The organism is Segatella copri, from assembly GCF_003465495.1.
GTDB classification, from domain to species: domain Bacteria; phylum Bacteroidota; class Bacteroidia; order Bacteroidales; family Bacteroidaceae; genus Prevotella; species Prevotella copri_G.
In genome coordinates this window covers 1-47728 of record NZ_QSAV01000030.1, presented here as the reverse complement: position 1 = coordinate 47728, position 47728 = coordinate 1, and the positions used below count along the sequence as shown (strand labels likewise).

Annotated in this window: 27 protein-coding genes and 1 tRNA gene; 9 read left to right on the top strand and 19 right to left on the bottom strand. The window is 45.4% G+C overall.

The window, feature by feature from the left end; genetic code table 11:
* Positions 1-340: 340 nt before the first annotated feature.
* The gene (locus tag DWV53_RS10000; protein ID WP_118153327.1) at positions 341-1999 is read right to left on the bottom strand and encodes a DUF6377 domain-containing protein; all 1659 of its coding nucleotides are present in this window, start codon (positions 1997-1999) and stop codon (positions 341-343) included.
* Between the two features lie 299 nt (positions 2000-2298).
* On the opposite strand from DWV53_RS10000, the gene bglX reads away from it, so the two are divergent.
* Positions 2299-4668 carry a beta-glucosidase BglX gene (bglX, locus tag DWV53_RS09995; protein ID WP_118153324.1) on the top strand — a complete coding sequence of 790 codons (2370 nt, stop codon included), beginning with the start codon at positions 2299-2301 and terminating at the stop codon, positions 4666-4668.
* A gap of 125 nt (positions 4669-4793) precedes the next feature.
* On the opposite strand, the gene DWV53_RS09990 is transcribed toward bglX, so the two are convergent.
* The 5 genes from DWV53_RS09990 to DWV53_RS09970 all read right to left on the bottom strand — a co-directional run bounded on the left by DWV53_RS09990 (position 4794) and on the right by DWV53_RS09970 (position 13171).
* Positions 4794-5672, bottom strand: coding sequence for a DUF4923 family protein (locus DWV53_RS09990; RefSeq protein ID WP_118153321.1), 879 nt, complete (start codon positions 5670-5672; stop codon positions 4794-4796).
* A 729-nt stretch (positions 5673-6401) separates the two neighbouring features.
* Positions 6402-9224 (bottom strand): M16 family metallopeptidase, encoded by a 2823-nt coding sequence (locus tag DWV53_RS09985; RefSeq protein ID WP_118153318.1) that lies wholly within the window; start codon positions 9222-9224, stop codon positions 6402-6404.
* A 242-nt stretch (positions 9225-9466) separates the two neighbouring features.
* Entirely contained in the window at positions 9467-10849 is a 1383-nt protein-coding gene (locus tag DWV53_RS09980) for an MATE family efflux transporter (RefSeq protein WP_118153315.1), read from the bottom strand.
* 93 nt (positions 10850-10942) lie between these two features.
* Positions 10943-11590 (bottom strand): FKBP-type peptidyl-prolyl cis-trans isomerase, encoded by a 648-nt coding sequence (locus DWV53_RS09975; RefSeq protein ID WP_118153312.1) that lies wholly within the window; start codon positions 11588-11590, stop codon positions 10943-10945.
* Positions 11591-11608: 18 nt separating this feature from the next.
* Positions 11609-13171, bottom strand: a complete 1563-nt coding sequence (locus tag DWV53_RS09970; protein WP_006848488.1) for a glycine--tRNA ligase — start codon at positions 13169-13171, stop codon at positions 11609-11611.
* A 105-nt stretch (positions 13172-13276) separates the two neighbouring features.
* Here DWV53_RS09970 and DWV53_RS09965 point away from each other — a divergent pair, with 105 nt between their 5' ends.
* A complete protein-coding gene (locus DWV53_RS09965) occupies positions 13277-16138 on the top strand; it encodes a DNA gyrase/topoisomerase IV subunit A (RefSeq protein WP_259318960.1) in 2862 nt (953 codons plus the stop codon).
* Between the two features lie 249 nt (positions 16139-16387).
* On the opposite strand, the gene DWV53_RS09960 is transcribed toward DWV53_RS09965, so the two are convergent.
* Positions 16388-17665, bottom strand: a complete 1278-nt coding sequence (locus tag DWV53_RS09960; protein ID WP_118153309.1) for a histidine-type phosphatase — start codon at positions 17663-17665, stop codon at positions 16388-16390.
* 40 nt (positions 17666-17705) lie between these two features.
* The gene (locus DWV53_RS09955) at positions 17706-18821 is read right to left on the bottom strand and encodes an SGNH/GDSL hydrolase family protein (RefSeq protein ID WP_118153306.1); all 1116 of its coding nucleotides are present in this window, start codon (positions 18819-18821) and stop codon (positions 17706-17708) included.
* A 184-nt stretch (positions 18822-19005) separates the two neighbouring features.
* Here DWV53_RS09955 and DWV53_RS09950 point away from each other — a divergent pair.
* Positions 19006-19087 (top strand) — tRNA-Leu (locus DWV53_RS09950).
* A gap of 112 nt (positions 19088-19199) precedes the next feature.
* Here the strand turns inward: DWV53_RS09950 and DWV53_RS09945 are convergent.
* A complete protein-coding gene (locus tag DWV53_RS09945) occupies positions 19200-19484 on the bottom strand; it encodes a hypothetical protein (protein ID WP_006848511.1) in 285 nt (94 codons plus the stop codon).
* 14 nt (positions 19485-19498) lie between these two features.
* Positions 19499-21631, bottom strand: a complete 2133-nt coding sequence (locus tag DWV53_RS09940; RefSeq protein ID WP_117693382.1) for a Tex family protein — start codon at positions 21629-21631, stop codon at positions 19499-19501.
* Positions 21632-21997: 366 nt separating this feature from the next.
* Between DWV53_RS09940 and DWV53_RS09935 the strand changes: the two genes are divergently transcribed.
* Positions 21998-22531, top strand: a complete 534-nt coding sequence (locus DWV53_RS09935; RefSeq protein WP_259318959.1) for a porin family protein — start codon at positions 21998-22000, stop codon at positions 22529-22531.
* Between the two features lie 1104 nt (positions 22532-23635).
* On the opposite strand, the gene DWV53_RS09930 is transcribed toward DWV53_RS09935, so the two are convergent.
* The 8 genes from DWV53_RS09930 to DWV53_RS09895 form a co-directional block, all read right to left on the bottom strand.
* Positions 23636-24946: a DUF4302 domain-containing protein gene (locus DWV53_RS09930; protein WP_118153301.1), complete on the bottom strand. Its 1311-nt coding sequence runs from the start codon at positions 24944-24946 to the stop codon at positions 23636-23638.
* Positions 24947-24953: 7 nt separating this feature from the next.
* Positions 24954-25937: a zinc-binding metallopeptidase gene (locus tag DWV53_RS09925; RefSeq protein WP_118153298.1), complete on the bottom strand. Its 984-nt coding sequence runs from the start codon at positions 25935-25937 to the stop codon at positions 24954-24956.
* A gap of 14 nt (positions 25938-25951) precedes the next feature.
* A complete protein-coding gene (locus DWV53_RS09920) occupies positions 25952-27541 on the bottom strand; it encodes a RagB/SusD family nutrient uptake outer membrane protein (protein WP_118153295.1) in 1590 nt (529 codons plus the stop codon).
* Positions 27542-27557: 16 nt separating this feature from the next.
* A complete protein-coding gene (locus DWV53_RS09915) occupies positions 27558-30878 on the bottom strand; it encodes a SusC/RagA family TonB-linked outer membrane protein (protein WP_118153291.1) in 3321 nt (1106 codons plus the stop codon).
* A 425-nt stretch (positions 30879-31303) separates the two neighbouring features.
* A complete protein-coding gene (locus DWV53_RS09910; protein ID WP_118153288.1) occupies positions 31304-32764 on the bottom strand; it encodes a sensor histidine kinase in 1461 nt (486 codons plus the stop codon).
* A gap of 5 nt (positions 32765-32769) precedes the next feature.
* The gene (locus DWV53_RS09905; RefSeq protein ID WP_022121453.1) at positions 32770-33465 is read right to left on the bottom strand and encodes a response regulator; all 696 of its coding nucleotides are present in this window, start codon (positions 33463-33465) and stop codon (positions 32770-32772) included.
* Between the two features lie 446 nt (positions 33466-33911).
* Positions 33912-35123 carry an NADP-dependent isocitrate dehydrogenase gene (locus tag DWV53_RS09900; RefSeq protein ID WP_117693399.1) on the bottom strand — a complete coding sequence of 404 codons (1212 nt, stop codon included), beginning with the start codon at positions 35121-35123 and terminating at the stop codon, positions 33912-33914.
* 291 nt (positions 35124-35414) lie between these two features.
* Positions 35415-36269, bottom strand: coding sequence for an OmpA/MotB family protein (locus DWV53_RS09895; protein WP_006848523.1), 855 nt, complete (start codon positions 36267-36269; stop codon positions 35415-35417).
* Positions 36270-36711: 442 nt separating this feature from the next.
* Between DWV53_RS09895 and purL the strand changes: the two genes are divergently transcribed.
* The 4 genes from purL (at position 36712) to DWV53_RS09875 (ending at position 44296) form a co-directional block, all read left to right on the top strand.
* Positions 36712-40443, top strand: coding sequence for a phosphoribosylformylglycinamidine synthase (purL, locus tag DWV53_RS09890; RefSeq protein ID WP_118153285.1), 3732 nt, complete (start codon positions 36712-36714; stop codon positions 40441-40443).
* Between the two features lie 27 nt (positions 40444-40470).
* The gene (locus DWV53_RS09885) at positions 40471-41022 is read left to right on the top strand and encodes a chromate transporter (protein WP_118153282.1); all 552 of its coding nucleotides are present in this window, start codon (positions 40471-40473) and stop codon (positions 41020-41022) included.
* Positions 41023-41078: 56 nt separating this feature from the next.
* Positions 41079-41651, top strand: a complete 573-nt coding sequence (locus DWV53_RS09880) for a chromate transporter (protein ID WP_118153330.1) — start codon at positions 41079-41081, stop codon at positions 41649-41651.
* A 203-nt stretch (positions 41652-41854) separates the two neighbouring features.
* On the top strand, positions 41855-44296 hold the full coding sequence (locus tag DWV53_RS09875) for an alpha-L-arabinofuranosidase C-terminal domain-containing protein (protein ID WP_118153279.1): 2442 nt from the start codon (positions 41855-41857) through the stop codon (positions 44294-44296).
* Positions 44297-44439: 143 nt separating this feature from the next.
* Here DWV53_RS09875 and DWV53_RS09870 read toward each other — a convergent pair whose 3' ends face one another.
* Positions 44440-45744, bottom strand: a complete 1305-nt coding sequence (locus DWV53_RS09870) for an NCS2 family permease (protein WP_022121461.1) — start codon at positions 45742-45744, stop codon at positions 44440-44442.
* Positions 45745-46011: 267 nt separating this feature from the next.
* Between DWV53_RS09870 and DWV53_RS09860 the strand changes: the two genes are divergently transcribed.
* Positions 46012-47577 (top strand): ATP-binding protein, encoded by a 1566-nt coding sequence (locus DWV53_RS09860; RefSeq protein WP_118079168.1) that lies wholly within the window; start codon positions 46012-46014, stop codon positions 47575-47577.
* Positions 47578-47728 lie beyond the last annotated feature (151 nt).

Sequence of the window (47728 nt, the reverse complement as noted above, 5' to 3'; positions counted from 1 at the left end):
ATATAAATATATAAGTAACCTCTAAATAGAGAAAAAGGGAGGGGTACCCCTGAAAACTGTCACAACTGTCACAACTGTCACACTGTAACGATTAGGTCTACCTGATGAAAACCAATACGTCCATCAGCAAACCTATCTTCTCTTCCGGTAAAACTTATTGATATCTGCTCGCCTACTCATAGTTTCTCTCCTGCTAAAACTATGAGTAGGCTTTATTGGCTCGGGAAAACGCGAGTGTTAAATCCGTTTAACAGGACTCTGCAGCGCGATTTTTGGCAGTAACAGAAATATGTTGTACCTTTGCAGCACATTTCACCCATCACGCCCAGAAAGGCTTATTTCATGCCAATCTGCTCACGCGCTGCTCGAACTCTTCCCTGTCACAGATGGCACTATTCTTGATTTTGGCGCGATAATTATAGATAGTGTTCACAGAATAGTGAAGGAACTCGGCAATCTTAGAACTGTCCTCGATGCCCAGACGGATAAGGGCAAAGATGCGGAGGGTGGTAGAAAGACGGCTGTCATCTTCGAGCACGATACGCTCTTCAGGCTTCAAGAGAGCATTGAACTTCTCAACAAAGTCAGGGAAGAGCTTCAGGAAGGCGGAATCGAAATACTCATACAGCTCGCCCATGTAGGCCTCGCCAGCCTGCATCTGCTCCAGCAACTTGTTGAGTTCTCTAGCCTTCACCAGTTTCACTACTCGCTTGCGCATGGTCTCTATCTTGTCGACATAGATGGCACAAAGGCGCAGGAATCGACCAATATATACTTCCTTCATCTTGTTACTCTCATTGAGTGACTGGTTCATCTCGTTGAGCGACTGGTTCATCTCGTTAAGACGCTCATTTGCCAACTGCAAGGCATGGTTGGTTTCCTTCAGCTTATGATGGGCCGCAGCAATGCGCTTGCGCTGCTTGTTGACATAGTAGAGCAAGAGCATAACCACAAAGAGAAGCAAGGCTGAACACGCTACCATGAGCCGCAGATGCTGGTTGCTCGAAGAAAGCTCTTTCTGATAGCCCTCCTCAATCTGCGTGAGCACAGGCATGATCTGGCGGCTGCGGATAGGCGTATTGAAAACGGTAGCCGACTTCCAGGCAAACTTGATATACTCATGAGAGCGCTTCTGCTCGCCCGGTTCGGCATTGAGCAGATTGGCGAGTTCCCAGAGCGACCCCTGGTCCATCACAGCCAACTGGACATCGCAGATAGCAGAACGCAAGAGGCAGCTGAGAAACTGCTCTTCATCGCCAAACTGATTGTAGGTCAAGCCGCGATAAAACTGTACAATGGCATACTGATGGGTGCCCGGTTTCGTCATCGACAGCCGCTTATCGCTCAATCGCAAAGCCTCCTTCATATTGCCTGCATCGCGTGCCCTCACCTCCTGCATCTGCAGATAAAGGTCATCATCATGGCTGAATGTGCTGTCTATTGCAGCCTGATAGGCATTACGCTTGCCGGCATAATATTTCTTCAAGGAAGGAACGTTGGAATAATATGCCATCTCGCCATACAGGTGCTGGCAAGCCCAGAGGTAGTTGCGTTTGCCCTCAGCATCAAGATCAGCGATATTGACAGACTTCAGCAGGTCGTACGATTCGGCATAATCGCCCGTGGTAGATTCCTGGAAAGCAAGCAGCGCCTTGGCATTTCCCACCTTCTTTTTATCGCCCATTCTGAAGGCAAGTTCCATACACAGGTTGATGTATTTCAGCGCCATGTCGTTCTTGTAGGAGCGGTATTCCTCAAAGAGCGCAAAGCAGGCATCATACTTACTGCTTAGGCGCCTGGCGGTCTTCAGCTTCTGCTCCCAATCGCGAATTCGGGCTTCACGTACCTTCACATAATCAGCCGAATGGGCAATGGCGTTGTCCAGACTCTGAAAAAGCTGCTCTATATTATCTGTTGTTTTTGCTGCAAGAGAAAGAGGCATCAAGACAAAGAGCAGGAAGAAGAATGCCTTTCCCCATAATTCATTTACGCGATACATCAACTTGATTCCGTTTAAGATTGATTTATTTTCATGAGGTTTCATGTGCAAAAGTAATAAAAAAATCGGAAACGACAAATCAAATATAGAAGAAATGTAGATTTCTTCGCATTTTTCGCCTATGCCGCATCCACTTTTTATATATTCTTCATTTTTCTTATCCATCTCATTATCAGATACATTTCTATCTAAAAAAGAAAAGTTCATCCACATTTTAACATTTCTATCGCGCATCGTATCATCTTTTTTATTATCTTTGCAGAAGATAAACATAAAAATAACAATTAACATAATAAACAATGAGAACAGCACTTTTATCACTCACGTTTCTTTTGGCTGGTTCTATGGCAGCACCTGCTTTCGCCCATACCGCAGCCCCTAAGAAAAAAGTAACTGCCACAACCAAGAAAGGCAAGATTCTACCCATGAAGGAGTATATCGACCAACTGATGGCGAAGATGACACTACAGGAGAAGATTGGTCAGCTGAACCTGATGGTAGCTGGCGACATCACCACCGGCGGCGCACTTGATACTCAGGTAGGCAGCGATATCGCCCAGGGCAACATGGGCGGAGTTTTCAATATCAAAGGGCTCAACAAGATCAAGGCTCTGCAGGAAATCGCCATCAAGAACAGCCGTCTGGGCATTCCGCTGCTCGTAGGTATGGACGTGATTCATGGTTACGAAACGATGTTCCCCATCCCTCTCGCCCTCTCCTGCTCATGGGATACCGAGGCGATGAAGAAGGTAGGCGAAGTATCGGCCAAGGAAGCAAGTGCCGACGGCATCAACTGGACATTCTCTCCTATGGTAGACATTGCACTCGATGCCCGCTGGGGACGAATAAGCGAAGGAAATGGCGAGGATCCTTATCTGAGCGGCGTGATGGGAGCAGCGATGACTCAGGGCTACCAGGGCGTGGATATGCGCACAGAAGAGATTCTGAGAGCCAACCGCATCATGGCCTGCCTGAAGCATTTTGCCCTGTACGGAGGCGTTGAGAGCGGTAAGGAATATAACACGGTAGATATGAGCCGCGTGCGCATGATGAACCAGTATCTGCCACCTTACGAGGCAGTGGTGAAGGCTGGCGTAGGCAGCGTGATGTCTTCATTCAATCTCATCGACTACATACCTGCTACAGCCAACAAATGGATGATGACCAATGTCTTGAGAAAACAGTGGGGATTCAACGGTTTCGTAGTTACCGATTACGCTTCTATCGCCGAGATTCTGCAGCACGGAACGGCAAAAGACATCCAGGAGGCTTCAGAACAGGCGCTGAAGGCGGGTACCGATATGGACATGTGTTCCAATGCCTTCGTAAAGCATCTGACTAAGAGCATAGCAGAAGGAAAGGTGAGCGAGGAGGATGTGAATATCGCCTGTCGCCGCATTCTGGAAGCGAAATATAAACTGGGCCTGTTCAGCGACCCTTACCGCTACTGCAACACCAAGCGCAGCAAGAGCGAGATTTATACCGCTGAGAACCGTCAGGCAGCCCGCGATGTAGCAGCAGAGACCTTCGTGCTTCTGAAGAACGAAGGCAATATCCTGCCACTGAAGAAGGAAGGAAAGATAGCCCTGATAGGTCCGCTTGCCGACACCCGAAACAACATAGCCGGTACATGGAGCGTGGCTCAGGAGCCATCTAAATATACCACCATCAAGGAGGCAATGGAGCATGCACTTGCCGGAAAAGCCACCTTATTATATGCCCAGGGAAGCAATATCTGGCGCAATAAGGAACTGCAGCAAAACGGCGAATTCGGCAAGCCAATCAACTGGGGCAACGAGGCTGAGATGAAGGCCGAAGCGCTGAAGATAGCTAAAGAGGCAGATGTTATTATATGTGCTATGGGCGAAAGTGCCGAGATGAGCGGCGAATGCGGTAGCCGTACCAACCTGGAGATGCCGGACGTACAGCGCGAACTGCTTGCCGAACTCCTGAAGACGGGCAAGCCTGTAGTGCTCCTCAACTTTGCGGGCCGTCCTACGGTTCTTACTTGGGAGAAAGCCCATGTACCAGCCATCATGAATGTATGGTTTGGAGGTTCAGAGATGGGCGATGCACTCTGCGATGTCATCTTTGGCGACAAATCGCCATCGGGTAAGCTCACCACTTCGATGCCTAAGACTACCGGTCAGGAGCCTCTCTACTACAACCATCAGAACACCGGACGCCCTGTAGCAGACGATAATGAGAAGTTTGCCAAGTTTGCCAGCAACTGTCTGGATGTAAGCAATGGTCCGCTCTATCCTTTCGGTTACGGTTTGAGCTACACCTACTTTTCGTACAGCAACTTCCGCCTGAGCAGCCAGGAGGCCGGCATCAGCAATGAGGAGGCTACCGAATGGCAGGATGGCAAGAAGATTACAGCTAGCGTCACCGTTAAGAACAACGGCTCCCGCGATGCCGACGAGATTGTGCAGCTCTACATCCGTGACATGGTAGCCAGCATCTCCCGCCCTGTAAAGGAACTGAAAGGCTTCCAGCGCATCCATCTGGCAGTAGGTGAAAGCAAGGAGGTAAGCTTTGATATCACCCCAGATATGCTCAAGTTCTACAACGCAGATCTGAAGCACGTGATAGAACCAGGCGACTTCCAGATTATGATAGGAACCAACAGCAAGGATGTAAAGACAATGAAACTGAGCGTGAAATAAACAATAAAAATCGCCCTGTAAAGAGCAAAGCATAGCTTGAAAGATGCTTTACTTCTTACAGGGCGATTATCATCTACTGAGCCCACTCCAACAGAAGGCTCAGTTATGGATTCTATCCTTCAGGATTACTTAGTCATCTCGAAACCTACACGCATACCATCGTAATTATTGGCGATAGTACCGATAGCGCTGAGCGTAGAATTACCCTTGAGGGAACCGATGGTCTTGATGAGGTTGAGCAACTTCTTCTGGTCGAAGAGCAGGCTGATGCCATTGGCAGTCTTCGTAGCATAACCCGACATACTCAAGATTAATCCCTTCATCTGAATGGCGTGAGTCTTCTCATCAAAAGTATAATTGCCCTGCCATGACTTGCCATCTATCTTGGCAGCGAAAGTTCCATCAGTTTTGAAGGTGAAATAGGTGTTTGAACTACTGAAGCCAAACTTGCTGTAATACTCACTCAACTTCTCCTCTACCTTGTTGGCAGCAATCTCACCGCCAGCCTGTGCCAGGAGATTCTCAGAGGTAAAGGCGCATCCCGGCTTGCTGTACTTCCAGGTATGGGCACAGAGATCCTGCTTACTGAAGGTACCTGAACCGATTACATTATTCAGAATGCCATTGATAATACTGCTACCTGCAGAACTGCTGCTGTTAGAGTTTCCGCCCAGTACAGCACTCAAGATACCTGCAACGGCTGAGCCTGCATTGCTGGTTGCACTGGTAGAAGCGACGGCATTGCTGGTTGTTGCAGCAGTTGTTGTTGCAGAAGTTGTAGTTGTTGCTGCTGTTGTGTTAGATGTAGCAGAAGTTGTTTTCTTTGTAGAAGTCTTCTTGGTCGTAGTCTTCTTTGAAGTCTTCTTTGTTGTCTTCTTAGTCGTTTTCTTAACCGGCATCATCTCAGACATTGAGGCATTGAGCGCTGCCTCGTTCATAGCGCTTGCGTTGCTGCCAGCTGTGCATGCGAGCACGAGGGCAGCCAAAAGAAATACCTTTTTCATTGCTTTCTATATATTTATTTTATCACTCTTATTTATATATACCCAATACTTTCTATTGTTCTTTCGGGTGCAAAGTTCGCAAAAAAATCGGGAATACGATAAGAAAAATCCCTATTTCACGGTATGAATCTCCCTAAAAACTCAGCATTTCTGCTCTTTCTACGTTATTATAGACGAATACTATGACAATTCGTTTAAAAGACTATGAAAAAATCGTTCAGGAAATACCAATTATCATTCTAGGGGGGGGGAATTGTTCAAACGATTGCACATTTTTTTGACATAAATCAAAAAATAACGAATAAAACACGTATTTTCATGCATTTTGTACCTAGAAATAGGTAGAAAACCCCTATCTTTGCAAGCGGTTAACAAATATCAATAGGTTATGAATGATTTAATTAAGGTAAATTCAGAAAATCAGAATCAGGCTATCGATAGATGCCAACAGATTCTTCAGGATCGCCGCGAGGCTCTTGCCTCTAAGGCAAAGAGAAGAGGTTAATACTCTTCGGAAACATGACGTAAAGGAGGGAAGATGATGCTCTTATACAATATAAAGACGCATCCTTTCTTTTTAAAGAGAGATTTTCGAAACGACTCTTAAATGATGAGTTTCAAAAATTTTGGGAAAAGAAAAAAACGTAAAAATCCCGTTGTCAGCCATCTGGCTTGTACAACGGGATTTTTTCGTTTATTATTCAAGTTTATTATATCAAGTCCGAGATTTTACTTCTCGTTCTTCACTGCCTTCATGATGATCTCGAAGTGATTACCACTCTTCAAGATGACATTCTTCAGGAAGTCTGAAATCTCAGATGCCTTCAGATTCTTCACCATCTCCTTGTAATCGCTATGAGTATCAACACCCATACGCTCGTATGTGCTCAACGCACCAAGCCAATAACCATTGGTTTTTTCGCTAACAGCAGCCTGCTTCAGGAGAATCTCCTTTACCTTCTGGAGGTCTTCTGCATTTGGCTGGGCGATGGTCTCGTCCATACCCTTGAAGAAGTAAGGAATAGCGATATCCGACTTCTCTGGGTTCAACTGAGCCACGGCAGAAATAGAGATAGCAGCCTTGTTATCATAATCGCGAAGCAAACCATAGTTTGCACCTGCATGATAAGCAGCACTGAGTTCCTCACGGATAGTACGCAAATACTTCATCTCCAAAAGGCGGGCTGAAACATCAGCAAGAACCATATACTGCAAGGTGAATGGAGCCTTGGTATACCAGATCTCTGTTGCCTGGTTCTGTGGGTTCTCCATTGCCTTGGTAAAGACATTGCTTACCTTACCATTAGCATAAGGAATCTGCTTGTTCTTCAGCTTGAAGCCATTGTTTGGCAGACTGGCGATATACTGCTCGATGAGTGGGAGGAGAGTCTTCTCATCATAGTTACCTACGAAATAGAAGGTGAAGTCCTTGGCATTGCCGTAGAACTGCTTACCAATCTCCAGGATACGGTCGTAGTTGATATCCTTTATATCGCTTGCCTCTGGCACACGGGCAAGTTTGCTACCCAAATAGAGGGTGCTCTGAACAGAATCCTGATATACGAGGCTTGGGTTGTTGCTCTTGTTGGCAAGAACAGTAGCCATCATGCTCTTCATATTGTCGAAGCTCTTCTGGTCCTTGCTTACTGCGGTCATCTTGAGATAGATGAGCTGCATCAGGGTTTCGATGTCCTTAGGAGTAGAATTACCCTTCAAACCATGATTGAAAGGACTCAAGCTGAACGAAACGCCAACCTGCTTACCTGCCAAAGCCTTATCAAGATCATTGCTTGAGAAATCGCCAAGACCACTAGCATCGAGCACATCTGCTGCAAATGCAGCATTCAGGAAGTCTTCCTTGCCGAAAGTAGAATAGCCCACATTGGCTGAAGCTGCGAAAGCAATCTCATTGTCCTTGAAATCGGTCTTCTTCAATACCACCTTAGCGCCATTAGAAAGAGTCAACTCCTTGAAGCCCAACTTCTTGTTCTCAACAGTCTTCTTAATCTTACCAGCCTTAGGAGCCTGAGCGATGAGAGGTTCCTGCTTAACATTATCCACATAAGCCTCGAGCTTTTCAGCACGTACCTGCTTTACGATGGCAGAGAGTTCCTGCTCGGTAGGATAAACGGCACCAGCCTGCTCGCGCATCATTACCAATGATACAAGGTTAGTATCGCTCTGGCAAACCAACTGCTTGGCATAGCTGTTGATAACCTCAAGAGGCAAGTTTGGAACTACCATCTTCCAGATCTGGCTCTCCTCTTCTACTGACGGAATAGGCTCGTTAGAAATGAAGTTATCCACATACTGGGTGGTAAACTGCTCGTTCTTCATCTTATCCTTGTTGGCAAGAGCCTTGTCAACAAGGCTCATGAATTCATCCTTGGCACGCTGATACTCTGTAGCTGTGAAACCGAACTCGTGCATACGCTGTGCCTCGCGGAGAACAGCAGCATAAGCCTCCTTAATCTTTCCTGGCTTAGCAACACCGGTAAGGGTGAAAGCATCCTTAGTGCTTGAAATCAGGTATGAACCATCACCGGCATTTGCCTGAAGATATGGACAGTCTGGCTCCAATGCCTTCTCAGCATAACGGGCAGCAATCATAGAGGAAATCACGTTATCCATGTATCCCTTCAGGAGATAGCTCATATTGCCCTTCAGAGAATCTGGCACAGCATTGTGCTTCATATAAACCTGGAAGAGATCAACCTGCTGCTCCTTATCCTTGTCGATAACATAGATGGCTGAATCATTATCAGATACTTCTACCTTCTCTATCTTAGCGGCATTCTTAGGTACCTTGATACCAGAGAAGAGTTCCTTAATCTTTGCTTCGATATGATTTACATCTACATCACCTACGATGATAATAGCCTGATTGTCTGGACGATACCATTTGCGGTAGTAAGCACGGAGAGTTTCTGGCTTACAACCATCGATAACGCTCATCAAACCGATAGGGAAACGGTAGCCATACTTTTCGCCCTGATAGAGCTTAGGAAGTGAACGCTCTATCATGCGCTGCTGCCCTACAATGCGCATACGGTACTCATTGTGCACCACATCTCGCTCGCTCTCGATAGCATCTTCAGTAAGACTGATACCATTACTCCAGTCCTTGAGGATAAGCATACAGGAGTCTACGGCTGTAGTACGGGTAGTAGGAACATCTGTGAAGTAATAAACGGTCTTCTCTACTGCTGTATAGGCGTTGAGATTACGGCCATACTGTACACCGATGCTCTGCAGATAGTCCTGCAGAGAGTTGCCCTTGAAATGGTCGGTACCATTGAAGGCAAGGTGCTCCAAGAGGTGAGCCAAACCGCGCTGGTCATCATTCTCATTGATAGAACCCACTTTCTGAGCGATGTAGAAACTGGCCACATTCTCAGGATAACTGTTGTGACGAATGTAGTAAGTCAATCCATTATCAAGACGACCTATCTTCACATTCTTGTCTACCGGAATAGCTGGCATCTGCTGTGCCATCGCTGTACCTGCAGAAAGGAACAGTACAACTGCTGCAAAAATCTTTCTTAGTTTCATCTGATTTTAATTATTTATGTATTTATTGTTTTCTATATCATTCTTTCTTTATACCTTATTATATATATATATCATGCTACTTAACAAGTTCACCTATATATAACGACAAAACCAGCAACATGGTTACTGTCTGCGATGCAAAATTAAGAAAAATAAAAAAGATTTGCAAACATTTTAGAGAATATCTTCGCGATGTATGCAAATCTTAACCTAAAACTAACATTGGAGGCAGAAAACCAATCCTAACCTACATGAAAACTCTTCATCCATGAACCTCTGAAGAGGCGGATAAGGAAGAGGATTCCCCTGAATGTGAGTTCGATAGCCATCGCTATCCATACTCCCTCCAAGCCATAGCTCTTGGAAAGAGCATAAGCCAGAGTGAGGCGCACCAGCCACATGGTACCGAGATTGATCATCGCCGGTTTTCTGGTATCGCCCGCTCCTACACAAACACAATAGGTCACGATGCTAGCTGCAAAGAATGGTTCAGCAAAAGCCTCGATGCGCAAACAGATGGTACCCATCTCACGGATACTTTCTACCGGAGAAAGAACGCCAATCATCTCAGGAGCAAAGACATACATCACCACTCCCATCACAGCCATCACAGCCATTCCAAGTCCTACTGTCATATAGGCAAAATTCTTGCACAAACCTACTCGCCCTGCTCCATGCGTCTGTCCCACCAGAGTAGTAGCCGCATCACCAATACCATAGCCCGGCATATAGCAAAGACTCTCTGCCGTAATAGCAAAAGAATGGGAAGCAATGGCTATATTGCCAAGAGGTGCCACAATCATGGTACTCACTATCTGCGCCCCGCTCATCAATATGTTCTGTATGGCTATCGGAATGCTGATTTTACAGGCATTATGAACATACGACCTGACCCAACGGAAACGGACATGGTCCTGACGGAGATTCAGTATCTTATTCTTGAAACCTGCAAGATAAAGATTAGGCAGAGAGATGCAGACATAAGCCATCGCCGTTCCTAAGGCAGCCCCCACAACACCCAACTTCAGGATATAGATAAACAGGTAATTGAATATCACATCGCAGATGCAGATCAATACTGCCATCACACTAGGCGTATGCATATTGCCCGCCGATTTCAGCATCATCTCGGATATATGATAAAGGAAAACGAATGGCAGTACCAGACCGTATATCAGAAAATAGCGAGAGGAATTGGTGGCAATATCGGCACCTCCACCCAGCCAATAAGGCAGATAAGAATGAATGCCGACACAGAGAAGAGAAACAAAAATGCTGAACGCCACACCGCAAATCAGCGCATGGCGAAACACCTGACGGGCATTTGCAAAATCATTGGCTCCGATAAAATGAGCCACCTGTACTGAAAAGCCGGTAGCCGCTGCACTGAGCAAACTACCAATAAGCCAGGTAGTTGACTCTATCAATCCGATGCTGGCAGAAGCCTCTGCTCCCAGATGACCCACCATAGAAGCATCGATGAAGAACATCATCACCGTAGAAATCTGAGCCAACATAGAAGGTATACTCAACCCTACAATAAGACTGAGTTTCTCGCGCCGATCCATCTCCCTACCCAGGCGAATCGACTCCATCAAATAATCTGTCTTCTTGCTATAAAGCATAAATTAATTTCTCGTATATCGCTCATACAAAAAAATATGTGCATATATCATTTCAAACATATGCACATACTTTTCTCTAAATCTTTATTCTTATTATTTAGTAATCCACTTCTTGCCAGAAGCTCTCTTATAACTCTTGAGCACCATCTCAAAACGGAGCATTGAATAGCCTTGGATTGAAGAATTACCGCTCTCGCCATAAGCCAGCTGGTATGGAATGAACACCTGCCAATGGTCGCCCGGATGCATCTTGAGCAATGCGGTGGTAAAGCCATCGATAAATCCACCGGCCACACTACGGATAGGATTAGCTGTAGCAGCATCAAAAGTACCCGTAAAACTCTGGTCGAAGACGTAACCTTCCTTATAATTATCAGTAGGAATGAAACGGCCACGATAGCTCACCTGTACCGAATCGGTAAGGATAGGAGAAGTTGTACCCTCTCCCTTCTTCAGAACATGAACGATGATATTATCGCAATCCTTATAAGGAAGGGTCACTAAATTACCATTCTGATCTTTGTTCGGAGTCTGGTTTTCGAACGTCCAGTTCTTATAAACGTACCAGCCGTTAGCTTCACCCATCTTTCTGGCATAAGCCAATGTATCGGCAAAAGCCTGCTCGTTACGCTCCTGCCAGTTGGCATATTCCGAGACATTATCATCATCTTCGCTACATGATGACAGTGTGATCACTGCCATCATGAGGAAGAAGAAATATTTCAAACTCTTAAGATTCATCTAGATATATTTGATTAATTAGAAGTTCTTGATTTCCTTGCCAAGCTTCTTCAATACGCTAGTGATGCTTACGCGCTCCTCGATGATGCTGCGAAGATCAGAGATAGCTACGCGCTCCTGCTCCATGGTATCACGATAACGCAGAGTTACCTTATGATCGTTTGGAGTCTCGTGGTCTACGGTGATACAGAATGGAGTACCGATAGCATCCTGACGGCGATAACGCTTACCGATAGAATCCTTAGGATCGCCATAGTGAGTATTGAAGTGGAACTTCAGTTCGTCAACGATTTCGTGAGCCAACTCTGGCAAACCATACTTCTTATCCAATGGGAACACAGCACACTTAACAGGTGCCAAAGCCTCTGGCAAACGCAAAACAACACGTGTCTCGCCATTCTCCAGCTTCTCCTCGCAGTAAGAGTGGCACATTACGCTGAGGAACATACGGTCTACACCGATAGATGTCTCTACATCGTAAGGTACATAGCTCTCGTTCTTCTCTGGATCGAAGTACTTGATAGAACGGCCGCTGTACTTCTCGTGCTGAGAAAGGTCAAAATTGGTACGGCTGTGGATACCCTCTACCTCCTTGAAGCCGAATGGCATCTTAAACTCGATGTCGGTAGCAGCATTGGCATAGTGAGCCAGCTTCTCGTGATCGTGGTAACGGTAGTTCTCATTACCCATACCGAGAGCCTCGTGCCAAGCCAGACGAACCTTCTTCCAATATTCAAACCACTTCATCTCAGTACCAGGCTGGCAGAAGAACTGCATCTCCATCTGCTCGAACTCACGCATACGGAATACGAACTGACGGGCAACAACCTCGTTACGGAAAGCCTTACCAATCTGACAGATACCGAATGGCAACTTCATACGGCCGGTCTTCTGAACACTCAGATAATCTACGAAGATACCCTGAGCAGTCTCAGGACGGAGATATACCTTGCTTGTAGCATCGCTTGCCGCACCCATCTGGGTAGAGAACATCAGGTTGAACTGACGGACATCAGTCCAGTTCTTGGTACCGCTGATAGGGCAAACAATACCCTCATCCTCGATAATCTGCTTCAGCATCTCCAGGTTAGGTCCCTGCATAGCCTCAGTATAGCGGGCATGGAGGTCATCAAACTTCTTCTGGTTCTCCAGAACGCGAGGATTGGTAGCGCGGAACTGAGCCTCATCGAAGCTGTCGCCGAAGCGCTTCTTAGCCTTGGCAATCTCCTTGGCAATCTTCTCCTCATACTTAGCCATGTGATCCTCGATGAGCACATCGGCACGATAACGCTTCTTTGAATCGCGGTTATCAATCAATGGGTCGTTGAAAGCATCTACGTGTCCGGATGCCTTCCATACAGTAGGGTGCATGAAGATAGCTGCATCGAGACCAACAATGTTCTCGTGCAACAACACCATACTCTGCCACCAGTACTGCTTGATATTGTTTTTGAGCTCAACACCATTCTGACCATAGTCATAAACGGCAGCCAAGCCATCATAAATTTCACTACTTGGGAACACGAAGCCATATTCCTTGCAATGGCTTACAATTTTCTTAAAAACATCTTCCTGTGCCATGATTAAATCTTATTTTTTTCAAATTTTCGGCAAAGATACTCTTTTTTCTCGAAAAATTGTTGTATTTTTGCCATAAATTAATAAAATAAGTATTAAAAGCTATATATGAGCGACGAAATTAAAGATAAAAACGGTCTTGAAGAGGAAAAATCACCAAATTTGGAAAATTCTTCTACTGAATCTGAACAGGATGCTGCAGAAGATGCCAACGAGGAGATTTCGACCGAAGAACATTCCGATTATAAGCCGGTGAACCGATTCGATGCTTCTGCTGTACATCACCTCAGCGGAATGTATCAGAACTGGTTCCTCGACTATGCATCGTATGTAATCCTCGAGCGTGCCGTTCCTCATATTGAGGATGGTTTGAAACCGGTACAGCGACGCATCCTCCACTCTATGAAGCGCATGGACGACGGAAGATACAACAAGGTTGCCAATATCGTGGGACATACCATGCAGTTTCACCCTCATGGTGATGCGTCTATCGGAGATGCTTTGGTACAGATGGGACAGAAAGACCTGCTCATCGATACGCAGGGTAACTGGGGAAACATTCTTACGGGCGACCGTGCTGCTGCTCCCCGATATATCGAGGCACGCCTCTCTAAGTTTGCTCTCGATGTGGTTTTCAATCCTAAAACCACCGACTGGCAACTCTCTTATGATGGCAGAAACAAGGAGCCTATCACGCTCCCTGCCAAATTCCCGCTGCTCCTGGCACAAGGTGCCGAGGGTATTGCCGTGGGATTGAGCAGTAAGGTTTTGCCACATAATTTCAATGAGATTTGCGATGCTGCCGTCCACTATCTCAAGGGCGAGCCATTCCAACTCTATCCCGACTTCCCTACAGGCGGTGCCATCGATGTAAGCAAATACAATGATGGACAGCGAGGTGGTGCATTGAAGGTAAGAGCCAAGATAGACAAGCTCGACAACAAGACACTCGTTATCAGCGAGATACCATTCAGCAAGACTACAGGCAGCCTCATCGATTCTATCACCAAAGCGGTAGAAAAGGGTAAAATAAAAGCACGCAAGGTAGATGACGTTACTTCGGCAAATGTTGAGATTCTTGTGCATCTGGCACCAGGAACCTCATCAGATAAAACGATGGATGCACTCTACGCATTCAGCGATTGCGAAATTAATATCTCGCCCAACTGCTGTGTCATCGAAGACAACAAGCCTGTATTCCTCACCATCAGCGATGTGTTGCGCCACAGCGTAGACCGCACTATGGGATTGCTGCGCAAGGAACTGATGATCAGAAAGGGAGAATTGGAGGAGCAGCTCTTCTTCTCTTCTCTCGAACGGATTTTCATCGAGGAACGCATCTACAAGGAGCGAAAGTTTGAGCAGAGTAAGAGTCAGGATGAGGTTGTTGCCTTCATCGATTCAAAACTCGAGCCATTCAAGGACAAACTCTTTACTGCCGAAGTAGACGGTAAGGGTATGGTAGAATATGCCTTCCATCGGGAAATTACCCGCGAGGACATTCTCAAACTTCTGGAAATCAAGATGCAGCGAATCCTTAAATATAATAAGGATAAGGCAGACGAACTGCTGATGAAGATTAAGGCTGAACTTGCTGAGATAGAGAACGACTTGGCTCACATGACTGATGTAACCATCAACTGGTTTGAATATCTCAAGGGCAAGTATGGAAAGAACCATCCTCGCAAAACAGAAATCAGAAACTTCGATACCATTGAGGTTACCAAGGTGGTAGAGGCTAACCAGAAACTCTATATCAACCGTCAGGAAGGATTCGTTGGTACAGGGTTGAAGAAGGATGAATTCGTATGCAACTGCTCCGACCTCGATGACATCATCATCTTCTATAAGGATGGCAAGTTTAAAGTCACCAAGGTAGCCGACAAAATATTCGTTGGCAAGAATATCCTCCATGTTCAGGTATTCAAGAAGAACGATAAGCGCACCATCTACAACTGTGTTTACCGCGACGGCAAACAAGGCGATTACTTCATCAAGCGATTCAACGTAACCGCCATGACCCGCGACAAATTGTATGACATCACCCAGGGTACACCTGGCAGCCGCGTCATCTATTTCACCGCCAATCCGAATGGAGAGGCAGAAATCATCAAGTGTACGATGGAGCCCGACCTGACGAAGAAGCGCCAGAGCATCTTCCTGGAGAAGGATTTCTCTGACATTCTGATCAAGGGACGTGCTGCCAAAGGTAATCTCCTGACCAAGCGCACCATTCGCCGCATCGGTCTGAAGAGTCACGGCCACAGCACGTTAGGAGGCAGAAAGGTTTGGTTCGATCCAGACGTAAACCGCATCAACTACGATGAGAACGGACGATTCCTGGGCGAATTCAATGATGATGATTCTATATTGGTAGTACTCGACAACGGTGAATTCTACATCACCAATTTCGATGCCAACAACCACTACGAGGATAACATCATCCGCTTAGAGAAATGGGATGAGCACAAGATCTGGACGGCTATCCTTTACGATGCCGACAATCAGGGATATCCATACATCAAGCGATTCACGATGGATGCCACCAAGCGCCATCAGAATTTCATGGGTGAGAACCCTAACTGCAAGCTCATCTTGCTTACCGATATGGTTTATCCACGCATCAAGGTTACTTATGGCGGTGTGGATGCCATCCGTCCTGCCGAAGAAATCGATGCCGAACAGTTCATTGCGCAGAAGAGTTTCAAGGCAAAGGGTAAGCGCCTCACGACATGGAAGATTGAAAGTATCGAGGAACTGGAACCAACCCGATTCCCAGAACCTCCTTCTGAGGATAATGATAAGGAACCGGATGGTTCTGACTCAGAGAATGAAGGTGAAAACCTGGATCCGGATGCTGGCAAAAGCGAGCAACAGGTGATTGACGAACTGACTGGTCAGACCAACCTCTTCTCAGAAAAAGATTTCGAAGAAGACCAGAAGGATAAAGACTGGTTATCGAAGCAATAAAAAGCGCTAAGAAAGCGAAAAAGAAAGCGCAAGAAAAGCAGCAAGAAAAGCAGCAAGAAAAGCGCCCATCATAAAAAAAGGAGCTTAAGCCCAAAAAGCTTAAGCCCCTTTTTTATTATCTAGCCATTTGCATTTCGCGCTTTAGCGTTTCAGCATTTCGCGTTCAGCAAAAAAGAAGCCAGTCCCCCTCCTGCCCCCGTTCCAGGCGATTCCATCGCCTGTCCCCCCAGCAGTCAGTAGCCTTCATTTTTACCTTTTATACCCCGCCAGCTTTTTCAGGCAGTATTCCTTAAAGTCATTCCAATGGTAATAAGGTGCCACATCGCTCTTGATAGGCAAAGTAGCCTCATCTTCATTTAAAAGCACCTTCACCAGCACATCATTCGCCTTGTTTCTATAAAAAACAAACTGCAAATTCGTAGCCATCGGGGTAATCTTATAATCCCACCATTGAGAAGCAATCTTCTCCGGATCCTTAATCTCTTCGCCATATCCATTCAAATCCAACAAACAGGTAAGCGGAGTAACCATTGTATCGTGTCCATATCTCAATGTAGCGCCCGGATGCGGCAAGGCGATGCAGCTATCCGCCTTCTGAATGATGTTTCTCAAGAGATTACGCTGGGAGAATGGCTGCACATTGCCCGTATAAGGCGAGTTGCCGTAAGCCATCTGCCACCAGATGTTGGCATTCAGCCAGTTCTGATACAGTTCCTCCTCCGTAAAGAGGTCATAGAGCGAAACCTTGCCCCTCAGTTCCGTGCCTTGGATTGAGCTTGCCATCTCATAAAGTTTTCTGTTCAGGTCACTCTGGCTGATATTCTGCTTCACCCAGGCAGGGTCGTTGAACAGTTCCTGCATCACACGGCTATAGCTAACGTGCTTCTGTGCAAATTCCTGCTGTGCCACCTTGATACCCACGCTATGCTTCAAGCTATCCAGGTATCTGTCGCCCTGGTTCATGTAATACATATCATGCTCACTGGCATCATGGAAGATATGAAGTTTCGGATTCATACGAAGCATCTGCTGCAAACCGTTCTCCATAGAGAGGATGCATCGGATTACCAAAGTACTTCGGGCCTCAATATTCGTATTACCGGCAAAAATCTCAGGGAATCGCTCCATCATTCTTCTGGTAATACCCTGATGCTGGAGAGCTCCGAGCGGAGTCAGTTCGCCATCGCGCCCCTTCGCCTCCTCACGGATCATCTTCACCTTAGCCAGCGTTTCCTCGCCCTTAGCTGTCAGTTTGCCCTCCTGCTTCGCTTTGAGCAGAGAGAAATAAGGCACATCATAAGCCTGCTTGCCTATCATATAGCGGGAACCATGCCGGCCATAATGGCTCAGATAGAATGGCTTATAACCCTTAGGAGCCGCAGTCAACTGCTTCTGAGGACCACGATAAGCTACATAGTTACTACCCGAAAGCGTAATATCCCGCTTGAAATCCTCTTGCGGAGTCTGTGCTGTCAGAGGCATCGCCAATGTAAGAGATGCCAACAATAATAGATTTTTTGTGTTCATTGTTATCATATAATTTTGTTTTGGAAACATGCAATTTCATTTAATTCCAATTCATCAGTTTTCTCAGGAACGGAAGCAATTCTGCTGCCATCTTCCGATGCTGCAACATACTAGGATGCCAGCTGGCGCCATAACCTAAATCTCCTTTCTGGAAACTGAAATCGAAACGGTAAATATTCTTATCAGTTTTATTGGCATCTGCACAGATTCTATCAAGCACTGTTCGCTGCTTGCTACTCTCCTTCTCGCCGAGCATCGGACCTGTCAACATCACAATCTTTGCATGAGGATACTTGCTACGTACCGTTTTAAGAAACATGCGATAATTTTTCTCGTAGAGTTGAATATCATAATTCTTGGTAGAAAGATCGTTCGTACCCAGATTGATACAGACTAACTGAGGCTGATACTTGGCAAAATCCCATTTTTCATCATGCTGGTCAAATAAAGTATATTCATATTGCCAAGACATGTTATCGGCATCACCCGTCTTCGGACCATTATAATTACGATATACACCGATACCACTGCGGGAGATTGAAGTATGCTGAGCCTTCAGACTGTCACTTACGATATTGGCATAAGTAAGCCAATGGTTCTCCGTTTCATCTTCAAAAGGATCAGACCTGTTGATACTTTCTACGCCATAACCGCAGGTGATTGAATTTCCGATAAATTCAATCTTCCGTTCCGGGAGAGCCGGAGCCTCAACGAGCTGACATCCCTTATCAAGAACGAATCCCCTGAATTCCGGTTTGCGGAACAAGCCTTCTATCACATACATCACCTTAGCATGATGCACCCCCTTTGGCAAAGCCGCAGCCAGGGTTACAACCGAATCGCGTTCGGCATTAAAGCCCACTTTGAAAGGTTCGCAACCATCAATCTGCGCCATGAAATATCCAGTCTTCGGGCGACACAGCATTTTCAGAGAAGACCCTTGAAAACTAGCCTCAATCGTAGTTCCCGGATAATTGAAACTGGCTACATCAGGATTCTTAGCAAAGCTCACACGCCCAACATACTGAATCATCGGATGAGAAGCCTTTACGATCTCTCCCCAAATAGGAAGAGTCGTTGATTTCTTCACATTTCCAGCCATCGTCGTGGAAGAAACCATCAATGTAGCCAGCATCATAACCCATACTTTTTTCATATTCCTGTTATTATTGTTTTTATCTGTCCTTACTGTCCTGCCTTCGTTTTTTTGCAAAATAAAAATAGAACAGTATCTGTTTGCAAAATTACCATTATTTCTCGTAAAAAGCAAGTAAAACCATCATTTTTTTCATTTTTATTCTTTTTATTCAAATTATTATTGTATCTTTGCATCCAAGAATGCGCTTGTGGCGAAATTGGTAGACGCGCTAGACTTAGGATCTAGTGGTTTAGGCCGTGTAGGTTCGAGTCCTATCAGGCGCACAAAAAAAATGCTAAGTAGTTAATAATAACTATTTAGCATTTTCTTTTAATATAACTACCTGTCTTTTTACACCTTTTTGTCAGATCCTTCTCCTAAAGCAGAGAGAGATACCTACATCATCCCCTCCAGTTTTTCCTGTGCCTCGCGCATATCTTTTTCAAAATTCACATGGTCTAGAAGAAATTCCGTTCTGCCTTGCGAAAGAAGAAGATAGAGCTGCGGATTCATGCCCTCTACATACTGGGCGATGGCATACTCTATATCATCACGCTGCGTAGGATTGGTGGAAAATTCAAAAACCCTGAGCTTCTGATGAATAAAGCAATATGCCGACTCTATACAATCTCTAGTGATGCCCCCTGCCAAGAGAGCATCACCATTATTATTCTGATTCATTCTGAATATCCTTTCTATTTCACGCCCTTCATCGACAAGGCGATGCGCTTGCGCTTCAAATCTACTTCTGCCACTCTCACCATCACATGTTCATGAAGCTTTACCACCTCAGAAGGATCCTGAATATAACGGTTTGACATCTGGGATACATGAACCAGACCATCGTTGTGGACACCTATATCTACAAAGGCACCAAACTTGGTAATGTTGGTAACAATGCCCGGCACAACCATGCCCACCTGCAAATCCTCTATCTCCTTGATGCTGGCATCAAACTCAAACTTCTCTACCTCACCACGAGGGTCCAAGCCCGGCTTGTCAAGCTCAGCCATGATATCGGTCAAAGTAGGCATACCCACCTCAGCACTCACATATTTCCGGATATCAATCTTCTTCTGCAGCGCCTTGTCTTCTACCAGCTGCTTCACCGTTACGCCCTGATCTTTCGCCATCTGCTCTACCAGCGCATAGCGCTCCGGATGAACGGCACTGTTATCCAAAGGATTCTTAGCACCTGGAATGCGGAGGAAGCCGGCACACTGCTCAAAGGCCGAAGGACCCAGACGTGGCACCTTCTTCAACTGGGCACGGGAAGCGAAGGCTCCATTCTCGCGGCGATATTCCACGATATTCTTGGCAAGCGTAGGTCCCAAACCGCTCACATAGGTCAGCAGATGCTGCGATGCGGTATTCAGGTTGACACCCACCGAGTTCACACAACTCATCACCACTGTATCCAGACTCTTCTTCAGCTGAGTCTGATCCACATCATGCTGATACTGTCCCACACCGATGCTCTTCGGATCAATCTTCACCAATTCTGCAAGCGGATCCATCAGTCTTCGTCCGATGCTCACAGCACCACGCACGGTAACATCCTCATCCGGGAACTCATCTCTTGCAATCTTCGAAGCCGAATAGATAGAAGCGCCATCCTCGCTCACCACATAGATATCTACCGGATGAACGAAATCGATACTATGCAGCCAGTCGCTGGTTTCGCGGCTTGCCGTACCGTTACCTACAGCCATTGCCTCCACCTGATACATCTTAACCATGCGCTGGATGGCAGCCGTAGCCTCGCTCTTCCTGTTGCGGGGAGGATGAGGATAAACGATTTCATGATGAATCAGATTGCCCTGCGCATCGAGACAGCAAGTCTTGCAACCATTGGCAAAACCCGGGTCAACCGCCATTACGCGTTTCTGCCCGAGAGGAGCCGCCAACAGGAGCTGGCGCAGGTTTTCGGCGAACACGACGATAGCCTCCTCATCCGCCTTCTGCTTGCTGAGCGCAGCAAATTCAGTTTCAATGCTAGGCTTCAGCAGTCGCTTAAAGGCATCATCCACCGCTTCACCCACCAGTGTCTGGCACTCACCGAAACCATGTACATAGTGGCGCTTCAGTTTATCCTGACACTGCTCATCATCAGCCGAGATGCTGACACGCAAGAATCCTGCCGCCTCGCCTCTACGCATAGCCAGCAGTCGGTGCGAAGAACATTTCTTCAATGGTTCTGAGAAATCGAAATAGTCGGAGAAGCGCTGCGCCTCTTCCTCATCCTTCTTCTTGGCTACCACCTTAGAAGTGATGATGGCACCGCGTCTGAACTCACCGCGAATCTGATTGCGACTCTGCTCATTCTCGCTTACGGTTTCGGCGATGATGTCCTTGGCTCCCTGAAGAGCAGCCTCCACATCCTTCACCTTATCGCCCACAAACTTCCTGGCAGCCTGTTCAGGATTGCGCTCACGCTGGAAGAGGAGCAGCTGTGCCAGAGGTTCCAAGCCTGCCTCACGTGCTATCTGTGCACGGGTGCGGCGCTTTGGCTTATAAGGAAGATAGATGTCTTCCAGTTCGGTGGCATCCCAGCACTGTTCGATGCGTTTTTTCAGTTCATCCGAGAGTTTTCCCTGTTCCTCGATGGTTTTGAGGATAGTCTCCTTTCTCTTCGCCATCTCAGAGAGTTTCTCGTTAGCCTGTGCGATGGCTTCAATGTTTACCTCGTCCATATTACCGGTTTTCTCCTTGCGGTATCGCGAGATAAACGGAATGGTGCAACCCTCTTCGAGCAGCGCCAGAGTATTTTCTACAGCCTGCTCCTTCAGATTGAGCTGGGCTGCTATCAGCTTTGTAAATTGATTCATTTATGATATTTATAAAATAAGATTCAAACTGTTTGTTCATGCAAAGATAGAGAAAAAAGTTGGTTTGCCCAAATATTCCCTCATATTATTTGGCGGTTTCACTAAAAAATCATAGCTTTGCAGCAGAAATAGCTTTAGATACATTCAGCACGCCCGATTTTCTTGATTTACATCAACAATACGGCTTGTTTTGCAAGAAAAACTGAGAAATAGTTTTGAGTTTTAAGTTATTTCCTATACCTTTGCCGCCGAATTAGAGAGTGCAGGGCATGTCTGGGATGTGCTTTGCTATCATAAATAAAGGGGCTGAAAAGCTACCTGATTAGAGTGATAAAAGAAAGTAATAATTAAAAGAAAAGATTGATTATGAAGAAGATTATGTTGAGCCTTGCTATGGCTCTCGTTTCAGTTTGCGCTAGCGCACAGGTTTACATCGGTGGTACAGCTGGTATTTCCAGCAACAAGTTTGAGGGTGGTGACAGCAAGACAGCTTACACCCTGATGCCTGAAATCGGTTACGAATTCAACAACAAGTGGGAAGCAGGTCTCGAGATTGGTATCAAGAAGGGCGAAGTTTGCAAGCTTTCTCCTGTAGGTGAATCTACAACATTCACTGTAGCTCCTTACGTACGTTACACAGCCGTAGAAACCAAGTTGGTTAACCTCTTCGTAGAAGGTACAATCGGTTACAGCAGTTACAGCAAGGGCGGTGGCGATTCTTACGAGGTAGGCATCAAGCCAGGTTTGGCTGTTAAGCTTTCAGACCACGTAAACTTCATCACAAAGGTAGGTTTCCTCGGTTACAAAGGTTATTCTCCTGACCAAGGTAAAAACTCATCAACATTCGGACTTAACGTAGATGCAAGCAACATTTCATTTGGTGCTATCTACAAGTTCTAATCTTAGGGTGCTCATTTACTCATAAGCAATAATATCAGGGGCGCAAGCGATTCCTTTCATGGAAACAGCTTGCGCCCCATTTTTTATCTGCAAGCGAACACGCTTTTACTCTTCACTCTTCACCTTTCCTTCGGAAACCCCTGTGTTTATCGGCATTCCGAGGGGTGAAGAGTTTGCAGCAACTCTTCACCCACTCTTCACCACTCTTCACCGATTCCAAAGATCAACAGGCGTAAATTGCAGCGCAAGACCGCTAGGTGTCCCTGAGGAGGGTGTGTCATAAGTCTGGATGTTGGTGCATAACAGTTGACCATCGCATGCACATCACCTGTTGTGCATGCGCATATCAGCTGTTATGCAAGCGCACAACAGCTGTTGTGCGACCGAAGATACAGACTGCCTCAACAACATATTCTTACTCTTCCAACAACATATCCTTACTCATCCAACAACATATTCTTACTCTTCCAACAACAAGAAAAGGGTGAATCATAAACTTATGACACATCCTCTGCCGAACCAGCTAAGGTGAAGAGTGGTGAAGAGTGGGTGAAGAGTGTCCAAGAACTCTTCACCCCTCGAAACGCCCATAAACACTGGGGATTCCGAAGGAAAGGTGAAGAGTGAAGAGTATTTCCTTATCCTTTACTTACAACAATAATTCAGGCATTTACGCTGACTGTTCCTATAGAACAGCCAACTGGCGAGTGTATGGCTAGTCAGCTGCTCTTCATTCGCCAGTACACTATTTCCGATTAACAGCCAACTTATTCCTCGGCAGAATATTCTTCCATAACTAGACAATAAACGCTAAGTACTAATAAAAACTCTCTGGCAATTATTAGAAATAAGGGTAAAGGACACTTTTAGCAAAAAGCTTGAAGCTTTGAAAGAAAAAAACATAAATATGCACCTTGGAAGGTGCATATTGCGCATAGATGTGCACCTTCCAAGGTGCATATGCTACAAATTTAAAGAGCGCAATAATCAAATAAGGGGCGTGCTTAAATGAGCACGCCCCCAGACGAGAGATTTTATGTATTCTTTTCACAAAGAATCCTATTAAACATTATGTATATAATTTTATTTCATGATGGATGAACTCTAAAAAAGAGATTCTGGCATACTAGTTGTCAAGACAAACCAGTTATTTGGATTACTCTCATCAGTCAACTTTATAGAAGAAGGCTGTTTCGATGTACCTTCCAGCAACTCGATTTTATAAGTCTTGGCCACGCCGGCTGCATGACTTCCCTCATCACCAGTCAGTGCATAAATCATATACAGCTGACCCCAACTATAGAAATACTGACCATTCGCATTAAACTTGCCAGGACAAGCAAATGAGATATGATCATCGTCAACGATAGTAGGAGTAATGTCTATGAACGAAGCATAGCCTGCCACATTGAAAAAGATTCCCCAATGTCCTGCATAGTCATTAAACGCAGAAGTGGTAAAAGCAGCAAAAAGGCAAGGAGAATAATACTTAGAAACCTTTTCGTTACCAGCATTCCAATACGCCTGAGTATAGCTACCCATATTAGCTACAGAGAAGAACCAGTCTCCACTGATAACCTGCTCACTGATAGGAGGAACTACGCCGAACATCTTTACAGCGGCATCTGTGGATTCAAACTCATAGTTATCGCCCCCTTTATAGTTGAATCCCTTGATAGTAACGCCATTAAGAGTTATTGGCTCATAAAATTCAATGCCCTTGTCTGTAACAATATAAGGTTCCGTTGTAGAGCCTTCCTCGGCATTAGAACTAGTGAAAGTAATGGTACGATAGCTTGATGTAGCTACATACTTGACATCATTCACCTCGCAAGTATATCTAGGGAACTGCATCTCCTGCTCCAAACCATCTATCTGATTAATGGTCTCAGTCCAATCGGCATCCTTCGCCATAGGAGTCATCACTATTTTTGTACCACGCTTCTTGCCAAGCATGACTACAGAATCAGCAGTGGCGGTAAGCACCCGGAACTCCAAGTCACCTTCCATACCCTTACCATTATCACCAATACCATCAGGGTTAGCTGGATCGGAGAAGAAATGAATCACCTTATTGTACTCATCAAAAGACAGAACGATACTAGCACTCTGCTCCAATTTATAATGTGATGTGGCTTTCGTGTCTGCACCCAAAGCATCGCTCATGGCAGTAACATTTCCATCTGTTCCAAATTTCAACAACAGATTATATCCACCATACTTGGTATTAGCCTTAGGATAATATTTCATCAGCCATCCATTCTCTGCAGAAGTAAGAACCGTCTTATACTCTGCTATTGCATCATTCACTCGCTCTGCAGAAGGTTTGTCGAACACTTCATCTATGTCGTTGGAACAAGATGTGAAAGACAAGACCGCAATCAGCGTAAATAATATGTTATATATTTTTTTCATATCCGTCTTACTTTAATGTTTCTAAATCCATTGCCTTTACTTCTGCCGTACGACGCAAGATAACTTCACGAAGCTTGGTAATATCCATGCCCCAAGTGTTGGCAAAATATTCCTTGAGAATGTTAAATTTCTGAATAATAGCTTTATAGCCACTTGCATCCTTCACTATAGGATTGCCGTCTGCATCAAGCACATAATCGCCATTTGCATCTGTTTCGTATACAATACCTGCACTCAGTATTTTTTGCCATGCTGCTTCTGAATGGGTTACATATTGGGCAAAAATCTCAGCAAAGTCCTCATTATACTCACCGCTGGCATAACCGGATACAAATCCCATGGATGGAGCATCTTTATCCTCTACATTCACCCAACCTGAAGTCTGATACTTGCCGGCAGAAACTGTCTGGAACTCAGTAGAATAATTCTTTTTCTGAGTCAGAATATGACAGAACTCATGATTCATTGTATGGAAGAACCAGTAGTTCAGATCGTATGTACCTTTTTTCTTGTCAACGAAAGGATTTTCTGGATCTATGATTGGATTATCAACATCGATAATATTTACATTATACAAAGTTACTTTCAAGCCACCCTCAGCAGTACCCATCACAATAGAAGACTGAGAATCATAAGCTGCTGAGCCAACCAACTGCATCACACGAGGAGAATAGGTCTTCATAAACTGATCGCCCATCACTTCCTTATAAGCATCCAGCCAAATATGCTTGACCATAATAGCCAATGCCTTAGACTTATTAAAATCGGCAGGTGCAAGATTATACCTGTTGTCCGTCTCCTTGTCACTATATCGATAGTTAAAGCGGATATTATAGGTATCCACATAGTTGGTCTTGAGCCACTTGTCAAAGTCATTCTGCTCTTCCTTATTCTGCGTATCGAAAATACTCTTAGAATCAAGACTATCGTCTGAGCAGGCAGCAAACAGAGAGACTGACGCTATCAGTATGAATAATTTTATATATTTCATAGTTTACTCATTTTTTATTTGTTAGACTCTTCTCTTGGATTTGCAGGTAATCCTGCCTCAATTACATCATCTGGCAATTGAATCGCACCTCGCAAGTCACCAGCCTTGAATACAATAGGAGACTCTTCGTCAACATCATGGCTGAACTCAATGCCATAGCGCTTGATGTCAAGGAAACGAAGACCTTGATACAGGGTCTCCAGTCGACGCATCTGTAAGATGAATTGCAAAATATCCTCTTGGGTACCAGCCTCAACCGTGAATCCCTGTGGATGGAATGTCTTACGAATGCTATGCTCCAAATTGGATTTTGGTGTAACAGGTGCATACGGCAAGCTTTCGATAAAAGTCTTGATACTTTCAACTGTCATTGTTGGGCGTTTTGCCGTACCTTTCGCAGTCCCAGTATGCGACACAATCCATGTATTGATATCTTTCACTGCATTATCATACTCCTTCTTCATGGCATAAGCCTCAGCACGACAAAGAAGGGTTTCATCAGTAGTGAACACAGCATCTACAACATGAACAAATCCAGTTTGGTTTATCTTGTCGGTAAACTCAAAATGTTCAAACATCTTTGGGAAGATAAGAATATGGGCATTGCCAAACAACAAGTTTGACTGGTAGAGAGTATTGTCTTGGGATCCCCTTCCCCATGGCATCTTAGCCCAAATCGTTTCATACAGACTTACATTTTGATTGTGACAAAAACGCTCTTCATCACCACAGACTCTTCTACCAATTTTACTACCTGCCGTCATCAACAAGAGGTTTGCATTCTCTGATGAAGAAATATAACGATTCTCCATATCCTCTGAATTAGACAAAGACATAAAAGGCACATAGTTGCGCAACAAAGAGGCTGGATTTGCTCCAAGCACCTTGTCAGCATATTTTATCACTTTGTCATAGTTCATATAGTACAGGTTGAAACGAGCAGCAAAAGCATACGCAGCCTTCTGGTTGAAATGATACTTAGGCTGGGTATAGATATCATCGCTCACATCAGGCAAGGCAGCCTCGATATCTGCATCAATCTGCTCATAAAGTTGCTTCAGTGTACCACGCTTATAATCAGGGTTTACAGTTGTCTCAGGCTTTGTTGGATAAGGAAGTCCCATGCACTTCTCTGCATTATCTGGATTATAAGTCATACAGAAAGTTGTAGCAAGACGATACATGCTATAGGCACGACAGAGCAAAGCCTCAGCTCTCTGCGCCTTTAGCGATGCTGGATTACCCATCTCATCGATGGAAGCCAAAGCCTGGTTGGCTGCTGCAACTGCAGCATAATAACCATTCCACAAACTCTTTGGGCAATCATTGGTTTGAGCAGTAATTGGCTGAAAACGATAAACCTGCTCTATTTCCTGATTGGTACTATACTGCTTTCCATTGTCTGCATAATTATCTGAGCTCCATTCCAATATCAGATTGCTGCTTGCAGTTGGGTAAGCAGACACAAGCAGAGAGGTCACCTTTTCCTCGGTATTTACCTCGGCACGATCATCTGGCAACTTGTCCAGGAAGCTGTCGCATGATGTGACCAATGACAATGCCGCAAAAGCCACCGATGCTATATATAATTTATTCTTTTTCATAATTATCTCTCTTTCTTTAAAGTCCTACTCTTAATGTCAATGTAAACTGACGTGGCATTGGGGTTGCCACACCACCAGTGTTGAAAAACTCAGGATCCTGTCCGTGCAACTTCTTGTCTGAATAAATCAAGAACAAGTTAGTAGCCTGAAGTTTCAAATTAACGCTGTTCAAGCGAAGGGCCTGAATCCACTTGCCTGGGAAATCATAAGCCAAAGAAATCTCCTTCATGCGAATGAAATCACCCTTAGCTACGCGAGCCGTAGAATAGTTATATGCATTATAAAGATAACCAATATAATTGTCATTCTGCTTCATGCGCTGGTCTGCTATGACTGGCACATCCGTATAAGCTTCATCACCGGCTTGAGTCCAACGATTTATAAATTCCTTTGGCATGGCAGTCATGTCTGAGTATGAAGAACTGAAAGCTGGATCAAGACGTACTTTATTTCCTGCAGCGTATGTAATGAACACATTCAGTTTAAAACCCTTATAAGAGAAGGTGTTTCCGAAACTGCCGTTAATGGTTGGGTCTGTTGGACCTTCATACTTCAAGTAATCTGTTGTAGTTGACTGGAAGTAGAGATCGCCACCATAGCTTGTCTCCTCGCCATTCTGATTCACAACGATAGGCAGACCTTTTTTGTTCAATCCCTTGAAATCAATAGAGAACAAAGAGCGAACAGGATAGCCATTCATTGTGAAACCGGTACCTGTAATCATCTGCATGATGTTAGCACGTGAATCCAAGTCGGTTACAGTATTCTTTGAGTGAGAGAAAATGAAGTCGGTACTCCATTTAAAATCCTTGGTCTCAATGTTGCGAGTGGAAATAGTCAACTCCTCACCATGTGAACGCATACTTGCCACATTGGCATATTTATAGATCTCACCACCAACACCCATGGTACGCTTAGGACCAATCAAATCATAATTGTTGCGGCGATACCAATCGAAAGTCACATTAATGCGGTTATTCAAAAAGCCCATATCCAAACCGAGGTTCAACTCATGCTTCTTTTCATAGGTCAAATCATCATTACCCAAGCGATAAATCTCAAGTCCAGTCTCCTTGTCACCGGCAAATGGGCGCCAAGGGTTGTAACTCTGTATCACTACCAACGAGTTAGAAACGGAAGCAGGACCTCGATCAGCTGTCAATGAATATGATGCTTTTAATGTAAGATGGGAAAGAACAGGATTTAACTTAGCAAACCAACTCTCCTCATGAGCATTCCATGCTCCAGACACGTTCCAAGTAGGCAACCAACGAGCTGAGCGACTCTTACCCAACTTATTGGAACCCTCATAACGAATGGTACCATTAATTGTGTAGCGACCCTTATAAGAATAGGTGGCAGTACCAAAGAAAGAAGCCTCACGCTGATATGAATTATCCAAACTATAATATTGACCATTCTCCTCCGCCAACTGCTTGAAGAAGTTATAGTTGAAAGCAGGGAGATAACCCATATCATACTGCATGCCAACGCCATTAAAATAAGAACGGCTACGGTCGAGTGAATTGATTTCCAAACCACCGAATAAGTTCACGATATGGTCTTTGTTGTATACATCATTATAGCTAGCTGTGGCACGGAAGTCCCAGCTATTCATCTTATATTTGGTCTCACGATAAAAACCACCCTTTTCCAATACAGAGAATGGCAAAGAGTTTGCCTTATCTGGATCAGTATACAACCAAGGGTTGGCATCACGCATCGTGGCATCATCCATAGCACGATAAGCCCATGCCTGGTTTGACTGGTCTGTAATGGTGGCAGCATTGGTCGTAGTAGAATACTTGTATGCACCAAGTACTGCAAGTTCCACCTTAGTAATAGGCTTATACTTCAATTCGCCCTGGAACTTCATGTCCACAACATCGAGGCTCAGGTAGTTATTATCCAATTCACGGAAAATATTGAACGGAGCGTAGTTACGCACATAGAGTTCATTAGGATCCATGGTACGAGAAGTGTTCAACGCATAAGAATATGGGTTGATATCAAAATCACGAGACACCTCACCTGTCACATTATTTACAGACTGTGAAGTAGTACCAGGAGCGCGCTGCTTACGATAGGAAGCATTAGCTATGGCATTGAAAGACAATTTCTTCGAAATATTGTAAAGAGCATTTACATTGGCTGTATAACGCTGTACCTTGCTCTGCTTAGACCATCCTGGATCGTTCATCACACTGAAAGATGTATAATACTGAGCCTTATCGGTACCAGTAGACATGCTGACGGAATGATTCTGGGAGATACTATTACTGAAGAGTAAGTCAAACCAGTCAGTATTTTGGTATTCAGCCTTCTGGAGATAGCTATTCATCGCCTCCTCAGTATTAGGCAATCCAAAAGTTCCCGTCTTCGAATCATATGTATTCATCAGGTGATACATCTTGCCAAAGACACCACTGTTAGAAGCACGATAACTCTTTTCAAAAGAGAAATAACCATCGTTGTACATCTCACGATATACACCCATCTGATCCTGAGAATTCATGATATTGAAATTGCGGTAGCTTGGCTTCAAACGCATGGTGAATTCACTAGTATAGTTGATACGATTTGTACCAGCTTTACCTTTCTTGGTTGTAACAACGATGACACCAGCCATGGCACGTGCACCATAAATAGAGGTAGCAGAACCATCCTTCAAAATCTGGAAACTTTCAATATCATCAGCATTCAGACCTGCTATGGCTGAAGAAATAAGGGTCTCAGCGTTACCAGAAGACAAATCATCAGCATCAACCTCAGTTACGTCCTCCATGATAACACCATCTACCACCCAAAGAGGTTTTGAGCTACCATAAATAGAAGTAGCGCCACGCACACGAATCTTTGGAGCTGTACCGAAAGTACCTGAGACGTTCTGCACAGACACACCGGCCGCTTTACCTTCCAAGGCACGACTGATGTCTGCGACACCATCCAGCTTTGTCTTGTCGCCAGAAATTTTTGTAGTAGCACCAGTAAACAAACGCTTATCCATCTTCTGCATACCCGTTACAACCACCTCGCCCAAGCTCTTGCTATCTGCCTTCAGGCGGATAGTCATCTTGGCGGCTGGAGTCAAGGTCTGGCTCTGCATACCGATGTAGCTAACTACAAGTTTTTTACCAGCAGGTACCTCCAAAGAGAAGTGACCTTCAATATCGGTGACGGTACCTGTACGTGCCGCTCCAGCGACTACGACAGATGCACCAATGACAGGTTCACCATCTTCCTGAGAAACTACGGTACCTGTTACTTTCGTTTGAGCCAATACCCCCCCCACAAAAAGGAAGAGATTGACTAACAAGAAAAGCAATCTTTTTTCCATAAAATCTTCTCTAAATAATTAAACAACTCTTATATAACTTTATATATTTATTTTTTCTCTTCTTACATTTTTTAAGCCTCTCTCGTTGCTTTACGGGTGCAAAGGTAAGAAAAAGTATTGGATTAATGCAAACTTTATCGATATTTCTATAGAAAAAAGTTAGTTTTTCTTGATTTTCGTCAACATTTAGAAATATTGTCTACACTTTTAATAGAAAAAAGTCAGAAACAATAGATTTAAGCAAAGTTTACAAAAAGAAAACAAAAATGTTCTAAAACACAAAAAAGGCAAGGTTTCTGTAGAACCTCATTCAGAAGTTTCTCAGAAGTCTTGCCTTTCTTTACCTATATTTATTACTTAAGTACCTTTATCAGCCACTTGATTATTGATATTTTCCGCTTAGATATTTTATTCAAAAAACATTTTTATTTCTTAAGCGTAAATTCAAATTTCAAGCCGCCTTCCTGCTGATTGCTCACACGGATGGTTCCGCCATGCAGGAGAACGGCATTCTTGACGATGGCAAGACCCAAACCGGTGCCACCCATCTTGCGGCTGCGTCCCTTATCTACCCGATAGAAACGCTCGAAAAGACGGGAGAGATGCTCGGCAGGAACTCCCTGACCATTATCACAGAAGATGAAATGCCACTTATTGCCCTGCTCCTTGGCACTCAACGTTATCTTACGTCCTTCGCCAGCATAAGCTATGGCATTGTCGGTAAGATTGCGGAACACACTATAGAGCAGACTGCGGTTACCCTTCACGATAATATGCTGGTCGGGAAGAAGATTCTCGAAAGTCATCTTGTGCGACTCTCTTTCCAGCGCCGTCTCATGGGCTATTTCACTCACCATCTGCGTAATGTCTACCGCCTCGAAATCTATCATATCCGAACCGTCATCCAACCGGTTCAGGGTTGAGATGTCGCGGAGCAGAGAGGTGAGACGCTCGCTCTGGGCATAACAGCGCTGCAGAAACTGCGACTTCATCTCTTCGTTGATATGCGGATTGTCGAGTATCGTTTCCAGATAGCCCTGGATACTTGCTACAGGAGTCTTCAATTCGTGAGCGATATTCTGGGTAAGCTGCCGCTTCAGTACATCCTGTTCACGTCGGGTGGTCTGTATGCGCTTATACATCTTGATGATGCGCTCAGCTATCTCGCCCAACTCATCGTTAGGGAACTTGGCGAGATCTTCCACCTCCAGACTCTCGTTGTGGTCTGCCTTATAAGCAAAGATGCTCAGTTTGGAAACATTCTTAGCCAGACGGTCCGTAAAACGGTAGAGCACGATGGTAAGCAGAATGACGGCTACGATAGCAAACCAGATGAAATGCTGGTCGGCCTGCAGCGATTTTGCCAAATCATTATTGTAAGGTAGTGCCGTACGGATGATGAGCTTGCTTTCCGGAAAATAAGAAGCCACATAGAAATAATCGTGCTTCAGGGTTTTAGACTGTCGCTCCACGCTTGAGCCTACCCTGTTTTTCAAGGCCTCTGCTATTTCCTCCCGCTTGGCATGGTTGGCAAAATGTTCATAGTCGGAACTCATGTTGTCATAAATCACCTTACCGTTAGGGCGCACCAACGTAACACGAAGATCCTTGCTTTCATGTTCTCGGACAAAAGCCTGCAACTTCTCATGAGCCACAGTCACTTTCTTATTGTGAAGGCTATCCTGCAGAATAATTCCTTCACCAGGAGAGAGCGCCAGATCTTCTGCCAACAGTTCATTATAATTTTCCAGCTTGATAGTAAGCGTACCTATTTTATACTGCTTCTCACGTGCCTGCTGGAACACGATAAAACTGACGGCGAACACAAGGAACACCGCCAGTACACAGAAGTACAACTTCCTACCTACACTATTTAACTTAAACATTTTAATTACGCATCAAAATAATAACCGAATCCCAGACGGGTAACGATGCACTTGGCAAACTTACCAATCTTCTTTCTCATACGGGTGATGTTGACATCCACCGTGCGGTCGAGTACCATCACATCCTTAGGCCATACCCGGTCGATAAGTTCCTGACGGGAGAACACCTTGCCGCGCTCTTCGAGGAAAAGACGCAGGAGTTCGAACTCGGTCTTGGTGAAAGGGATAGCCTCACCATCGATGCTCACCGTCTTCTTGTCCAGATTCAGCTGCAGTCCCTGATAGTTGATGATCTTCGATTCATCAGCATCGCCAGCCTGTTCTGCGGTACGGCGCAAGACGGCACGCACTCTGACCATCACCTCTCGGATAGAGAAAGGTTTCGAGATATAATCATCGGCACCGATATTGAATCCTGTCACCGTATCGTTTTCCGTATCACGGGCTGTAAGGAAGATGATTGGAACATTGGCTGTCATCGGATTGTCCTTCAACTGCTTAGCCAGCTGGAAACCGCTCATTCCTCCCATCATGACGTCCAGTAGCAGCAGATCGAACGAAGCAATGTCCATCTCCAAAGCCTCTTCTGCCGAATTGGCTGTTTCTACCTCATATCCTTCTGTTTCGAGATTGAATTTCAGAATCTCACACAAGTCTTGCTCATCATCAACAACAAGTATTCTTTTCATATTCTCTTCCATATTTCATGTTATTTAAAATACCGCTGCAAAATTACGACTTTTCTTTCGTAATAAGCGTTACATTCGGTTACAATTTCGTGACATTTAGTTCTTTAGAGAAAAAAAATATAAAAAAACGGGTATTTTGTTACACATTTTAACTTAGTGTTCCAAATTCGCTACATGTTTCTTTGCTAGTTAGAAACAGAAATACTACTTTTGCACCCGATATAACTATAAGTGAGCATATAATACAACTGAAAGAGTATGAAAGATAAAGTATAAGGTATACGGCAGAGCCACTATAGATACGGGTATGCTTTACCATATCTGCCAGGTGCTGAACATTGATTTGTTTAAGGTTTATTCAGACGCTTTGCGTAAACGCAAGAAAAAGAATCAAGATTTAAACTAAAAATAACTAAAACAATAAGACCTGAGGTTAATCACCCCAGGTCTTATTGTTTTTATGCCAATCGCTTTTCCAGACGCTCGCGGATGGCAGCGATAAAGCCGGCAGAGTTTACAGCCTTAGCCTCAACACCTTCCATCAGGTTTACGAGATCCTTGGTAGCGATACCGTCGTTCAATGTATCGAAACATGCAGCCTCCAGCTGGTCGCCAAAGTTCTGAAGTTCCTTGATGCCATCCAGTTCGCCACGCTTTCTCAACGCACCGCTCCATGCAAAGATGGTAGCCATAGGGTTAGTAGATGTATCTTCACCCTTCAGGTAGCGATAGTAGTGACGGGTCACGGTACCGTGGGCTGCCTCATACTCATACTTGCCGTCAGGAGAAACCAATACAGAAGTCATCATCGCCAGAGAACCGAAAGCTGTACTGAGCATATCGCTCATCACATCACCGTCATAGTTCTTGCAAGCCCAGATGAAACCGCCCTTGCTGCGGATAACACGAGCCACAGCATCATCAATCAATGTATAGAAATACTCGATACCGAGTTCTGCAAACTTCTCTTTATAGTCGCTCTCATATACTTCTTCAAAGATTTTACGGAACTGAGCATCATAAGTCTTAGAGATGGTATCCTTGGTAGCGAACCAGAGATCCTGCTTGGTATCAATGGCAAACTTGAAGCAGCTGTGAGCAAAGCTGCGGATACTCTTATCAGTATTGTGCATGCCCTGGATAACTCCGGCGCCATCGAAAGAATGAATCTCAATTTCCTGTTTCTTGCCACTCTTACCCTCGAACACGAGCTTGGCAGTTCCTGGCTCATCGGCACGGAGTTCCACACTCTTATATACGTCGCCATAAGCATGACGGGCAATGGTGATAGGCTTCTCCCAGTTCTTTACACATGGGTGGATGCTAGGGATGGTGATAGGAGCACGGAACACAGTACCATCCATGATGCTACGGATAGTTCCATTAGGACTCTTCCACATTTTATGGAGTTTATACTCGTCCATACGCTGTGCATTAGGAGTGATAGTAGCACACTTCACAGCCACACCATATTTCTTAGCCGCCTCGGCAGAGTCGATGGTTACCTGGTCGTTGGTCTGGTCGCGATAAGGCAGACCGAGATCATAATACTCAGACTTCAAATCAACGAAAGGAAGAATGAGTTCATCCTTAATCATCTTCCAGAGAATTCTTGTCATCTCATCACCGTCCATCTCTACCAATGGAGTTGTCATCTTAATCTTTTCCATAACACAATATAATGTATAATTAATAATTTACAATGTACAATGATCAGGGCAGCCAAGTGTGCCCTTGATATTTTGCCTGCAAAATTAATAAAAATAATCAAGAAAAGAAAGGAAATTAAGAATAATTCTAGCAAAATGATAACAAAAAGCACTTTTTTACGTACTCAAAACATAAAATCTGTATATTTATACCTAAAAAGGCATCAATGAGCCCGAAAACTCATTGATGCCTCTACTTATTTACCTTTTTACTTTTTTACCCTTTTACCTTTTTACCTTTAAATAGCCTTTTTACTTCTCCTCTGGAGCCTTGTCGATCAAGTCCATGAACTGGTCGAGCTTAGGAGTGATGATAATCTGAGTGCGGCGGTTGCGCTGCTTGCCTACCTCTGTATCGTTAGTTGTTACAGGGTTGTACTCACCACGGCCACCAGCAGTAAGGCGCTTAGGATTTACACCGAAGTGATCCTGCAAGTACTGAACAACAGAAGCTGCACGGAGAGCAGAGAGGTCCCAGTTGTTGCGGATATTCTTCATCTTGGCACTTGTAGTGCTTACTGGTACGTTATCGGTATTACCCTCTACGAGCACATCGTAATCCTTGTAGTCTGTGATGATCTTAGCAATCTTGCTCAATGTTTCCTGAGCACGGCTGTTCACCTCATAGCTACCACTCTGATAGAGCATATTGTCAGCCAGAGAAATGTAAACTACACCCTTCAGAACCTGAACATCAACCTCCTTCATCTCTTCCTTGCTCAAAGAGCGGGTCAGGTTGTTGGTAAGAACCATGTTGAGCGAATCGCTCTTGCTCTTTACCTCAACCAGGTGGCGGATATACTGGTTACTCTCGTTGATCTGATCAACGAGTTTCTCAATGCTCACGTTGTTCTGGCTTGCATTGTTCAAACTCTTGTCAAGCGAGTTCTGCAACTTAGCGTAATCGCTCTTTGCAGTAGCGAGCTGCTCCTGGGCTGCCGCCAGACTAGCCTCAGTAGCTGCCAGCTTTTCCTTGGTAGCCTGATAGTTGCTTGACAATTCCTTATTCTCATTCTGGCAATTCTGAAGATCCTTCTTACTTGCACAGCTTGTAGCCATCAGAGCTACAGCCATCATTGCCATTACCATTAACTTTGTCTGTTTCATATTCTTTCTAATTTAAATTTTCTTGTTATTATTAATTGATTATAGTATATCTTAACGTCGCTTTCTACCTCCTATTATATTAGAGTTCTCCCGGCTTTTATCCGTTATCCGGAAGCTTCTACATTTTAGGGCATTATAGAAACTGATTCACTTCTTTCACTTGCAAAGTTACAGATAAGACTCGAATAAACAATATTTGTCAAATGCATTTAGACATTTTTAACCTCTAAATCTTTATTTATCACCTTTTTAACCAAAAAAGGCAACAGAAAGCACTTTTCTTATAGCTAAACCGCCAAATGTAGCCTTTCAAGGTAAGAATAGCCCAAATCTCAACAAAAAAAACATAAAAAACAGTGTTTTATTTTGTAGTGTCTTGAAATTGTACTATCTTTGCACTCGAAAAGAAATAAATACATTAATAATATAAAAGAAAGCAAGTATGATTCTTTTTTTTAGAACTCCATCTAAGAGTGTGATTGCGACCGAGATTGACCACAAACCATCTCAGGACGAAATCAATGAACTTTGTTGGCTTTATGGTGACGCGACTTTAGAGGACGCCCAGCAGTTGCAGGGCTTCTATGTCGGCCCACGCCGTGAAATGATTACTCCTTGGAGTACGAATGCCGTTGAGATTACTCAGAACATGAGTCTTGACGGCATTTCGCGTATCGAGGAGTACTTCCCTGTAGATAGCGAAGACGCTGAGCACGACCCTATGCTCCAGCGTATGTACAATGGTATCGGACAGGATGTGTTCACCGTGAATCACCAGCCAGAACCTATCAAGTACGTCGATGACCTCGAGAAGTATAACGAGGAAGAGGGTCTTGCCCTCAGCGAGGACGAAATGGCTTATCTCCACAAGCTGGAGAAAGAGAACGGACGCCCTCTCACCGACAGCGAAATCTTCGGTTTCGCACAGATCAACTCAGAGCACTGCCGCCACAAGATTTTCGGCGGCCAGTTTATCATCGACGGTAAGGAGATGGAGTCTTCTCTCTTCAACATGATCAAGAAGACCACCAACGAGAATCCTAACAAGATCCTCTCTGCTTACAAGGACAACGTGGCTTTCTCTCAGGGTCCTGTTATCGAGCAGTTTGCTCCAGCCGATCAGACTACCAGCGATTTCTTCCAGGTGAAGGATATCGAGAGTGTTATCTCTCTGAAGGCTGAGACCCACAACTTCCCTACTACTGTAGAGCCTTTCAATGGTGCTGCTACCGGTACGGGTGGTGAAATCCGCGACCGTATGGGTGGTGGTGTAGGTTCATGGCCTATCGCAGGTACAGCCTGCTACATGACTGCTTATCCTCGCCTGAAGGATGACAACGGCAAGAGCGATGTTGAGCGCGACTGGGAAGACATCATGCCTGTTCGTAAGTGGCTCTATCAGACTCCTGAGCAGATTCTGATCAAGGCTTCTAACGGTGCATCAGACTTCGGTAACAAGTTCGGTCAGCCTCTCATCACCGGTTCTGTGCTTACATTCGAGCACGAGGAGAACGGTGAGAAGTATGCATACGATAAGGTAATCATGCTTGCTGGTGGTGTAGGCTACGGCAAGAAGCGTGACTATAAGAAGGGTGAGCCACAGAAGGGCAATAAGGTTGTCGTAGTAGGTGGTGACAACTATCGCATCGGTCTCGGTGGCGGTTCTGTTTCTTCTGTAGATACAGGCCGTTACAGCAATGGCATCGAGTTGAACGCTGTTCAGCGTGCCAACCCTGAGATGCAGAAGCGTGCCTACAACCTGGTTCGTGCACTCGTTGAGAACGATGAGAACCCAGTAGTCAGCATCCACGACCACGGTTCAGCCGGTCACTTGAACTGTCTCTCTGAGTTGGTAGAAGAGTGCGGTGGCGAAATCGACATGTCTAAGTTGCCTATCGGCGACAAGACTTTGAGCGCCAAGGAAATCATCGCCAACGAGAGCCAGGAGCGCATGGGCTTGCTCATCGACGAGAAGTATATCAGCGAGGTTCAGAAGATTGCCGACCGTGAGCGTGCTCCAATGTACGTGGTTGGTGAGACTACAGGCGATGCTCACTTCAGCTTCAAGCAGGCTGACGGCGTGAAGCCATTCGACCTCGATGTAGCTCAGATGTTCGGTCATACTCCTAAGACTGTAATGGTAGATGAGACCGTAGAGCGTAAATATGAAGATGTAACTTATTCTGCTGATAACCTCGACAAGTACTTGCAGCGTGTTCTCCAGATGGAGGCTGTGGCTTGTAAGGACTGGTTGACCAACAAGGTTGACCGTTCCGTAACAGGTAAGATTGCCCGTCAGCAGGGTCAGGGTCAGATTCAATTGCCACTCTCAGACTGTGGTGTCGTAGCACTCGACTACCGTGGCGAGAAGGGTATCGTAACAGCAATGGGTCATGCACCTCAGGCTGGTCTTGCCGATCCTAAGGCAGGTTCAGTACTCTCTGTAGCAGAGTCATTGACTAATATCGTATGGGCTCCATTGGCAGATGGCATGGACAGCATCAGCCTCTCTGCCAACTGGATGTGGCCTTGCCGCAGTCAGAAGGGTGAGGATGCCCGTCTGTACGAGGGTGTGAAGGCATTGTCAGACTTCTGCTGCGCCATCCACGTAAACGTACCAACAGGTAAGGACTCTCTCTCTTTGACCCAGCAGTATCCTAACGGCGAGAAGATCATCGCTCCGGGTACCGTTATCGTAAGTGCCGGTGGTGAGGTTTCAGATGTCAAGAAGGTGGTTAGCCCAGTTCTCGTTAACGACAAGAACTCTAGCCTCTACCATATCGACTTCAGTTTCGACGAGCAGCGTCTCGGTGGTTCTGCTTTCGCTCAGAGCCTGGGCAAAGTGGGCAGCGATGTTCCTACCGTCAAGAACCCAGAGTACTTCGTTGACTGCTTCAACGCTGTACAGGAACTCATCAACCGTGGTTGGGTAATGGCTGGTCACGATATCAGTGCCGGTGGTTTGATTACAACTCTCCTCGAAATGACATTCGCCAACGTAGAGGGCGGTATGAAGATCAACCTCCACGACATCGCAGATGCCGACATCATCAAGACTCTCTTCGCAGAGAACCCAGGTGTTGTCATCCAGGTAAGCGATGCTCACAAGGACGAGTTGAAAGCATTCTTCGATGAGAATGGTATCGGTTATGCCAAGATTGGTTATCCAGCTCCTGAGCTCCGCAAGATTATCATCAAGAAGGAAGGCTTCGAGCACGAGTTCGATATCGATGCTTTGCGCGACGACTGGTATAAGACATCTTACCTCCTCGACCGCAAGCAGAGCATGAACGGTATGGCCAAGAAGCGTTACACCAACTATAAGAAGCAGCCTATCGAGATGAACTTCGGTTATGGCTTCAAGGGAACCCTCGCTAGCTACAGCCTCGACGCTAACCGTCGCAAGCCATCTGGCATCAAGGCAGCTATCATCCGTGAGAAGGGTACCAATGGTGAGCGTGAGATGGCATACTCTATGTATCTCGCCGGCTTCGATGTAAAGGATGTGATGATGACCGACTTGATTTCTGGTCGTGAGACTCTGGAGGATGTGAACTTCATCGTATTCTGCGGTGGTTTCTCTAACTCCGATGTTCTCGGTTCTGCCAAGGGTTGGGCTGGCGCATTCCTCTACAATCCTAAGGCTAAAGAGGCACTCGATAAGTTCTATGCCCGTGAGGATACCCTTTCACTCGGTATCTGCAACGGTTGCCAGCTGATGGTTGAGTTGAACCTCATCAATCCTGAGCACAAGCATCGTTCACACCTCTGCCACAACACATCCAAGAAGTTCGAGAGTACATTCCTCGGTTTGACTATTCCTCAGAACGACAGTGTGATGTTCGGTAGCCTGAGCGGTGATAAGCTCGGTATCTGGGTAGCTCACGGCGAGGGTCGTTTCTACTTGCCAGAACCAGAGGATCACTACAACATCATTGCGAAGTACAACTACGCTGAGTATCCAGGTAATCCTAACGGCAGTGACTACAATGTAGCAGGTATCTGCTCTGCAGATGGTCGCCACTTGGCTATGATGCCACACTTGGAGCGTGCCATCTTCCCATGGCAGAATGCCTGGTATCCAGCTGATCGCCGCAACGACGAGGTTACTCCTTGGATTGAGGCATTTGTCAATGCACGTCAGTGGATTGAAGAAAGAGCTTTGAAAAAGTAAAAAGGTAAAAAAGTAAGAAGGTAAAAAATGAATAATAGCGTAAGTTATCTTACATTATTCAAAACATTTTTGAAGATTGGCATAGTCACCTTTGGTGGTGGCTATGCCATGATTCCTATTATAGAATCCGAAGTCGTCGACAAGCATCATTGGATGACGAAGGAGGAATTCTTGGATGCCATTGCTACTACCCAGGTTTGTCCGGGCGCCTTGGCCATCAACATGAGTTCCATGCTCGGATATAAGTTGGCAAAGACACCGGGAGCCATCGTCTGCACCCTCGGCGCTTCGTTGCCATCGTTCCTTATTATCTTGGCGATAGCCATGTTTTTCCATCAGTTTGAAGACAACAAGGTTGTTGCTGCCATGTTTGCAGGCATCCGTCCAGCCGTCGTGGCATTGATAGCCGTACCTACATTCTCGCTTGCCAAGAGTGCCGGTATTTCGCTTGTCAACTGCTGGATTCCTATTCTATCCGCCCTTCTGATCTGGCTTTTGGGCGTCAACCCAATCTGGGTGATTATCGCAGCTGCCATAGGTGGCTACATCTATGGACAGTTTATCCAGCCAACGGAATAAAGGTAAAAGGGTAAAAAGGTAAAAAAGTAAAAAAGTAAATAGCTTAAAACATAATGATGATATTTTTTCAGCTTTTCATCGTATTCATTCAGATAGGCATCTTCGGATTCGGAGGTGGCTATTCCATGATATCCCTGATTCAGGGACAGGTTGTTACGCAGTATCATTGGATGACGATGCAAGAGTTTACCGATGTGGTTGCCATCTCTCAGATGACACCGGGACCTATCGGTATCAACACCGCCACCTATTGTGGCTATACAGCTGTCCATAATGCCGGCATGAGTGGCATGATGGCTGTACTCGGAAGTGCCATGGCGACCTTTGCGCTGGTTCTCCCATCCTTGGTTTTGATGATTCTTATCAGCAAGATGCTGTACAAGTATATGAACACCTCAGCCGTCCAGAGCATCTTCATCGGTCTTCGCCCGGCCATCGTCGGTCTGGTAGGAGCCGCAGCCCTGCTCCTGATGAATGGCGAGAACTTCTCTACTCCCGAAAATCCTTGGAGATTCTATATCTCCATCGCCCTCTTCCTTGCTACCTTTATCGGCGTGAAGGTGATGAAGATCAATCCAATCCGCATGATACTCTACTCGGCTTTTGCCGGACTGGTATTACTATATTAAAACCGATTTTATTTACCAATTAATAAACAAAAGGTGGATTTTCTGATGAAAATCCACCTTTTACACTATAATTCGCTTTTTGTCCACCTCTTCTTTGTGTTTTTTGTGTACTTTTGCAACTGTGTATTAATAGCGGCATGAATTCAGGCTTAGCTTGGTTTTATGCCAACCAACAAGTAAACAAACAAACCTAAGAATAAGAAATGAATAAGAAAAGACAGATTTTACTTTCAGCAGTGTTAGCCTCTGCTTTGGCATCCAACGCACAGGTTACCATCAATGTAGATGCCTCTAACCCAGGTATCAAGGTATCTCCTAACCTCTATGGTATCTTCTTCGAGGATATCAACCATGCGGCTGACGGCGGTCTCTATGCCGAACTCATCAGCAACCGTTCTTTCGAAGACGATGACAAGAATATTCCAACCTGGAAGACTGCGGCTCAGGAAGGTGCAAAAATCAATGCACAACTCATCAATAAGGGTTTGCTCAACAATGCACAGGGCAAGGCACTCCAGCTTACCATCGCTGCCAAGCCTGCAGCTACAGCCTCTCTCATCAACGAAGGCTTCTGGGGAATCAACGCCGTGCAGGGCAGAACCTATAAACTCTCTTTCTGGGCGAAAGGTAGCTACAAGGGCGGATTGAAGGCTCGCCTCACCAACGCCAAGGGTGATAAGGTTTACGCAGAAACCGCACTCAATGCCAAGGTTGGCAAGAAGTGGACCAAATATACGGCTGAGTTGACAGCCAACGGAAACGACGCCAAGGCTCAGTTTGAACTCGTAGCCGACGGAAAGGGTACCATCGTTCTCGATGTGGTAAGCCTCTTCCCTCCTACTTTCAAGAATCGCGAGAATGGCTTGCGCCCAGACCTGGCTCAGCTTCTCTATAACATCCATCCTAAGTTCGTCCGTTTCCCTGGCGGTTGCTACGTTGAAGGACAGGAATCTCCAGAGAATGCTTTCCACTGGGAGAAGACTATCGGTCCTATCGAGGAACGTCCAGGCCATAAGAACGTAAACTGGCGCTACCGTACCAGCGACGGTATGGGATTCGACGAGTATCTTCAGCTTGCCGAGGATCTGAACGCCAAGCCTCTCTATGTTGTAAACGTAGGTTTGTGGCACGGCGGTATGACTCCTGTAGACAGCATCCAGCCTTGGATTGATGAGTGCATGAATGCCCTGGAGTATGCCAACGGTCCTGTTACCTCTAAATATGGTGCGCTCCGTGCTAAGAATGGTCATCCGGAACCATACAATATCGAATATCTGGAGATTGGTAATGAGAACAACCAGCCGGATCCTGCGGCTCAGAGCGACCATTACTACGAGCGCTTCAAGAAGTTCAAGGATGCTGTATTGGCAAAATATCCTAAGATGCACCTCATCGGTAACGTGGTGGCTTGGGGCGATGACAATCCTAAGTGGGAAAGCAACGAAAGCGTAGAACTCCTCGACGAGCACTACTACAGAAATCCTGCCTGGTTTGCCGAGAACTTCAACAAGTATGATAACTACGACCGCAAGGGCAGCGAGATTTATGTAGGCGAATATGCCGTAACCCAGGGCTTCGGCAATATGGGTTCGCTCGATGCAGCACTTGGTGAGGCGGTCTATATGATGGGCATCGAGAACAATTCGGATATCGTGACCATGGCATCCTATGCTCCTATCTTCGCCAACCTCAACAACCGTATGTGGGCACCGGATATGATTCAGTATACCTCAGACAAGGTATTCGGAACTCCATCTTACTACGTTCAGAACGTGATGGCAAACAACATCGGTACTCGTGTACTGAAGGTGAACCAGGAGAATCCATACAAATATGAGCAGACTCAGGTGAAGCCAGCTATCTGCCGTGTAGGTATGGGAACATGGGGCACTCAGGTTTCTTTTGAGGACAAGGGCTACAGCGATGAGAACGGAAAGGCACTGCCGATGACCTTGCAGGAGTTGCCTACAGATATCCGTGGACAGTGGAAGACTGAGGGTAGCCTCATCAAGCAGACCAGCAACGAAGAGAGCTGCATCCGTCTGAATCCGGGCGAGATTACCAGCAACGGTTATATATATAAGGTACGCGCGAAGAAGGATGCCGGAAACGAAGGTTTCCTCATCATCTTTAACTACGTGGATAAGAACAACTACTGCTGGTTGAACCTCGGTGGCTGGAACAACACCCAGCACGGAGTAGAGTCTATCGTGAATGGTGCCAAGAGTCAGATTGCTACTACCCCAGGCAGCATCGAGACTGGCAAGTGGTATGACATCGAACTGAAAGTAGTAGGCGACAGCATCTTCGCCAAGTTGGATGGCAAGGAAATATTCTCTACCAAGTTGAAGGCAAACACCCTTCCTGGCATCTTCTCTACAGCAACACTTGATGAACAGACGGGCGAGGTAATCCTGAAGATTGCCAACACCAGCACCGAGCACACCACAGCGAAGATTAATCTTCAGGGCAAGGAAATCAAGAATGGCAAGCTCATCCGCCTCTCTGCCAAGAACGGTCTGGAGGAGAACACCATCGACAATCCTACCAATATCTATCCTGTAGAAAACTACGTAACTACAGAGAAGAACGGTGCAACGGTAGAGATTCCAGCCAGCTCGCTGAATATCATCCGTTTGAAATAACAGACTACATCCAGGGCAGGATGCCCTGGGATCCATATATAGGTAATAACATTTTGAATAGTTGATAAGAAAGTTAGTTAGAAAAGAGAAGGCGGCAACCTGCGTGATGCAGATTGCCGCCTCGTTTTTTATCTGTCGTTTAATTAACCGAAAACATAATTGAAGAGCAGGAAGATGCTCAGGATATACAGCGTAGGATTCAGATCCTTGAACTTGCCCACCATCATCTTGATCAATACATAGCTCAGAATACCAAGGCAGATGCCATCGGCAATACTGTAGCAGAGTACCATCGTAATCATCGTGATAAAGGCAGGGAATGACTCGGAGATATCCTCCAACTCAATCTTCTTGAACGAATCAATCATCAATACACCCACCATTACCAGGGCACCACTGGTGGCTGCGCTCGGAATCAGGAGGAAGATTGGAGCCAGGAAGATGCTCAGGATAAACATCAAACCCACAAAGAAAGATGTCAAGCCCGACTTACCACCCTCGGCAACGCCCGAAGCACTCTCCACATAAGTGGTAATGGTAGAGCTACCCAGCAATGCACCGGCTGTAGTACCGATGGCATCACTCATCATCGCCTCCTTCACACCCGGAATCTCGCCCTTCTCATTCTCCTTGACACCGAGTTTGGAAACCAATCCCAGAACTGTTCCGATAGTATCGAAGATGTTGACAAGCAACAGCGAGAATACCACCATGAACATCTTAGGAGTAAAGAAGCCGGTGAAATCGAACTGGCAGAAGATAGGAGCGATGCTGTGAGGGGTAGATACCGGCATCCAGTTGTCAGAGAACTGGGTTACGCCCATCGGAATACCAATCAATGTAGAGATGATGATGGCGATAAACAGGGAGCCCTTCACTCTTCTCGCCATCAGACAGCCGCAGAGCAGGATGCTGATGAGACCCAGGATGCTGACTGGTGTAAACTTGCCGAGCTGCACGAAAGTATCCGCATTGGCAGTAATGATGCCCGCATTCTTCAAACCGATAAAAGCGATAAACATACCGATACCGGCAGAAATGGCGAATCGGAGATTCTTCGGAATACACTCCAATATCTTGTCACGGATATTGAGGAAGGTGATGGCTAGGAAGATGATACCCTCTACGAGCAACACCGCCAAAGCCTGCTGCCAGGTCAAGCCCATAGCCTGACAAAGGGTGAAGGCGAAGAAGGCATTCAGTCCCATACTAGGAGCCTGGGCGAAAGGCAACTTTGCCATGAAAGCCAGCAGGAAGGTGGCGATGGCTGAAGCGATGGCTGTGGCAGTAAAGAGAGCTCCCTTGTCCATACCCGTAGTGGCGAGAATGGTAGGGTTCACTGCCAGGATGTAACACATGGTCAGGAAGGTAGTCATACCAGCTATCAACTCCGTCTTGACCGTAGTAGTCTTTGGGTCGAAACCCAATAAAGCTTTTAATTTGTTCATTTCTTATATTTAAATTTATCTCTATTTTCTCTTTCCCCCTTTTCACAACCCAATCCCGTTGTTTTTTCGGGGCGAACAAAGGTAAGAAAAAATAATGAGGAAAGCCTTATTTTACATGTTTTTAACTCATCAGAGTGCCTTATTTTACATGTTTCGGGGGATTCAGAACGCCTTATTTTACAAAGCATTTTATTTTTAACCATTATGCTTGGTTAATTCGGATTTTCTTTGTAACTTAGCAGCGCAAAACGTAAAGCATGTAGGATTATGGCAAAAATAGTAAATAAATATCCTGTAGGAATTCAGACTTTTGAAGAAATTCGCGAGAAAGGTTATCTCTATGTAGATAAGACCAAATACATCGTGGATTTCAGAGAAAAAGGTATGAAGTATATCTTTCTGAGCCGTCCAAGACGATTCGGAAAATCGCTCTTTGCATCTACCCTTCAGGCCTATTTCGAGGGAAGAAAGGAACTGTTCGAGGGATTGGCTATTGCTGAATACGAGAAGGAATGGGTGAAGCATCCTGTGCTCCACTTCGATATGAGCGGTGCCAAACATTTTGATGCAGATGGCTTGAACAATTATCTGAATCTGCAGCTTTTGCCTTACGAGAAACTTTATGGTAAAGGAGAAGGGGAAATTTACCCTAACGAAAGGTTGGATGGTATCGTAAAGCGTGCTTATGAGCAGACGGGCGAAAAGGCTGTTGTCATCATCGACGAATACGATGCCCCATTGCTGGATGTGGTACATGAAAAGGAAAACCTGCAACCGCTCCGCCGCATTATGCAGAACTTCTACAGTCCTCTGAAAAAACTCGATCCTTACCTGGAGTTCACCTTCATCACGGGCATCACCAAGTTCTCGCAGCTCAGCATCTTCAGCGAACTCAACAACCTCGACAATATCAGTCTGTTCGACCAGTACTCAGCCATCTGCGGCATCAGCAAAACCGAGCTTACCACGCAGATGAAACCAGATATTGAGGCTATGGGCGAGGCACTGAACATGACGTATGAGGAGTGCCTGAAAGAGCTGACGCAATTCTACGACGGTTATCATTTCAGCGAGAAATCAGAAGATATTTTCAATCCGTTCAGTCTTGTAAAGGCAATGAATGCAGGCAAGATTGCTCCTTACTGGTTTGGTTCCGGCACTCCATCCTTCCTCTTGAAACTCTTGGATAAGTATCATGTCAATCTTTCTACTTTAGAGAGTCAAGAGACAGTATTGAGTTCCTTCGACCAATCAACAGAGGAAATGACAGAAGCCTTGCCATTGCTTTACCAGAGCGGCTATCTGACCATCAAGAAATATGAACCGATGTTTCAGGAATATACGCTGGGCATCCCAAACAAGGAGGTACGCGACGGACTGCTCAACTCATTGATTCCTCATTATGTGAACCCTCGCCGTTCTGACAACAATGCCTTCCTCTTGGGATTCTGCAAGGCGGTTTATAGAAATGACATCGAGGCGGCACTGGAGCACATGCGCACCTATATGGCTACGATACCATATGATTTGGAGAATCACAGCGAGAAGCATTATCAGACTATCTTCTATCTGATGTTCAGTTTCCTCAACATCTATATCCGCACAGAGGTGAAGAGTGCCATCGGCAGGGCTGATGCCGTGATGCACATGCCAGATACAATCTACGTCTTCGAACTGAAGGTAGATAAGAGTGCTGATGAGGCTTTGGCACAAATAGACGAAAAAGGCTATATGCTGCCATATCATACAGAGGGCAAGCGACTGATAAAAATCGGTATCAGTTTTGACAGCACCCAGCGCACTATCAGCGATTGGAAGATTAAGGAAGAATAAAGAAAAAATCCGAAACAGAAGCTTACCAAGTTATCTGTTTCGGATTTTTTGATGCTTATTTCGTTTGGATAAGCCAAGGGTTTCAAACCATCTTGAATTGTTAAAAAAACTAACTCGCTCTAATTTGGACTTTGATTGAAAATCAAGAAGT

Bases quoted from the DNA above. Each gene is read 5' to 3' on its own strand.
- DWV53_RS09870 (WP_022121461.1), bottom strand. From the start codon at position 45,744: ATGAACAAATTAAAAGCTTTATTGGGTTTCGACCCAAAGACTACTACG.
- DWV53_RS09980 (WP_118153315.1), bottom strand. From the start codon at position 10,849: ATGCTTTATAGCAAGAAGACAGATTATTTGATGGAGTCGATTCGCCTG.
- DWV53_RS09940 (WP_117693382.1), bottom strand. From the start codon at position 21,631: ATGAATCAATTTACAAAGCTGATAGCAGCCCAGCTCAATCTGAAGGAG.
- DWV53_RS10000 (WP_118153327.1), bottom strand. From the start codon at position 1,999: ATGTATCGCGTAAATGAATTATGGGGAAAGGCATTCTTCTTCCTGCTC.
- DWV53_RS09905 (WP_022121453.1), bottom strand. From the start codon at position 33,465: ATGGAAGAGAATATGAAAAGAATACTTGTTGTTGATGATGAGCAAGAC.
- DWV53_RS09965 (WP_259318960.1), top strand. From the start codon at position 13,277: ATGAGCGACGAAATTAAAGATAAAAACGGTCTTGAAGAGGAAAAATCA.
- DWV53_RS09945 (WP_006848511.1), bottom strand. From the start codon at position 19,484: ATGAATCAGAATAATAATGGTGATGCTCTCTTGGCAGGGGGCATCACT.
- DWV53_RS09900 (WP_117693399.1), bottom strand. From the start codon at position 35,123: ATGGAAAAGATTAAGATGACAACTCCATTGGTAGAGATGGACGGTGAT.
- DWV53_RS09960 (WP_118153309.1), bottom strand. From the start codon at position 17,665: ATGAACACAAAAAATCTATTATTGTTGGCATCTCTTACATTGGCGATG.
- DWV53_RS09910 (WP_118153288.1), bottom strand. From the start codon at position 32,764: ATGTTTAAGTTAAATAGTGTAGGTAGGAAGTTGTACTTCTGTGTACTG.
- DWV53_RS09895 (WP_006848523.1), bottom strand. From the start codon at position 36,269: ATGAAACAGACAAAGTTAATGGTAATGGCAATGATGGCTGTAGCTCTG.
- DWV53_RS09880 (WP_118153330.1), top strand. From the start codon at position 41,079: ATGATATTTTTTCAGCTTTTCATCGTATTCATTCAGATAGGCATCTTC.
- DWV53_RS09975 (WP_118153312.1), bottom strand. From the start codon at position 11,590: ATGAATCTTAAGAGTTTGAAATATTTCTTCTTCCTCATGATGGCAGTG.
- DWV53_RS09885 (WP_118153282.1), top strand. From the start codon at position 40,471: ATGAATAATAGCGTAAGTTATCTTACATTATTCAAAACATTTTTGAAG.
- DWV53_RS09935 (WP_259318959.1), top strand. From the start codon at position 21,998: ATGAAGAAGATTATGTTGAGCCTTGCTATGGCTCTCGTTTCAGTTTGC.
- DWV53_RS09860 (WP_118079168.1), top strand. From the start codon at position 46,012: ATGGCAAAAATAGTAAATAAATATCCTGTAGGAATTCAGACTTTTGAA.
- purL (WP_118153285.1), top strand. From the start codon at position 36,712: ATGATTCTTTTTTTTAGAACTCCATCTAAGAGTGTGATTGCGACCGAG.
- bglX (WP_118153324.1), top strand. From the start codon at position 2,299: ATGAGAACAGCACTTTTATCACTCACGTTTCTTTTGGCTGGTTCTATG.
- DWV53_RS09925 (WP_118153298.1), bottom strand. From the start codon at position 25,937: ATGAAATATATAAAATTATTCATACTGATAGCGTCAGTCTCTCTGTTT.
- DWV53_RS09990 (WP_118153321.1), bottom strand. From the start codon at position 5,672: ATGAAAAAGGTATTTCTTTTGGCTGCCCTCGTGCTCGCATGCACAGCT.
- DWV53_RS09930 (WP_118153301.1), bottom strand. From the start codon at position 24,946: ATGAAAAAAATATATAACATATTATTTACGCTGATTGCGGTCTTGTCT.
- DWV53_RS09955 (WP_118153306.1), bottom strand. From the start codon at position 18,821: ATGAAAAAAGTATGGGTTATGATGCTGGCTACATTGATGGTTTCTTCC.
- DWV53_RS09915 (WP_118153291.1), bottom strand. From the start codon at position 30,878: ATGGAAAAAAGATTGCTTTTCTTGTTAGTCAATCTCTTCCTTTTTGTG.
- DWV53_RS09875 (WP_118153279.1), top strand. From the start codon at position 41,855: ATGAATAAGAAAAGACAGATTTTACTTTCAGCAGTGTTAGCCTCTGCT.
- DWV53_RS09920 (WP_118153295.1), bottom strand. From the start codon at position 27,541: ATGAAAAAGAATAAATTATATATAGCATCGGTGGCTTTTGCGGCATTG.
- DWV53_RS09985 (WP_118153318.1), bottom strand. From the start codon at position 9,224: ATGAAACTAAGAAAGATTTTTGCAGCAGTTGTACTGTTCCTTTCTGCA.
- DWV53_RS09970 (WP_006848488.1), bottom strand. From the start codon at position 13,171: ATGGCACAGGAAGATGTTTTTAAGAAAATTGTAAGCCATTGCAAGGAA.